This window comes from uncultured Sunxiuqinia sp. (assembly GCF_963974515.1).
GTDB lineage: Bacteria > Bacteroidota > Bacteroidia > Bacteroidales > Prolixibacteraceae > Sunxiuqinia.
This window is the reverse complement of sequence record NZ_CAXBDD010000006.1, coordinates 57,672-102,099: the sequence shown is the minus strand read 5'-3', so window position 1 is coordinate 102,099 and position 44,428 is coordinate 57,672. Positions and strand designations below refer to the sequence as shown.

The window sequence follows — 44,428 nt, the reverse complement described above, 5'->3', positions numbered from 1 at the left end:
CGAAATTAGCGTTTTCCTTGCGCGAGCGTCTATTTTTTTGATAACTTAGCCCGACCGCATTTTAGATTGAATAGGCACCAAGCATGAACACGGACCAAGACAATGAGCTGCTGAACCAACTTCGGCAAAGCGACGAAAAGGCTTTCGAAACAATCTTCAACACGTATTATGGTTCGTTGTGTTTGTTTGCCAGCCAATTCCTTGGAGATGATGCGAAGGCCGAAGAAACTGTTCAGGACCTGTTTGTCAATTTATGGAACAAACGAGCCAGACTAGAGATCCACCGCTCGTTAAAAAGTTACTTGTTTCACGCGGTAAAAAACCACTGCCTGAATTGGATCCAACACACGAAAGTAAGGGACAAGCATGCCGAGCGTGTCAAGGAGCGCTTCATGCGAGAAGTGAATGAATCAGACTATTTTCTCGAAGTCGGCCTTTCCGACAAAATTGCCGAGGCCATTGAATCCTTACCCGAAAAACGCAGGCAAATTTTTAAACTTAGTCGCGAACAAGGATTGAAATACCAGGAAATCGCCGACCAACTTGGCCTATCAGTAAAAACGGTTGAGACACACATGGGGCTGGCACTGAAACAACTGCGCGAGCGACTGCGCGACTACAAAGATTACTTCATCGGATTGGTCATTTTCAAAAATTCCTGATTAAACCATTAGGGGTATTTTCTTCCAGCCTTGTCTTAGGAGTGATGAAAGCAAATCAAAACATCAGACAAGAGGATTGGGAATTACTGGCCAAAGAACTATTCGATGAGCCCACATCCCAAGACAGCCAAGTTCCGGTTGACGAATCCGAACAGCGCCAATTACGGCAGCTGACAAAAAAAATCAACCTGCATTACCGACTGAAGAAATACGACCCCGCAGGGGCCTTCTCGCAGGTGAAGTCGCGTATTCGAGGAGAAGAACCGAAAGCCATATCCAGGTCCATGGTGATGCGAGCGCTGAAAATTGCGGCAGCCGTCATTCTGGCACTGATTATTGGATCAGCTGCCTACTATGTGGGGCAGCGCCAACTCGGCAGTACACACATGGCTGGGGTCACGGTTGATGACGCCGGATTGTCACAAATTGAGCTGTCAGACGGTACCCTGGTAACCCTGAACCGCGACACAAAAATTAATTACCCTGATCAATTTGCCAACGATATTCGTGAAGTTTCAATTGAAGGAGAAGCCTTTTTCGAAGTAACACCTAATCCAAACAAACCATTCATCATTCGTGCCGGAGAAGCAACCGTAAAAGTTCTGGGAACGAGCTTTTCGGTCAATGCTTATCCGGAGAATGATCGGGTTGAAGTCATCGTAGCCTCGGGGAAAGTAGAGATCTCGAAACTGGCAAACCTCCATAAGATCACGCTCGATCCTGGAGACAAAGGAACCTTCATCAATTCGAGCAAGCAACTGACCAAAAGTCTGAATGATGATCCAAATTTTCTGGCCTGGAAAACAAGGACGTTTGTTTTCAATGAAACAGCACTGGCTGACGTCATTAAACAATTAAACAAGGTCTATCGCGTACAAATTAGCCTTCCGGACCATCAACTGGATGAACTGCTCTTAAATGCCCATTTTGAAAAAGAAACGCTCGATTTTATTCTGGAGGTCATCTCAAACACCCACGGACTAAAAGTCGAAAAGCGAGGTGGGCACTATCTGTTATCGAAGAAAGATGCTTAATCTTAAAAAACATGAAAACCATGAAAACAAACTTTATAAAAGCCAGCGCTTCGCTATTTATTGTTGCATTCCTATGGATGTTTTCAAGCTTGTCAACAGCCGCGCAGGAACAGAAGCAAGGTGACAATATCCTGGAGCAAAACATCAGCCTGTACGCTGAAAATGAATCACTCTCAAAGGTCATTGAACAAATATGTACCTACCTTGATTTAGATTACTCCTACAACTCAAAATTGCTTGAGGGAAAAAATATTACCCTCAATATCTCAAACAAGCCCATCCGCTACGTTCTGGAAAAACTGATGGATGACTTTTACCTGATCTTTGAAATCGAAAACAACCTGTTGGTCGTCCGCGACTACGTCCCCCTGCGGGAAAGTGTGGACTACGAAGAAAAATTGCGCTTCGAACCCAGCAAAAACCGCTTCGAATTTCAAGATTCAGGTCAAAAATCAGTCACGTTCAAATTTAAATCAGCCAGCAACCTAATTATCATTCCGGTTCAGATTAACGATTCCGACACGTTGAATTTCATTTTGGACACGGGTGTCCGGTTTCCAATCATCACCGAACTTCCATATGTCAACAAATTAAATTTAAACCTGTTGCATCCGGTCGACATTAAAGGTTTGGGTGAAGGCGAAAGTCTGACCGCTTACCGTTCAGGCAACAACACCATGAAAATTGATGGCTTGGTAGCCTGGAACCAGGAAGTGCACATGGTGATTAACGATAACTTCCAGATTTCCCAGATATTGGGAATACCAGTGCATGGATTGATCGGGTTTGACTTGTTCAAGGATTTTGTAGTTGAAATCGACTACAGCAACGAAAAGCTCACAGTGATTGATCCCGATCGATATCGCGACCGGGTTCGAAACAAAGATATTGTGATGCCACTTCACTTTGAGCACAACAAACCCTATGTGCGCACCACCATTATGACTGATGACAACGAGGAAGTGCCGGTCAAACTGCTGGTAGACACGGGCGCCAGCGACGCCATCTGGCTATCAACCAAGTCAGACGACCGGATTGACATTCCCAAGAAAAACATCGAAACCTTCTTGGGGAAAGGCCTGAGCGGTGATCTGCATGGACGCAAAGGGCGGATTGGCGGAATTTGGGTTGGACCACTCATCCTGACCGAACCAATCGTCGCATTTCCAAACAATGAAATGATTGAAAGTCTGATTGTTGCCAATGACCGAAACGGAACATTGGGCGCCGAAATTCTGAAGCGCTTCTTTGTAACACTCGATTACCCAAATCACCAGATAAAACTACGCCCGACAAGTAAAGTCAACGACGATTTTAATTACAACATGAGCGGAATGGAGGTTTACAACCCCATGCCTGGATTACCAATCTTTACCATCGATAATGTTCGGGATGACTCACCAGCTTTCCATGCTGGCTTGAAAGAAAATGACCAGATTTTATCGGTAAATAATACCAGTCATAAATCCTTGTCTTTAAATGACATAAATCTTATCTTTCAGAGCAAGGAAGACCGGAAAATTAAGATGAAAGTGTTGCGGGATGGACATGAAATAACAACGACCTTTCATTTGGAAAAAATCTTTTAGTGAAACATATCATCCTGACATTCAGCCTGCTCATTATAATCCTGCCCTTCACAGCGAACGGGCAGGAAGAGCAGTCTGCCAGTCTGGACAGCAAAGTTTCAATACAAATTGAAGACGGCCGATTGCTGGATCTGCTGAACCACATTTCGGCTCAAACAGGCATCTACTTCTCCTACGATCCGGTACTGGTCAACACCGATCGGCCCATTTCAATCGTCGTTAACGATCAAACCATTCAACAAGTCCTGGATGAGGTTTTCGGGAAACCATTTCATTTTAACCTGCTTAAAAACCAGCTCATCATCACCCGGCAAAAAATCCAGAAGGCCGGTGCAAGCGCAAACCAGCGGATTAGTTATGAATTATCGGGAAAATTGCTCAACAACCAAAACAAGGAAGAGATTCCTTATGCCAGTATTTCTGTTGTGGGCCATCCTTTCGGAACCATCTCCAACGTGGATGGGGAATTTCAACTAAAAATACCCTCAGAATACGAGTCGGATACATTGGTTGTATCGTGCCTAGGCTACAATCGGCTATACATCCTGCCGGATACGCTTAAGCAAGGTGAACTCGACATTTATCTGGATCCGGTGGAAATTCAATTAAGGGAAGTGCTGGTTTCGGCGGCAAACCCCATACAGGTACTGGATAAAATGCTTGAAAACATCGATAATAATTACTCCACAAACACCCAGTTAATGACATCGTTTTACCGCGAAGTGCTAAAGCAGGATAAAGAATACATCAATGTTTCAGAGGCTGTTATGGACATCTTGAAAGCCTCGTACAGTAATCCGTTCCGGCAGGATCAGATTCGCTATCTGAAGGGGCGAAAAAGCCCGGAGGTACAGTCCTCTTTTCAACTGGTCGATTTCAAGATGCAGGGCGGCCCTTACTACATCACCAAGCTGGATGTGATCAAAACCATGGATTCATTTATCGACAAAGAATTTCGTGAATATTACACCTACAGCTTCAAACGCGTGATTGATTACGTCAACCGTCCAACTTATATCATCCATTTTGAGCCCGATGGCAAGTTTGATTACCTAACTTACGAAGGCGAACTCTACATCGACAAAGAAACATATGCCTTGGTTTACGCCGAATTTAGCCTGAGCCGAAGCGGGAAAAAAAGTGCCCGCCGGTCGCTGATCAAGAAAAAGCCACGAGGATTTAATGTTCGTCCCATCGACCTGGACTACACGGTGACTTATAAAAGACACCATGACAGATGGTACCTGAATTCGGCCCAAACTTCCGTGAAATTTCATGTCAAGAGCCGGCAGGACAATATTAACTCGGTTTTTCACAGCATCTCTGACCTGCTGATTACCAACTTTCGCGAGACCAACCTGAGACGTTTCAAGCGTGACGAGAATTTTGACTCCTCTGATATTTTCAGTGAAATTATTACCAGCTATGATGAAGATTTTTGGGGCGATTATAATGTCATCAAACCAAGCGAAGATCTTCGGAACGCCTTAAAAAAGCAACCAAAACAAGAAAGTCTTCTCAATAACACACCCCCAATGATTCCTTTAACATCACAAAAAAGTCAACCATGAAAACGAAATTATTTTGCATCTGTCTTACCCTAATCTCCTTAACAGCATCGTCACAAAGTGTTGTCCTTTCGGATATTGCCCAAATGCTGAATGAATACTACCAGTATTATCCGATTGAAAAAATTCAGCTGACCACCGATAAGGAAGTTTACAAGCCGGAAGAAGTGATTTGGTTTTCGATGTTGATTACCAATACAACAGGCCAAATCGTGGAACCAATCAGCAGTGACGTACAGGTTGGCTTATACTCGGGGGATGGCGTTCGTATCATTGGTCACAATTTCAAATCGCAAAAGGGCATGATGAAAGGCGACATCGCCATTCCCAAAGGCCTGCACGAAGGCAGATACGTTTTGGTTGCCAGCCCAGCTTCTGCATCCCGGGCCAACGAAGCTTTTTACAAACTGATTTACATTAATCAAAAAAATGAAGAAGCGTTTCGCCTAAAAGAAACAACGGTTCCCACACTTCTGGTTCCCGGAAAGTCAAACAACTATACTTTTGTTATGGAGGAAATGGACGGCAGCCCGGCCAAAAACGAAAAGCTGCAAGCGGAACTTTATCATCAGCAAGAGCTTGTTCTGAAACAAAAAATAAAAACAAATTCTGACGGAAAGACTACCGTTGACTTATCTCTTCCCGACAAAGCCTTCGAAAGCCCTTTAAAATTGACCATTTTGACTAAAAGAGACGAGTTGATTTTTTCAACCGTTCTTCCAGTGAAAAACGAACAACTCAACGTATGCTTTTATCCTGAAGGGGGACAGCTGGTTGCCGGAACTCCCCAAAAACTTGGCTTTAGCGTTCACAACGAACTGGGGCAGCCGGTATCAGTAGCTGGTGAAATTACCGATGAAAACGGCACGAGAATCGGCCAGGGCAGCACTTCGATTCCAGGTTTTGGTGTGTTTCCATGTGTGTTTGAAAAAGAAAAGCAATATCGCTTGCGCCTGACCAGTGAACTGGGAGAAAACCAAACTTTTGCATTGCCAAAGGTTAAAGAAACTTTGGGGCTGGCGCTTGTTCGTACCGATGCTGATTTTATCTATCTCAATCTGGTTCCGGCAACACAGAAACCAGAAACAATTCACCTGCTGGCCAACAAAGGCGAAAACATCCTTTGGGCTTCTGAAGTCGAGCTTGAAAGCCCCATGCGCCTAAAAATTCCTAACACTGATTTCCCCAATGGGGTCAGCCTGATCTCGGCTTTCAATGAAGATAGCGAGATGCTGGCCAGCCGGCTGGTTTATCTCGAAAAAAAAGGCAAGTCAGTGCTTGAGTTAAACGCACCGGAAAAAGTAAAAGCTGGTGAAGTGTTCAAGTTTACCTTCGAAAGCGGCACCCCGGCTGACGAAACACCGGCATTGAACCTGACAATCAGCGCAGACGAGGAAAACTTGAACTGGCCGAACCATTGGGAAGCCTGGCTTCTATTCAACTCCGATCTTTCTAAAGAACTTACAGACCCCGAAAGTCTGCTGGAGACAAAAAATCTGGAGACCACTATGAATTACCTCTTGGTTGCCAACCGGATGAAGAATTTTGACTGGAACAGCATCACTCACTTTGACCGGGAGCGTGAGCAGAATAGACATCAACAATCAGGGCTTTTTGGGCAAGTTGTCAACAAAAACAATGAACCAGTACCCAACGCCAAAGTGAGTTTCATCAACGCTCAAAACATGCAAATACTCAACAGCTCGAGTGATGAAAACGGTGAGTTTTACCAGCAGGCTATCAACGCCGACAAGCTCGAAGATTTTGCCATCAAAGCCATTGGGCCCGATGGCAGCGAAGATCTGAAAGTGACTTTCAAAAAAACATTGGCAGAGCAAATTTCTGATCAGGTTCAATCCTTTTTACAGACCTACGCAACACTGGAACAAGCCCAATTCAGCAGCGATTTCTACCAAAAAAACAGGAACTTATTTACAAAAATAAAAATCGACCCCAAGGATCGAGAAATGGCTGAACCTGCGTACAAAAAATACTTGCAAACGGCAACGTCACTGCTCGAAGTGCTGAAAGTCATTAAGCCTTACCGTCTGGATGGTGATAAAATCATCTTCCCCGGAGGAACCAACTCAATTAATGCTCAGGATGGCGCCCTAATTGTGATTGACGGACAAAAAATGGGAACCAGTGCTAGTGTTCTAAATTCGTTGAGTCCGTACGATGTGGAGACCATCAATGTGTCGACCAGCCCCGTTGAAATCCAGCGCTACACAGGCCTCAATTCGGTTGGGCTGATTGAAATCTGGACCAAGCGAGGTGAAACAATCAAACAAGTGGAACTACAACCTGCGGAAGATATTTTTGAGGGTGACTATCGCATTCCACGCGATTTCTGGCTGAGAAAATCTGAAAACCCTAAACAACAGTCAACCACTCTGTTTTGGAGCCCCGCGGTAACGATGAACCCGAATGGTCGATCGGAATTTGAAGTGGCTGCCGGGCAGGTGCTGGGAAAATTCATTATCCGGGGCGAAATGGTGAAATCCAATGGTGAAGTGACCAAAATCCAGAAAACAATTGAGGTGGTTCCTTAAGGTTAAACCAAAGAATCGAGCAGTTTATCGACCGGAATTGGAGCCAAGCCAACTTCAATTTTTCGTAACTTTTGCTCCAGTTCCCAATAATCATGACGCGTATCCAGCAGAGCATTCGTAAGCAGAATAGCCTGCTCATTTGATATTTTCCCCAAAAAGTCGATGGAATTGATGATGCCTTTAACCACATCCAAAGAAAAGGAAATCGTTTGCCCACGCATCTCCAACTGATTGCTGTATTTGTATTTTGGCGAATAACCGTAGATCCAGTCCCAAGTCGCGTACTTTTCATCCCGCAGCTTTTGAATGGCTGCCACCTCTTCTTCCGAAAACTGAAAAACACGGTTTTCCGGATAGGTTTCTCGGATTCCCTCGAAAATAAAATCTGAAAAAGCTTCAATATCCATCTTCTGATCCAGAAAAGCGGCAATGTTGCCAACCTCACTTCGGTTAGATTGAACAGCCTTGTCTTTAAAACGTGATAAATCTACCTTCAACGCGTCCCGCAGCTGGCTAAGGTCGCTATCGAAAAGCAAGGTGCCATGATGCAAAACCCGCTTTTTATAAACATGTTCCGCATTGCCCGAGATCTTTTTCCCATCCATCACCAGATCATTTCTTCCGGAGGTGTACGCCTCAAGGCCCAACTTTTCCAAAACGGCCACAATAGGCCGGGTAAACACCTTGAAGTTTACTTGATCAATCCGGTCCACGGTCTTGATAAACGTAAAATTCAGGTTGCCCGGATCGTGAAAAACCGTACCCCCGCCTGAAATCCGGCGTGCAATCTTGATTTTGTTCTCAGCTACATAGCGATGATTGATCTCAGCCAGCGCATTCTGGTGCTTTCCAACCACAATCGATCGTTCGCCCCGCCAAAGCATAAAGACATCTTCCGCAAAATTCTTGAGCAGATATTCTTCTACGGCAAGGTTAAAATAAGGATCAAACCCCTTTTGTTGGATACAAATCACGTGCATAATTCAAAGGTAGTTAAAACTGAAGTATGATTCCGATGGTTGGCAATACTGTTCCCGACGTATTTTCAACCCGCTCCAGTACGTACCGGGTTCCATTGTCTGTCGTCACAAACTGTCCGTTGGCATTTTGCTCACGCACCAAAATATCCTGATCCTGATTTTTGAAACTGTACAGGTTTTGAATGTCGATGTAGAATTTCGCCGTAATCTTATTCAGGTAATAAGTCTTGTCAACGCGGACATCCAACTGGTGAAACGGATCAAACCGCCTGGTATTCCAAGCACCTGTATTCAGGTATGGGCCTCCGTTCAGGTTCCACGCTTCTATCAAAGTCGACCGGTCCAAATCGTAGGGCGTGTAAGGCAAACCACCCACATAACGCCAGCGGCTTCCAATCTGCCACTCTCGTTTCAGTTTTTTCGTGCTTGTCAGCACCAAAACATGCCGGCTATCCCAGCTCGAAACAAAATAATCGCCTTTCTTATCCTCAAACTCACTGCGCACCCAAGTGTACGACAAATTCAAGTTGAACCTGTTTGATGAAGCAATCCGAGTTTGAAACTCGACACCATAGGCCCTTCCTTTCGAAACCGACTCCACCTCCTCATTCCCAATCACACCAAAATCGGCCCCCAGGTTGGCCAAGCTAACCGAATCTTTCACCGAAAACGGATAGTCGCTGTATTGCTTCAAAAATCCTTCTACCGAAAATATCACATTTTGACGCGGCCGAAACTCAACACCTCCAATCAGGTGATCGGCTTGGATATATTTCAATTGGTTCGACTTATTGACCAGCTCGCCATCGAGCTTGAAGCCTAATGCGGTGTAAGGCGGCAACTGAAAATAGCGCCCGGTGTTGAAGTTTAGACTCCAGGAAGGTGCTAGTTGGTACGAAGCCGACAAACGCGGCGAAAGCTGATCGAACAAGGAACGCATGCTTGAAGAATAGTTGTTGGCATCCATGCGAATCCCAAGTGACAAGGTCAAACGATCACTCAAAAACTTATCGCTGGCCTGTCCAAAAAGTCCCCATTTCACCAAGTTCAAGTCCGTATCAAAATCGATATCCTGAATTCCTCCCGGATAGTAGCGCTTTTGTTGGGTTGAATTGGTGTAGGTGACAAAATCGAGGCTGGCCCCAAAATTCCACTTCACATTGCCCGAGCGGATGGTATTTTCATATCGAAACTTGTTCTCAATTTCTTCCGAAACATAGTCGATGGTTTTATTGGCTTCTGAGCTGTCGTCATTATCGAGGTACTTGACAGCCGAATTGTGCAGGTGGTTTCGGCTGGCCACCAGCGTTTGGTACCCATTCTCGCGAAAGTGTTTATAAACGGCCCCTACCGTATAGGTCCACTGCTCGTTCTCCGGTATCGATGCCAGAATATACCGCTGCTGGGCATCCGGATCATCGATATCCAGGTTCAGCGCAAACTGATCAATGGCACCTAGGCCGGTAAATGTCAGCTCATTTTTTTGATCAAGTTTGGTTTTTATCTTAAATTGAAAATCATTAAACGTAGGCAGAAACGGCAACTCCAGAATGCCAAACAAAAACTGCAAGTACGATCGTCGGACTGAAAGAATGTAGCTCGTATTCTCGCCGATTGGCCCATCAATGGTTCCCGAAATTTCCGAAGCCCCCACTGCAGCCTGCACCCGAAGCTTTTCCGAATTACCATCCACCTGAAAAAACTCAAACACGCCGCTCAGTGCATTGCCCCGGTTAGCCGGAAACGCCCCGGAATAATAGTTAACCTCGCGCAGCAAATCGGCATTCAGGATCCCAACCGGACCACCCGACGCTCCCTGCGTGGCAAAATGATTAATATTCGGAACTTCCACGCCATCTAAAAAAAAGCGGCTCTCGGCTGGCCCACCCCCCCGGATAATAATATCATTCCGAAAGGAAGGTGTTGACTGAACACCCGCAAACGACTGAATAACTTTGGAGATATCCCGATTCGCGCCGGGGCTGTTTTCAATTTCTGAAATGCCAATATTTTTTAACGACACCGGGCTTTCCTCGGTTTTCCGAAACAGCGAAGCCGAGACCGTGACCTCACTTAACTGCGTATTACTCCGCTCCAACTCAATATCGAGGTAAGCTGGCTTCAGGTTGCTGACTTCAACTTCGGGCGAAATCACCTCATCGTAACCAATAAACGACACCTCCAACCGAATAAAACCCGGCTCCAAACCTGTCAGATGGTAGCTGCCATCTTCGTCGGTCACTGTTCCAGTGGTCGTTCCCGAGACCACCACATTCACAAAAGGTAAGCCTTCGTTGCTGGCAGCATCAAATACGCGCCCGTGAATGGAAGCGCGCTGCGCAAAAGCTCCGCTAACCAAAAACAGCAGCAGGACGAGGATAGCACTATTTCGAATCGTTTGTTGAATCATTATCTTTGCTTGTTCAAAATTCATGTTTCGATCACTTGTTTAGATCTAAATTGAAATAGTTAAACAAAAATAAGGAAAGCTTGTTCGATGATCGTTTGCTTTTCAAAAAAATAGACAAAATGAGAGTTGTCATTCAGCGGGTTTCCAGGGCATCGGTTTCTATAAATCAGCAAATTAGGTCGAGTATTGGCACGGGCGTGTTGATTCTGTTGGGCGTTGAAGATTCCGACAACAGTGAAGATATCAACTGGTTGGTGAAAAAAATAAGCCAGTTGCGAATCTTTGACGATCAGGATGGCGTGATGAACGAATCGTTGCTGGACGTGGCTGGCGATGCGCTGGTGGTTAGCCAATTTACGCTGCATGCCAACACCAAAAAAGGCAACCGGCCTTCGTATATTCGTGCTTCAAAACCCGATGTGGCGATTCCGATGTATGAGCAATTTGTTGATGCTCTATCGGCAACACTTAAAAAAGAAGTAAAGACCGGCGAATTTGGGGCCACCATGCAAGTTGATTTGCTCAACGACGGGCCGGTCACCATCATTATTGATTCAAGAAATAAAACATTTTGACAATCAAAATGCTTCATGATTTGTTTCAAATTTATTATCCATTTCAATAATTTATGAATACACAACCCAAAACAGTTAGTCTGCCCGAAGCACAAAAAATGGTGGACGAATGGATCAAAACCATTGGCGTCCGATACTTCAGTGAGTTAACCAATATGACCATTTTGACGGAAGAAGTGGGGGAGCTGGCACGCATCATGGCCCGCACCTACGGCGACCAGTCGTTTAAAAAAAGCGATGAGTCCTGCGACTTGGCCGATGAAATGGCCGATGTGTTTTGGGTCTTGATCTGTTTAGCCAACCAAACCGGAGTTGACCTGAACCAAGCATTCTTAAACAACGTAGAAAAGAAGACCATGCGGGACAAAGACCGCCATGATAATAATCCGAAACTAAAATAAAAGGTAATGGAAACCATGCAGCACAACTTAGCCGCCATCAAAGCGATCGCCACAGGCAACAACAATTCCGACTGGCAAGAACTGGCTTTCTCCTGTATCGACCTGACCACTCTGAACTCAACAGATACCATCAGTCATGTGAAAGCATTCACAGAGCGGGTCAACGATTTTGAGAACGACTACCCCAACCTGCCCAATGTGGCGGCTATTTGCGTGCACCCCAATATGGTGCGCACGGTGAAGGAAAATCTACTTGATGACCAGGTGAATATTGCTGCCGTAGCCGGAGGATTTCCATGCTCCATGAGTTTTATTGAGGTAAAGGTGAAGGAAGCGCGCATGGCGGTTGATTATGGCGCCGACGAAATTGATATTGTCCTGCCTTTATGGGCTTTTCTGGACCACAATGATATGATTTGTCGCGAAGAAGTGACGACCATCAAGCAAGCAATTGGCGAAGCCCATCTCAAAGTAATACTGGAAACCGGTGCACTGGCTGAGCCTGAAAAAATTCGTCATGCTTCATTTCTGGCGATGGAATCGGGCGCCGATTTTATTAAGACTTCAACCGGTAAAATAAATCCGGCGGCAACACCTGAAGCCGCCCTGGAAATGTGTCTGGCTATTCGCGATTTCCACCGGAAAACAGGTAAGAAGGTCGGCTTTAAGCCGGCCGGTGGCATTTCAACTACCGAAGAGGCGATCCTTTACCTGACAATTGTAAAAGAAGTGTTGGGTGAAGACTGGCTCAATCCATCGCTATTCCGCATAGGGGCCAGCCGTCTGGCCAATAATTTACTAAGCGATTTGCTGGACGAAGAAGTGAAGTATTTCTGATGGCTTTCCAATGTTTTCTTCCTGACTGAAAACTTCCGAAGCTTTTGAAATACGATCATCCTGCTTATATCAGGCTGATGTTCCTACTATTTCCCTTTCTCCGCCTCCAATACCTTATTAACCGAACCATGGGTGAGCAGCAGGCGTCGGGCTGTCGATTCGTCGTAGCCCAGCTCATCCATGATCATCCGCGTACCACGAACAATCAGTTTTTGATTGGTGAGCTGCATGTTTACCATTTTATTGCCTTTCACTTTACCCAGCTTAATCATCAGCGAAGTGGTGATCATATTCAGAATCAGCTTTTGCGAGGTGCCTGATTTCATGCGGGTACTGCCCGATACAAACTCGGGCCCCACGATGGCTTCAATGGGAAGATCGACCTGCCTGGCCAGTTCACTACCGGGATTGTTGGTCACACAAGCAGTGAGCATCCCATGCTCGCGGGCTTTCCTCACGGCGCCAATCACATAGGGAGTTCGCCCCGAGGCGGCTATTCCAACCACCGTATCCAGCTTTTGTATTTGATAGGTCTGCAAATCCTGCCAGCCCAGCTCCTCATTGTCTTCGGCTGCTTCTACGGCCTTTCGGATCGCCTGGTCTCCGCCGGCAATCATGCCAATCACCAGACCGTGCCCCACCCCATAAGTCGGTGGAATTTCCGACGCGTCCAGAATGCCAAGTCGACCGCTGGTGCCGGCACCGACATAAAACAGGCGGCCACCCTGCTGCATCCGCTCCACCACTTGCTCCACAAGCTTTTCGATCTGAGGAATGGTTCGTTGCACAGCCGGCAATACTTTTCGATCTTCTTCATGAATGCTTTCGAGGAGCTGTCTCACCGACATTTTCTCCAGATCATGGTATAGCGATTCCGATTCTGTGATGCTTTCCGAAGTCATTTTTCCCTATTTATTGTTGCGTTGTTGTATGAAACTTGCTCAGTCGTTCAATCGGCCCTTTCAAGATTAAAGGTTCCTTAAATTCGTATGCTTTGGCAAGGCTTCGAATAATCGGTTGGAAATTCCAGGCTACCGAGCCCACAAAGCCAAGCGCAAATTTTTGGGCTTCGGGCAACTGGTTGATGTTACGCTCAAAAAACTCCCTGGCACTGTTGGTTACCATATCTTGGCAATAGGTTTTTTCAATATACTTCGACAAAAAAGGAGTAAATCCCGCCAGGTATTTATTGGGCCGTTCTTCGCGATAAACACGGCGGAGCACCTCAGCTTCAGTCGGAAAATATTCTTCACCAAACAAGGTTTGCACGTCGGCTGGCATCATATTCTTGAAGTAATCGCCCAGCAGCTTTTTGCCCAGCACCGCCCCGCTACATTCATCTCCTAAAATAAACCCAAGCGGCGGAATCCCGGCCAGAACCTGCTGCCCGTCATACAAGCACGCATTGGAGCCTGTTCCCAAAATACAGGCGATGCCGGCCCCGGATCCAAAAAGGGCGCGCGACGCGCCAAGCACATCGCTGCAAGTCTCAACACGGGCATCGGAGAACAAGCGGAGAAGCGCCGCACGCACTACTTCTCCCCGTTCCTGGTTGATAATACCAGCACCATAAAAGAAGATTTCGCCAGGCTGACCACCGAGCCTTGGAGCCAGTTCCGTTTCCAACTCGTTATAAATATCCTCACTGTTCCGAAAAAACGGGTTGATCCCGCTCGTTTTAAACGATCTCGATTCTCCTGAATCGCCCATAAAGAGCCAGTCTGTTTTTGTCGATCCGCTATCCGCGATTAGTATACTCATGCTGTAAAGATACAGATTTTTGGAAGTTCAAACAGCCCGGTAATATCTGAGGTAAATGCACAACCGACACAAGATACTTTCCAAACCCGAAAAATCGGGGGTGATCTGAAACAAGAAAAAATTCCATTCGTTTTGAATTAAAGGCCGCAGATGCAAAAAGGCCTGTAACCCAATATAGCAAAGACACAAAATGAATCGTCAACGACTGGCACTTCGGTTTAAACCCTACCACTTACAGCTGAAAAACACCTTTACCCTAGCCCGAAGTTCCCGGACCACAACCCCGGTGATGCTCACCGAAATGGAATACAATGGGCTGACGGGCTATGGCGAAGCTTCCATGCCTCCGTACCTGGGCGAAAGCCACGAGACAGCGGCACAATTCCTTTCGCTGCTAAAACTGGATCAGTTTAACGATCCTGCTCAACTTGAAAACATACTGGATTATGTTGACGGTGTGGCACCTGGCAATTGCGCAGCCAAAGCATCGGTCGATATTGCGTTGCACGATTTGCTGGGGAAGATGATGGGGCAAGCGTGGTACCAGATCTGGGGATACGATCGGACGCTCATGCCCCCCACTTCCTTCACCATTGGGCTGGACACCGAAGCGGTGGTCCGCCAAAAACTAAGGGATGCGGCACCCTACAAAATTTTGAAAGTGAAGCTGGGTCGCGACAATGACCGCGAAATGATCGAAACCATCCGCTCCATGACGGACCTGCCGATTTGTGTGGATGTCAACCAAGGGTGGAGCGACAGACAGCAGGCGCTCGATTTGATTTTTTGGCTCAAAGAACACGGGGTGGTGCTTGTTGAACAGCCCATGCCCAAAACGGCTATCGACGACATGGCCTGGCTTACGCAACACAGCCCGCTGCCCACCGTAGCCGACGAAGCCCTGCAACGCCTCGAAGATGTAAAAAAAGTGCATGGCGTGTACTCCGGTATCAACATCAAACTGATGAAATGCACCGGTATGCGTGAAGCCCACAAGATAATGACCCTGGCCGAGGCCTTAGACCTGAAAGTGATGATGGGCTGCATGACCGAAACGTCGTGCGGCATAGCTGCTGCAGCGCAACTTTCGCCCAGGGCCGATTGGGCCGACCTGGACGGAAATCTGCTAATCACCAACGACCCCTTTGAGGGCCTTAAGCTTATTGACGGCAAAATTGTACTAAACAACCACCCCGGAATTGGCATAAAACCAAGGGATTTATCCATATAGCATTGGTTCTGAACGGCATGGATTGACTGTTGAATAATGGGGCGTTGCCCCAAACCCCTGAAGACAGAGCGTCCATCCTGAACTTGTTTCAAGATCTGCCAGCGGGTTGCCGGAAGGTTGAAGACCGGATAAAAGGAACACTGCGACTGATCATTTACCAGCCTTGATATCCAGCAATGCGGCGCCGGACTCTTTCAGCAGGCCAACCGACCATTTAATAATCACCAGCGAGCTGACAATGGCGGCCAAGGTATCGATAAACGGAATATCCCAGATCATGGCGGCAGTAAGTCCCAGAATAGCTGAAACGCTGGTCAGCGCGTCGGCAATCACATGCAGGTAAGCTGCCCGGATGTTGTGGTCCGAATGTTCATGGTCGTGATGCAAAAGAAAGGCGCTGGCAATGTTCACCACCAAGCCGATAATAGCCACCAGAATGGCTTCCTTGTAAACGATATCGACCGGCTGGTAGAAACGCTTGACCGCTTCAACCACAATGACAAAGGCAAAAATCAACAACAGCAATCCGCTGCTATAGCCCGAAAGTGAAAGAATCTTTCCCGAATCGCCACTGAACTTTTCGCTTTTCGAAACTTTCCGAACCACGAGATAGGCCACCCAGCTTAAGCCAATCGCCAACACATGTGAGCCCATGTGGATCCCATCGGCCAGCAAAGCCATCGATTTTGTGATCAGTCCGAAAATAATTTCAACCACCATGGTTACTGCCGTTAGCAGCACCACCCATAAGGTTTTCTTTTCGTGTGTATGTTGATGTTCTATCATTTTGCAAGTCGTTTATCCGTTGACAGGAAACAAAAATGATTGCCCACGCAGGCCAGAATGAACCTACTTCTTTCTCGTAGTCACATAGTTGACCAATTCAATCAGTGCATTCCGCGAATCAGACTCCGGAAATGCGTTGATGGATGAAACGGCCCGGTCGCGATAAAAGTTCATTTGCTCGGTGGCATATTCCAATCCGCCCCGTTCCACCACCAAGTTCACCAGCTCTTGAACTTTGGCCGTGTTTTTATTTTTGCGCTTGACTTCGTGCAAAATCCGGCGTTTCTCCTTTTCTTCCGAATTGCTCAGCACATAAAGCAGCGGCAGGGTTATTTTTTTCTCCTTGATATCGTTTCCGGTGGGTTTTCCCAGTAACCCTTTGGCCTGGTAATCAAAAATGTCGTCCTTAATCTGAAAAGCGATGCCCACATCAATCCCAATTTGGAACATCTGCTCCACCACCGCTTCATCTTCAGTCACCGAAGCCGCCCCAATGGCCATGCTGGTCGCAATCAGCGAAGCCGTTTTCTTTTCAATAATTTCAAAATAGGTTTCGTAGTCAATGTCGAGCTTTCGGCTTTTACGCATTTGCAGAATCTCGCCTTCGCTCATATCTTTCACCGACCGGCTGATGAGATGCAGGAAGTTGTACTTTTTGTTGTCGATGTTGAGCAGCAGGCCTTTGGCCAGAATGTAGTCGCCCACCAACACGGCCAGCTTGTTTTTCCACAGCGCGTTGATCGAAAAACTTCCGCGCCGTTCATACGACTCATCCACCACATCGTCGTGCACCAGCGTAGCCGTGTGCAGCAGTTCAATCGACGAAGCCGCCATGTAGGTTGACTCGTTGAACCCGCCATTCATCTTCGCTGCCAGAAAGACAAACATCGGACGCATTTGCTTCCCTTTCTTCCGTAAAATATAATTGATAATCAGCGACAACAAAGGGATGTCACTTTGGATGGTTGCCTTGAAGTAATCTTCAAATGCTTCTAATTCATCTTTTATGGGTGCTTTAATGATATCCAAAGAGGTCATCTGTCCGTTTTTTGAACGCTTCAAAAATAGCAAATAAATTAAGTTTTTGTATGATCAATCAAAGTCTTACACAAATAATCCCCGAGATTGTTCGGGAGCCATCACCCTGAGGTATTTATAATCGTTCTAAAAATAGAAACAAGCGTCACTTTTGTTTAAGATGATATCAAATATTTATATATTTGCATTTGTAATTGTAAAAAATCATGATGCAGATACAGGAACTTGACCCGGACAGACTCGATATGGCAGCCAATATGCTTAAAGCGATTGCACACCCCATGCGTATTGCCATCCTCAAGCATCTTGAAGGTGGCAAAAAACTGACTGTCACCCAAATTCATGAGCTTCTGGGAATTGAACAATCCACGACGTCACACCACTTGGGAATTCTAAAGGATAAAGGGGTGTTGTGCTCACGTCGAGAAGGCAAAAATACCTTCTACTATTTAAAACACGATGTATTAAGTCAGGTGGTTGACTGCCTGGAGCGTTGCACTTGCGGAGAATAAAACCACGTTTAACGACAATATAAAAGCTGGCTGTTCGCCGGCTTTTTTTATTTATTAACCGGAAGTTCTTAGCTTTGCATCATTAAAATCAGACGATGACAAAGATCAGAGTAACCAAGCAATTTGGTTTCGAAATGTCGCATGCCCTGACCAATTACGACGGGCTGTGCAGAAATATTCACGGACATTCCTACAAGTTACTTATTACCATCCTGGGCGAACCGCTTTTTAAGGAAGGCGATCCCAAAGACGGGATGGTCATCGATTTCAGTATCTTAAAAAAGCTGGTTAAAAAGGAGATTGTGGAACCATTTGACCATTCACTGGTCATCAACAACCTCTCGGCTCACAACACGCTGCTTGAGTTAGGCGAATTGTACGAACGGCAACACCTGGTAAATTTTCAGCCAACTACGGAAAATATGGTTATTTTTATCGCTGATAAACTAAAGAAGCTTCTGCCTGAACATCTTGAATTATTTAGTGTTCGGCTTTATGAAACCAGCAACTCTTACGCTGAGTGGTTTGCTTCGGATAATAACTAAAACTTGAAAAGCATGCCTGAACAAAACACCAATAACCGTCTTTTTTTGCTCGATGCCTACGCATTGATTTACCGCTCTTACTTTGCCTTCATAAAAAACCCGCGCTACAACTCCAACGGGCTCAACACTTCGGCCATGCTGGGTTTTGTCAACTCGCTGGAGCAATTGTTGAATGCAGAAAACCCTACCCACATCGCGGTTGTCTTCGATGTGCATGCCCCCACCTTTCGTCACGAGTTGTTTGAAGCCTACAAAGGCACCCGCGACGAAATGCCGGAAGATATCCGAAAAGCCATTCCCTGGGTGCGTAAAATCATTGAAGCCTACAACATTCCAATTCTGGAGAAGGAAGGTTTTGAAGCGGATGACGTGATTGGAACGCTGGCAAAAAAAGGAGAGCAAGAGGGCTACCAGGTTTTTATGATGACGCCTGACAAGGATTACGCCCAACTGGTTTCGGAAAACATCTTCATGTATAAACCCGGGCGGGCCGGAAACGACGTGGAAATTTGGGGCGTGGACCAGGTAAAAGAGAAATTCGAAAGCGAAACACCGGAGCAGGTGATTGATATCTTGGGCTTGATGGGCGACTCGTCGGACAATATTCCCGGGTGCCCCGGTATTGGACCCAAAACAGCGATGAAACTGATTTCGACCTACCACTCGATTGATGGTATCTATGAAAACATTGACGACCTAAAAGGCAAGCAGAAGGAAAACCTGGTGAACCACGAAGAGCAGGTTCGCTTGTCGCGCAAGCTGGCCACCATTATTTTGGATGTTCCGGTTGAATTTGATGAAAAGTCGCTGACCAAAGACGCTCCCAACATTGAAGCCCTGCGAAAAATATACAACGAACTGGAGTTCCGAACCTTGGCCCAAAAACTGGACCCTCCAAAACAACAGGCCGAAGCGCGCTTTGAACAGGGCAGCTTGTTTGGTGGCAGCGAAGGAACAGAACCGGTTCTTCGGAAAGACCTAGCTAACATTGAAAATACCCCGCACACCTATTACCTGGTTGAAAATGCCATGCAACGGGCCAGCCTCCGGGCTGAGTTGTCGGTTCAGGACGAGTTTTGCTTCGACACTGAAACCACCGGGCTTGACACCCACTCGGCAGAATTAGTGTGCCTGTCGTTTGCATTTAAAAAAGGCGAGGCCTACTGTGTGCCCCTCCCCAAAAAGCGGGAAGAAGCATTAAAGATCGTGCAGGAGTTTCGGCTGATTTTTGAAGATGAAAACATCCGAAAAATCGGCCAAAACATCAAATACGACATCCTGATGTTAAAGCACTATGATGTGGAAGTGAAAGGCCCGGTGTATGATACCATGATTGCACATTACCTTATTCAACCCGAATTGCGTCACAACCTGGACTACCTGTGCGAAACCTACCTCGGCTATCAAAAGGTGGAAACCGAAAGCCTGATTGGCAAGAAAGGCAAAAACCAACAAAGCATGCGCCAGGCACCGGTGGACAAGCTAAAAGATTACGCCTGCGAAGATGCCGACCTCACGCTACAGTTGAAACTCGCTCTGGATCCGGAATTGGATAAAACCGGCGTTCGCTCCGTTTTCGAAGAAATTGAAATGCCACTGATCCCGGTTTTGGCCGATATGGAAATGGCTGGCGTAAGCCTGAACACGAAAGAGCTGGATGTTTTTGCTGAAAAACTCCGTCTACAGATTATCGATCTGGAAAAGGAAATTATTGAGCTGGCTGGCGAAGAATTCAATGTATCGTCACCCAAACAGCTGGGACCCATCTTGTTCGAAAAGCTAAACATCGTTAATAAGGCAAAAAAAACAAAAACCAAGCAGTATTCCACTTCCGAAGAAGTGTTGAGCAAGTTGATGGACAAACATCCGATCGTTCCCAAAATTCTGGAATTCCGGGGACTGAAGAAGCTGCTTTCCACCTACGTGGAAGCCCTGCCACTTTTGGTGAATGCCAAAACCGGCAAGCTGCATACCTCTTACAACCAGGCTATTGCAGCAACAGGACGGTTGAGTTCGACCAATCCTAACCTGCAAAACATTCCGATCCGCGACGAGAACGGCCGCGAAATCCGGCGGGCTTTCACCGCAACGGACGATAATCACCTATTCCTTTCGGCTGACTACTCGCAAATTGAATTGCGCATCATGGCCGCTTTGAGCAAAGACGAAAACTTGCTGGAGGCTTTCCGAAACAAGCAGGATGTTCACGCCACGACGGCTTCAAAAATCTTTAAAGTTCCGCTGGACGAAGTGACTTCCGACATGCGCCGCAAGGCCAAAACAGCCAACTTTGGGATCATTTATGGCATCTCGGCTTTTGGCCTTTCCGACCGCTTGAATATTTCGCGCACCGAAGCCAAAGAACTCATTGATGGTTACTTTGAAAACTTTGCCCGCGTCAAGGAATTTATGGATGAAAGCATCCAAGTGGCCCGCGACAAAGGCTATGTGGAAACCATTCGCGGACGACGCCGCTACCTGAAAGATATCAATTCGGCCAATGCCGTGGTGCGTGGGGTGGCCGAACGAAACGCCATCAACGCACCCATTCAGGGTTCCGCTGCCGACATCATCAAGCTCGCCATGATCAACATCTGGAATGAGCTGAAAAAGCGAAACCTGAAGGCTAAAATGACTTTGCAGGTGCATGATGAATTGAACTTTGATGTGCCCAAAGCCGAGCTGGATCAGGTGAAAGCCATTGTGAAGGAACAAATGGAACAAGCCGTTAATATTGGCCTACCGCTGACCGTAGAAATGAATGCTGCTTCGAACTGGATGGAAGCGCACTAAAAGCAAAACGAGACGGCTTTTTGAGGCTGTCTCGTTTTGGTATTGACATGGCTGAACAGTATCCTTACACTGCTTCTTGTTTCAGAAATGGATAATCGGTATAACCTTTTTCAGCGCCACCATAAAAAGTGTTCCGGTCGTAAGGATTCAGAACGGCACCAATGGCAACGCGCTTGGGCAAATCCGGATTGGAAATAAAATTGCGTCCAAATGCGACGGCATCAGCCCAGCCGTTTTCAACATACTCAATCGCGGTTTCTGTGTCAAAACCATCAGCTGCAATCAGCGTCCCGTCATAGCTTTTCCAGAGCTGCTTTTCTTTTTCAAAAACCGATTGGTCGTTAATTTCAGTCGCACGAGCCCGCACATAGTGAATGTAAGCCAGCTTCAAAGATTCCGTTTGCTGAAGCAGGTATTCGTACACCGGGTAAGCTTCCGGATCATAAACATCACCGGCAAAGGTAAACGGAGACAAGCGAATGCCAACTTTTCCCGCACCCCAAACTTCGATGAGCTGATCCAAAACCTCCAGAACCAGTCGCGCGCGGTTTTCAACCGAGCCCCCATATTCGTCGGTCCGATGGTTGGTTGATCCGTGCAAAAATTGGTTCAGCAAGTAGCCATTGGCCGAGTGAAGTTCTACGCCATCGAAACCGGCTTTCTTTGCATTTTCAGCCGCTTTCCGGTAATCGCCGATAATCGACCTGATCTCTTCGGTCTCCAAGGCGCGGGGCGTTTCATATGGAACTTGCTCCCAAGTGGCCGTCAAGGTTTTTCCACTCAACGGAACGGCCGAGGGTGCAACCGGCAAACCTTCGTTGGGATGAAAGGAAGAATGGGAAATTCGGCCCACGTGCCACAACTGCATAAAAATACGCCCACCTTCCTCGTGAACAGCCTCCGTGACCTTTTTCCATCCGGCCACCTGCGGCTCGGAATAAATGCCCGGCGTGGACGGATAGCCTTGTGCCTGCGGCGAAATTTGAGATGCCTCGGTCACAATTAGACCCGCAGACGCTCGCTGGCGGTAATACTCAACATTCAACACTGTCGGCGCCAGATCAGCATCAGCTCGCATGCGGGTGAGCGGCGCCATCACCAAACGGTTTTTCAACCTGTGATCTCCAAGGTTGAATTCTTCCAATAATTTGTTTTTCATTGCTTCCATTTTTTTAGACCGATCGGTCTGTTTTTATGTAAAAAATTTTATTCACTAATTTCCTCTATTTCATTTTGAATGAGTTTCGTAATTTGCTCTAACTGGGAGTTGCTATTTTCGATGCGGCTTATTAACACTGCACCTTCCAGCATGGTGTAAACTTTCAGTGCCAAAAGTCCGGCATCCACCGTAGGCTTAAATTCACCCAGCCCAATTGCATCGGTAATCATCTGTTTCAGCATTTCCTGTACTCCTCGTATGGTTTGTCTAACCCGCTCCCGAATAACGGGATTGGTATCGTCAGCTTCGGAACCAAAATTAATTACCGGACAGCCACCGTTTTCGTCCCGAAACTTGCCTGTCAGGGAAAAATCAAGGTAGGCCAGCAAACGAGCCTTTCCAGCCGGATAGCTGCTTAGATGAACTTTTAACTCCGAAGCGTAGCGCTGAGCCAGAAAATTGAAAGACTCCAGGCATATTTCCTCTTTGTTGTCGAAATTACCATACAGGCACCCTTTGGCCAGCTTAGTGGCTTCCATAATATCGCTGAGAGAAGTTCCCGCCATCCCTTTCCGATTGATAATCGGTGCCGCTTTCTCAATAATAAATTGCCTGGTTATTTCTCCTTTTCTCATAACAAAGTCTTAAAACAGACCGATCGGTCTATTTGTTCACAAAAAAAAATTAATCCCGAAGAAAAAAAGAGGCTGAACTCAAACGATCCAGCCTCTTGTTGGTTGATTATCCGATCAATCCATAATATCTCATCAAGACTTTTAGCAGAACCAATGCAGCTATAAAGCCAACCATTCCTATGCCCAGCCAAATAAAATCTTTGTTGTTCTTTTGAGGTGTCTTATCGATCGTTTCCATAATTTTTCCATTTAATTTTTCAACTTCATTTTTGATCCAGCTCGAAGCCGGAAATTCTTAAAGCCCGAGGTTTGTTAACCGATGCAGGCCGAGAGGGTGTTCGTATTTAAATGAAGGCTAACAAAGCAAGGCGTGTCCGCGGATAAACACCGGAACAGGCGCCTCATGATCGATTAAACAGAAGGTTAAACGAATGGGTTTTCTAAAACTAAAATCACACGGGACAAGTTGCGTAACATGTAAAAGCTGAAAATGCAAACGCTCTTCTTTCGTCACACTCTCAAAGCTGACGCTTTCCTTTCCCAAGAGGTAAATGGGTGGCAGCCCGGGTTTCTGAATGTCTCCCGGATCATCAGCAAAAGCGAGCTCCTCAACGACTGTTGCTGCACAGTCGGCCTGCTGCTTTTTCACAGCAACAAACACCAACAGGTAAGCTGCCGAAACAATCAAAATAAGCCGTAAAAGCTGAATCATCTTTGCCAATTTACTTTCAGCAAAGATAACGATGCTTTGCATCCGCTGTTCCGCAAGACCTGTTTTTTTTAATGGATAAAGACTCACGTTTGGATGGCGCTGCAGTAATAAAAAGAGACGTTGTCCAAAAAAGTAGCCACCAAGTAAGCCGTGTAATGAAAATCAGTTTCACCTCACCCCTAAAGAGAAGCTGATTCTCTACAACTTCTCTTTGACTATTTAAGGAGTTGCGGAAAATCTTTCGGCAACTTTTTGGACAACCTCATTGGTCTATTCTTTCACGCCTGCCTTCTTCAAGATCATTTCCAAAGGACAAAATTTGGTGAATGATGACTGAAACAGGTTAAAGCCCACAAAGGCAGCCAGGATCAGCCAGTTCAGATTAACCAGCACGGCCAAAAGTACGCTGAGGGAGACCAAAAATCCTGCAACAGCGCGTACAACTCGTTCTCTCATACTTTTCAATTTTGATTACACAAACTTTTCAACTCCAACGATATAGGCATTAATCGGACTCATTCCTTCAACGGTATGGTTGAATTCATCAATTCGTTCCAGCAGCTTATCAGCCTTATCGTCGGCCAAAAACATGAAGGACACCATATAGTTATAAGGATTCTTGCTGGCAGCAAACCAATTCGAAAAATCAGTGGTTCCGTCCGCTTGCTCCATAAAACCTTCCACGTCCATCTCGCTGTAAGCATTGATTTTAATCGCCTTAAAAATCTTCTCCAACTCAGGATGGTAAGCCTTTACGCATTGGATTATTACAAATTTCATCATGGTTTTTTAATTTAAAGGTTCTTTCTGTTCATCCTCACTACCCAGAGTCTCAGGTGTGCTTGCCACTGGCTCTTCCGTTGGGTATTTCTTTTTCTCAGTCATGTAATAGATCAGCGGAACAATGACCAGGGTCAAAAAGGTTGATGCGATTGATCCACCCATCAGTGAGATCGCCAGCCCCTGGAAAATCGGGTCAAACAAAATAACCACCGCACCAATTACTACCGTTCCCGCCGTCAACAGAATTGGCGTAGTCCGCACAGCACCGGCTTCAATGACTGCTTCTTTCAAAGGGACACCATCTGCTAACCGAAGGTTGATAAAGTCAATCAGCAGAATGGCGTTTCGGACCATAATCCCGGCCAGGGCAATCATTCCAATCATGGAAGTGGCGGTAAAAAAGGCCCCCATCAGCCAGTGGCCGATCAGGATTCCGACCAATGACAGCGGAATGGAAATCATCATGACAAACGGAACTTTGAAGTTCTGGAACCAACCAATAATCAATAGGTAAATGACAAGCAGAACTACGGCAAAAGCGGTTCCCAAATCGCGGAACACTTCGTAGGTTATTTGCCACTCGCCATCCCACTTCAAACTGTAGTCATCCTGCGTGAACGGTTGCTGAGTAAACTCTTCCGTTAATGTGTATCCTTCGGGCAACTGAATTTGATCCAGGTTTTCCGACATATTCAATATCCCATAAACCGGGCTTTCCAATTTTCCGGCAATATCGGCAGTGACATAAACCACCCGTTTTTGATTTTTCCGGTAGATGCTTTTGTCCTGGAGACCTTCTTCAACTTCCACCACATCGCCCAATGCGACCACCTGTCCGGTTTGGCTCAGGATATTCACTTTCTTCAGGTCATTGACCCCGGAGCGCTCCATTTCCTTAAACCGAAGGACAATCCCAACTTGCTCATGCTCTTTTTCCTGGTAAAGCTGGGTTACCTCGTGTCCACCCAAGGCCATTTGTAAACTATGCACCACTTGCTGGGTTGACAACCCAAGCAAGGCTGCTTTTTCTTTCATGACATTGAATTTATATTCATGCTGATCATCCTCCATGTGCCAGTCAATGTCGACAACATCGGCTGTTTGGGCAAACAATTCCTTAACTTGACCAGCCACTTCCATCTGCCCTTCGTAGTCAGGCCCATAAACTTCAGCAACCAGGGTCGACATGACCGGCGGGCCTGGCGGAACTTCAACTACTTTTACATTGGCGTGGTATTTCGCACCCAATCGTTGCAGCTCGGGACGCATCAGTTTGGCAATGTCATGGCTTTGCAGCTCGCGGTCGCCTTTGTCGGTCAGGTTCACCTGGATATCAGCCACATTCGATCCGCTGCGCAGGTCATAATGGCGAACCAATCCGTTAAAATTCATGGGCGAAGCCGTGCCAACATACGTTTGGTAGTCTACCACATTTTCCTGCTGCGCGATGTAAGCCGCCAGCTCTTTGGCAACGACAGCCGTCCGCTCAAGGGTTGTTCCTTCCGGCATATCAACAATCACCTGAAATTCATTTTTGTTGTCAAACGGGAGCATCTTTACAGCCACCGCCTTAAAATAAACCAAGGTTGTTGAAGCCAGCAAAAGCACCGTAACCCCAATAATGAAAGTCCAACGTTTCCACGGCGACTCCAACATGGGTTTCATCGTTTTGGCATACAGTTTATATATGATCGAATCTTCCAAACGGAACGCCTTCTCATTCTTGTCTTCTTTCACGTTAAACCGAAGCAAACGATAAGCCAGATATGGTGTAATCGTCAGGGCAACGAGCAAGGAGAAAATCATAGCAATGGAAGCACCAATAGGCATTGGGCTCATGTAAGGCCCCATCAAACCAGATACAAAAACCATGGGCAGTACCGCCGCAATTACGGTGAAAGTAGCCAGAATAGTCGGGTTGCCCACCTCGTCAATGGAGCGGATGGCTGCCTGGATGAACGGCAACTTCTTCATTTTAAAGTGCCGGTGCATGTTTTCAGCAATAATGATGGAGTCGTCCACCACAATCCCGGTCACAAAGACCAATGCAAAAAGGGTAATTCTGTTCAGCGTGTAATCTAAAAAGTAATAGCTGAACATGGTCAAAGCAAAGGTGATCGGTACCGAAAGGAAAACGACTAACCCTCCACGCCAGCCCATGGCCAACATCACGACAAAGGTAACGGCGACGATGGCGCCCAGCAGGTGCATCAACAGTTCGGCTACTTTGTGCGAGGCGGTCTCCCCGTAGTTCCTCGTCACGTCCACATGCACATCAGCCGGAATCAAACTGCTTTCCAAAATCTCAATCTTTTCCAAAATGGCGTCCGCAACTTTCATGGCATCAGCGCCGCGACGCTTGGCAATTGAAATGGTAACGGCCGGATATTCACCCCGGTATTCATTTTTTTGCTCATGAATATCGCCAAAACCAAAGTTCACATACTGAATCGGTTCCTGCGGACCATCGAGCACTTCGGCCACCTGCTTTAAGTAAACCGGGCTGCCGTTGTGAATCCCAACCACCAAGTTGGCGACATCGTCGGAGTTCTTCAAAAATGCTCCGGCTTCAACCAGGTATTCCGTGTCGTTATTATTGAATGAGCCAACATTGAACTGCTCGTTAGCCAATTGAATTTTTTGCGCAATACTAAGGGCATCAACATGGAAGCCAGCCATCTGCTCATTGTTCAACACTACCCGAACCTGACGCGAACGCCCCCCAATGACTTTCGTTTCGGAGACATCGGTCACCTGTTCAATTTCGTTATTGACTTCCTGTGCAATCCGCTTCAGCTCGTAATCGTCGTAATTTTCACTCCAAAAGGTGAGCCCGAGCACCGGAACATCATCAATCGACCGGGTTTTCACCAGCGGCAAGCTAGTTCCCTTCGGCATTTGATCCATGTGTTTCATGATCTCGTTGTACATTTTCACCAACGAACGCTCAATATCTTCGCCCACATAAAACTGGACAATCAACATGGCCTGTCCCGGCATGGAAGTAGAATAGACATATTCCACTCCGGGAATGTTGGACACAACTTTTTCAAGGGGTTGTATCACGCGCGACTCAATCTCTTTGGGGCTGGCTCCCGGATAACGAAAGAAAATATCGGCAATAGGAACGTCGATTTGTGGTTCTTCCTCGCGGGGAGTCAAGTAGGAGCTGTAGATTCCGATCGCCAAAAAGGCAATCATCAGCAGCGGGGTCAGTTTCGAATTTATAAATTGTTTGGCGATACCGCCTGCAAATCCTGTCTTCATGTTTCTTTCTTATTTGTTTACCACTAAAGTGCCATCAAACAATTTTCCGTTTGAAGATTGAATATACGTTTCGCCATCGGCGAGACCGGAAATAATTTCGATCGAATCGCCAACTGTTTCCCCGGTCTTTACCCAGCGAAGCAATGCTTGTCCGCTTTGTCCAAGAGCATACAAACCCACCAGCTGTCCTTTGGCGATCAAGGCTGTTTTCGGAACCAAAATGAGCGGGCGTGTGCCTTTCTCATAAAATACGGTCGCGTACATGCCGCTGTACAAATTAGCTGTTTGATCAGTCGTCTTGTCAATGATCACCTTCGCCTCGAACTGGTTTCCGGTGTTGGCCGACGATGGGTTAATTTCAGCAATCACACCATCCATTTGCAAGTCGCCCAGCGCACTGAATTGCACCTTGACCGGATCGTTGAGTTGCAAGCGGGCAATATCGGCTTCCGGAATGCGGGCGATAACTTTCCACTGCGAAGGGCTTTCGATGCTTAGCAAGGGCATGCCCGGATTGGCCATGTCGCCTTCCTGCACATATTTCCCTGTAATAACACCACTGTAGGGTGCGTGAATGGAGGCATAACGAAGCGACTCCGCCACTTCCTTCTCCATTTGACTGACTGCCTCCAGACGGGCCTTCGTCATTTGGTAATGCGCCCGGATGTCATCCATTTCTTTATCCGAGGCACTGTTGGCGGCGTGTAATGCTTCGAATCGTTTCAAATCTTTTTCAGCACTTTCAAAAGCCGTCGTCGCTTCCACTTTGTTGGCTTCAACCTGTGCCTTTTTAGCCAAAATATCCTGGTTGCGGATTTCAAGCAACAAATCTCCCCGATTCACTTTTTGCCCGGGTTTCACGTAGATTCGGTTCACTTGTCCCATCATACGGGTGCTCAAATTGGCTATTCTTTCAGCTTCCAGTTTGCCTGAGAAGCTGTGAACAGCGGGGTAGTTTTTTAACTCGGCCACGGCAAGCTGAGCCGGAACTTTTGCTTCAGAAACCGCTTCTTTCTGGTCCTTATTACCGCAAGCGGAAATTAAAATTCCCAGTGCAAGGGCTACTAACAACGGCGCTTTTTTCATTTTATTTGTTTTCATTCTGGTCATGGCTTTTATTCGTTCATATCTTTTTCCAGCAGTAATTCCATTTCGAAAACTGCTTGTTTATACTTGTAAATTGATTGGATGTACTCCAGGTTTTTCTTCGATGCCAGTGCTTCGGCCATCAACAGGTCTGTTGTTTTCTCCAACCCTTGCTCAAAGCGGTTGGTCCGAATTCGCAACGACTCTTCGGCCTGTTCTTTGGCCAGCTTGCCCGACTGAATTTGCTGAAAGCTTAATTCCAGCTTTCGCTTGGCATTGTTGAGCTGCATTTGGCTCTGAGACAGATAGTCCTGATACTGGTATTCGGCTTCTTCGAGCTGGGCACCGGCCTGCTGAATACTTCCCATATTTTTGTATCCACTGAACAAATCCCAGGTGAGGCTGGCACCAACCAGGTAGTTGCTGGCCGACATGCCCAGAATCTCCCGGTCGTTCCATTCGTAAGCTCCAAAAGCATTCAGTCGGGGAATAAATTTCATTTTCTCGGAATGAAGCATATGCTCTCCGGCTGCTATTTGTTTTTGCATGGCTTTGAGGTCAGAGCGTTGTTCCAGCTCCGCTGAGCCAACATTCCAGGTAAACAAGCTAGGATCGCGAGTCATCGAATCGGTAAGCAGAATATTAGTCCCCAGATCGATGCCAAGCAAGTGAGCCAGGTATTCGGTCGCCGATTGTTTCTGGTTTTCGGCCTCCTTCAGCTGATCGCGGCGCTCTTCAAAACGAACCGAGGCTTCCAGCACATCCGCGTGTTTTACGAATCCTTGTGCTTCATTGTCCTTGGTTAGTTTCAACGCCTCTCCGGCGACTTCAACCGATTGTTGTATGACTTTAACTGCCGATTGAGCCAGTTCCACCTGAAAGTAAGCCCGCTTCACTTCGTAACGGACCTGTTGGTGCGCCCGGTCGCTTTGAAGTGCCATGGCTTCGTACTGGTTCCGGGCAGCTTTGCGGGCGTAAAGTCCATCGATATTCAGAATGGGCTGCTGCAATTCAATCTTTGTATTGTAATTCTCAATTGCATCCGGATCATTCAGCGTGGCCGGATTAAAATCAGCCTCGGTAACGGTTTCCTGTTTTAGTTTAAAGCCGAAAGTCGACAGCGGATCATTCGTTTTCACACCGGTGTGACTTACAGCCAAGCCAGGCAAAAACACGGAGTTAGTCATTCGGTAAGCTCCTTGCGCTGCTTTTTCGCGGGCTTCGGCGCTCCTGGCTGACAAGTTGTTATTTTTTGCCAGCTCCAGCGCTTCATCCAAACTAAGCGACTTTGTTTGCCCCGTGGTGATCAATGGCAACCCAAGGCTCAGAAATAAAACATAAAGGTGTAATCTTCGTTTCATACTTTTCAGTCTTTTTTTGTTTTCTGTAGGGGACAAAAATAATGGTTTATATATAAATATCTATACATTTAGATGTATAAATTATCAAAGCCCGCCAACACTTCGCTTCTACGACGGAAAGAAACTTAGAGTTTCCTTCAAAAAAAGACTCAAGCATCTTATTTTCAATAAGAAACGCAGAACAAAAATGGGAAGAAACAGCAAGAAGGGAAATGTTAACTAATTATTATCTCTCTCGCTTTGAAAAAGTGATTCAATCACAAATGTTGAAAAGCAGCCGGATAAATCTCAAGAAATTTGCCAAGTTTCGATGCCTTTTTGATAGGCTTGTACACTTTTAAGGCATTTGGAAAGCGATTGGCAAAATAGCTCCAAAATTGTTTCATCTTCATCAGCACCTGCCCTTCATCCCGAAATGCACTTCGGTAGGCATCCAAAATGATTTGATGAAACTCCCGCATCAAATCCAGCTCCACCTGTTCGTCAAAGATCTGACCTCTTAATCGGTGAATCAGCAAGGGATCACTCAATAAACCCCGACCAATCATCCACTCACTCTGCGTGGGGACCAGACTTCTGATTTCCTCCAAATCGCGGGCCGACTGAATGTCGCCGTTGTAAACCATTGATTTTCCTGTGGCAGAACAAAGTTGGCCAAACAACCGCCTGTTGGCTGATCCTTTATACAACTGCTTCGCGGTGCGCGGATGAAAGATCAGTTGTTCGAACGGATAATCTTGCAGTAATGGCAGTCTTTCCCAAATGGGTTCCTCGTCAATCAGCCCTGATCGAAACTTAACCGAAATCTGAAAATCAAACTCAGAAAACAAAACATCCAACACACTTTTCAGTTGCTCCGGATTTTCCAGCAAACCTGTTCCACGGCCGCGTTTAGTTGCCATTGGATAAGGGCAGCCCAGGTTCAGGTTGATGTTTGAATAGCCCATTCGCCTAACCTCTCCGGCAAGGTGTCTGAGCTCATCAGCATTGGAACACAAAACCTGCGGAACCACCGGCACGCCCGCGTTGTTTTCAGGCAGCAAATCACGAAGTTGACTATTCCTGATTTTTTGCCCGGGACCGATCGCGATGTACGGAATGTAAAACGCATCAATAATCCCAAAAAACTGATGATGACACCTTCGGTAAACAAAGTCGGTGAATCCCTGTAACGGAGCCAAATAAAATCGGTTGTCTGATAACATGGAATGGTTGATAACTATTTTTTGGAACAAAGGTAACAAGCCAGTATAATTAACCTTGGAAATCCTTATTTTTGTATGGAATTTACAAGAGATTGGCATGTTACAGCAAGCGACACGAAATGATACCCTTTTAAAACAGCTCAATCACATTGTTGAAACGGACTCGTCCGGTATCATCAACTTGTCGCCTGCACTGGTTCAAGCCCAATCTATCCGTCAGCTCGATAGCATCAGTCAGAATGACAGCACAACCGCCGTGAAACCAGCAGAACAAAAAGCACCCCGGGCGGCCACCCAAACTGCACGCGCAAGACCAGAGTCGATTACAATACTTGATTATATTAAGCCAATTGATGCTCGCAAAGTGGAATCATTCTGGGAGAGAGATTCCCAACCAGGAATAGGCTTACCCGAAAAGTCAATCTCCCGCGATAAACCCGACTGGTTCATTGGTATTTTCATTCTGGTTCTCATTTTGCTGGCTACGGTTCGCTTGTTCTTTAGTAAATACCTGAACCAGCTTTTTCATGCGATCGTGAACTACGCTACATCAAGTCGTCTGTTTCGCGATCGCTCGGTAAGCATTACCCACGCCTCCTTCCGGCTGGATTTGATTTTCTATTTTATCTTCAGCATATTCATCTTTCAGTTTTTTGCCGAATTTAGTGGTTCATTCCAAAAAGCCGATTTTTTGACCTATCTCATCATCTTGGGACTCGTGGTCAGCTACTACACTTTAAAACGATTGGCCTATTCGTTCTCGGGAATCGTCGCCGAAGCGACATCAGAAACAACTGAATTCCTGTATAATATGAATCTTCACAATCGGATTTTAGGATTATTTTTAATTCCGGTGACCTTAGTCATTGCATTTACAACATTGCAGAATCCACGGCTGGTCTTCTATACAGGGCTTTTAATTTGCGTGGCCTTCTATCTATTATTGTTAGTTCGAGGCGCAAAAATATTAATGACAAAACATTTTTCTATATTTTATTTGATTTTGTACCTTTGTACCCTTGAAATTTTACCGTTGATTTTTATCTACAATTTGGTATTGGTTAAAAACGGGATTAAATAATTTAAAAGTTTTACAACTTGAAAATCAAGAAAATATTAGTTTCGCAGCCAAAACCTGAATCTACAAAATCACCTTATTTTGACTTGGCTGAAAAGACGAACGTACAGGTCGATTTCAGGCCATTTATTCAGGTAGAAGGTGTTTCCGGGAAAGAATTCAGACAAACAAGAATTCAGATTCTTGATCATTCTGCTGTGATTTTTACGAGTCGCACCGCCATTGATCATTTTTTCAGGATTTGTCAGGAAACACGTGTTACCGTTCCCGACACGATGAAATACTTCTGCATTTCGGAAGCTACCGCTTACTACCTGCAAAAGTACATTGTCTACAGAAAGAGGAAAATCTTTTTTGGAGCTGGTCGTTTCGAAGACCTGATGGAAGTGATGAAAAAACAGAAAAGCGAAAAGTTTTTGGTTCCCTTATCACACATTCACAAACAAGAAATTCCTCAACTGCTTGATAAAGGAGGATTCAACTACACCAAAGCTATTCTTTACAAAACCATCAGCAGCGATTTGTCTGATTTAAAAGAAGTCAACTATGACATCCTGGTTTTCTTCAGTCCTTCGGGCATTAAGTCTCTGATTCAGAATTTTCCGGATTTTGAGCAGAACAGCACCAAAATTGCTTCTTTTGGACCAACCACAGCCAAAGCAGTTATTGATGCCGGACTTCGGCTGGATATTCAGGCACCAACGGCTCAGGCACCATCAATGACTATGGCCTTAGAGCAGTACATTAAGAACCACAACAAGTCGAGCTAAAAGATTATTTCAACTCATATTCGATTGAAAAGGGGAAGATTATTCCCCTTTTTTTATTGTATTTTCGCCATTATCATGCACACCTTCAAGCTTACCAAAAAAGAACGGCTCTGCAGCACCAAGCTGATCGAAAGATTATTCGAACAGGGCGCTTCATTCTACATCTTTCCATTGAAAGTTGTCTACCTGAAGACTTCGTTATTCAGCCCACATCCGGCCGAGGTAAGCTTTTCGGTTTCCAAACGAAATTTCAAGTTGGCCGTAACGCGCAATCTGCTAAAAAGACGCATGCGCGAGGCTTACCGACTGAGCAAACCGGCCTTCTACGATTCCATTCCCAAGGGGCAGCAAGTGGCAATCATGTTTATTTACACCTGCAAAGAAGTGAAAGATTACCAGTCGATTGAGAAAGGCATGCAAAAAGCTCTAAAAAAACTCGGGGAGCTATTGACCTAAAAAAGGGACTACCATCGGCATTCCCTTCTCAATTTGCAAAAATTATCTTCGCCTATTCTTCGTCCATAATTTCGGTCTGCATCCGGACCGAATCTTCGTGAATCAATTGAAACAAAATTTGCACAAAGGTCCTGTTCAGATTAAGCTTTTCGCCCACAGCGATGCGGTTATTCATCAATTCAGTCCACCGACTAATTTGTAAGGCAGTGACGTTATTTTCCTTTTTGTATCGTCCAATTTCACGGGCAATCTCCATACGGGACGAAAGTACTTCCATCAGTTCTGTATCCAACGCATCAATTCGATTGCGCAAAAGCTCCAATTGATTTTCAAACTGCTTATTTGTTGATGTGGCTTGACGGATAATCAATTTATCCAAAATCTTCGCCAGCTCAGCCGGTGTCACTTGCTGTTCTTTATCACTCAGGGCACAAGACGGATCGCGGTGCGATTCAATCATCAGCCCATCCATGCCCAAGTCGAAGGCTTTTTGCGACACTTCAAACAATAATTCTCGTTTGCCGGCAATGTGGCTCGGATCACAGATCACAGGCAGATTGGGCAACAAGCGCCGCAATTCAATAAATGTTTTCCAGTTGGGATAGTTCCGGTATTTCGAATCGCCAAAGGAAGTAAAACCACGATGAATTCCTACCAGGTTCTTAATGCCTGCCTGGTTCAATCGCTCCAGCGCTCCCATCCACAGCTGAACGTCGGGGTTAACCGGGTTTTTCACCATAATAACCGCATCGGTTCCTTTCACCACATCGGCTATTTCCTGCACCACAAACGGACTTGCCGTAGAGCGCGCACCAATCCAAAGCACATCCAGCCCGGCGTTCAGCGCTTCTTCGGTGTGTTGCGCATTGGCAACTTCAGTGCCCACCGGCAAGCCGGTTTCTTTTTTCACTTTCTGCAGCCATTTCAATCCAATCGACCCCACTCCTTCAAAACTTCCGGGTCGGGTCCGGGGTTTCCAAACGCCACCACGAAAAACAAAAACCCGCTTGTCTTTGGCCAATTGGTGAGCGGTATCCAATGTTTGTTCTTCAGACTCCAGGCTGCATGGACCCGAAATCAACAGCGGGTTATCCAGCTGTGGCAACCAATCTTTCATTGGTCTGATGTCTAATTCTATTCCCATCTTATTTTGTGTAAAATTTAACAATCTTCTCTTCGTTCTTTATGAGCGATGAATTTTCTCCACCAAGTATAGACCGAATATTATTCGCTTTGTTCATCAATTCATACATTCTTTTTTCGTCGCGCTGAATGCTGTCCTTAAAATCAATCAGGTGCTTGATGTAAACTTCCAGCGATTCCACCACGTAACTTTTGTTTTGCTGAAAAATCGGTCCCCACATCGAAGGCGCGCTTTTAGCCAACCGAACCGTCGACCGAAATCCACCACTGGCCAGGTCGAAAATAATGGACCGATCCTCCTTGTCTTGCACCGCGTTGGCCAAAGCATAGGCCGCGGCATGGGGCAAGTGCGAAATAAAAGCGGTGCTGTGGTCCTGCTCATCAGCCGACATGTAGGCAATGTCCATTCCCATGGATTGAAACATTTTCTCGATCAACGCCAAATGCTGAGGCCCGCTTTTCTCGTGATCGCAAATAATTGCGATCTTATTACTGAAAAGGCCTTCCAACGCAGCATCGGGCCCCGAATTCTCCGTTCCCGACATGGGGTGTGCGGGAACGTAATTTCTTCGCTTCGGATGATTTTCAACAACATCACAAAGTTCCTTTTTGGTGGAACCCATATCGGCAACTGTTGTGCGGTCCGACACCAAATCAAGCACCTGCGGCAAAAGCAATTTAATCTTATCTACCGGTATGGCAATAACCACCAAATCAGCTTTTCCTACCGCAGCTTCCAATGGTAAAACCTGATCGACCAATCCGATTTTTTTTGCTTTTTCACCATGAGTGCTGTTCGAATCCACTCCGATAATCGCGGTGGCAAAGCCGCTTTTCCGGAGGTCTTTGGCAATCGATCCTCCAATTAGACCCAATCCTATAACTGTTACATTCATCGTTTTTAAGTATAAAAAAAAGGTCCCGATTTTTCGGGACCTTTCATGTAATCTATTTCTTCAAATTTTAACAATACATTACTGCTCAATCCCGTTTTGTGAACCGAAATAATAATACCAGTAATAAAATGTATTGCTAAAAATAAGCTTCATTTTCTTCGAATTTGAAAGCAAAGATAGGTATTTCTTTTAAAATCAAAACCTAGCATCCTGAAATTATTAAAAAAAGGTCGGACAAACGACAAACAAAACAATGTTTATCAGTCAGTTGCATTGATTTATTCAGACTAATTTTATTAATGCACTTATTGTTTCACAAATTTATGCGTGATCAATTGTCCGTTTTCAAAACCAAAAGAAATTAAATACAAACCTGGCCTGAGCGATTCAACATCCAACGTGTGTCGCAGTTGATTTGATCCGGGAGTAATATCCTCCTTACTAAGTAACTGACCATGCCCATTATAAACAGATAAAATAAGCTGACCCACATTCGATTTGAAACTCCCTTGCACGAACAGCTGATCACGAACAGGATTCGGAAAAACAAGGATTTCGCCGGGCGAATATGCCACATCATCGAAAGCAGTTGGCGGATCCTGAATTCTCAGATCATCAATCGCCCAACCCCAGCCGTGAGCATAAGGATCAGAAAACAAGCGAAAGCGGATAAATATCGTGTCGCCTGCCTGAAAGTTTTCATTCGCAACCAAGCTCAATTCCCGATTGATGTAGTAACTTGCCCGGCCAACCTCAGTTGAATTATTTCCCTGAATACCCCGCTCGTAAACGGTTTTCCAACTTGTCTTGGCTCCGGAATCATAGCCATCTATCAAAGGCAACCAATCGGTTGTTCCGGTTTTCGAACCTTCAACGATAACGTAGTCCCAAAAATCATCATCGCCAAACTGGCTGCCAGGCTCTCCAGGCTCTACCAGCACCACTTCGCGAAACGACATCATCGCTCGGTCGTCAATAACGATAGGGTATTTTAACAGGGTGGCAAAATTATAGGTCACATCATCTTCATCGGGGCTGGGATACGGGTGTGGACTGTGCAAAGCCCCATTGCTGAATAAATCTTCTACACCGATGGAAAAATCGGCTAGAATAAAATCGCGGGTTTCCGAATTAAAATCATTGGTATAGGTTTTCACCGCTTCATACAAACCATCGATAGCAATGGTGTAATAACCATCGTCAGGCAAAATGGTTTGGTTGGCATTCGAAGAGCTGTCAACAGCAATGATCCTGTACCGAACTGAATCGCCATCCACCAAATCCTGCAGTTCCAAAATTGCCCGATAAACATCGCCTCCTTGATCTTCAAGGATCAACGCCAGTTCAGGTCCATCATTCAGAATGAATTCCATCCCAACTCCTAAAACACCAATATTGTCGGATGCTTCAACCACAATCTCTGCCGACAAATCGCTTTCGAGCATGCTTTTCACCGGCTGATGAGAAACTACCGGTGCAACGAGATCCGCTCCAATCTTGAACTCAAAATACTCGTCGGGAACTGCTCCAGGCAGGAAGAATGTCCGGTCGGTCACGTCAACCACGCGCAAATAATATTCATAAGTGCCTTCGGTCAGACCGTCCAGCTGAGCCACAAACAAGCCCTGGGTGGCCGAATAAACCAGCGGCAGGGTATCTGCATTCGCAAAACCATCATCGGAATAAATCAGCATAACCGAAGTGCTGTCAATTTCAGAATCTGTTTGTATTTCAGCTTCAATCACAATCGCCTCGGCAAGCTCTCTATCGCCAACCGGATCATGAAGAATGCTGGTGAACACCCAGCCCATATCGGCAAACATGGCCAGCGTCATCGGGCCGGGATCATGCACCGCTTCGGCCCGATCGAAGAAAGGCGTCATCAGGGAATTAGTATCGCCTACATCGTAAGTGGACTCGTGCAAGTGATAAATACTGGAGCCTTCGTCAAAAGTTGCAGGAGCATATAATCTTGGATAACCATCATTATTGCTGACGGACTTGGCCGACTCACTTCGAAAATACAAGTTGTTGGACCGGAACTGCTGGAGAAGTGAAGCTGATGGGTTTGAAAATATCGCCGTATCAACCAACTGTGATCCCGATCCTGTAATCACAAACTCGTCAAATATTCCCGGATACGGCAATATATCGCCATAGGTCCCCAGCCCATCCTGTTCATAAAAGAATCCTGTAAAGCCCAGGCCATGAGCTATCTCATGCAAAACAACCGAAACAAAATCGTATTTGCCAATGGGAGTGTTACCATCTACGCCGAAGTACCAATCTTCATTGTCGCTGTTAAACTGGGCGATCATGTCCGGATAGGAGGCATCTGTAATTTCTTCTCCCTGGAGCTTTTCAACCAACGCAACCGGATAGTAGCGGTCCTTCAAAGGCGCCGCCTCGAAATTCTCAAAAAAAGAAGTTGGTCCGCAACTTCCCAGAACACCTTCATCCAAACTAGTCCAACGGGCAGTCATGTAAATTGGAATAGGCGATGCAATCAGATGTTCCCAAATTTCTACAGCGTACTGAAATGCCGCTTGAGGTTCCTCTTCAAAACCAATATAAGAGACAACAATAGAGGACTTTTTTTGCTCCGTAGATTTCAGCCGCTTCAGGAATTCATCGGGAGCATCAATAAAACTTTCGTGGTTTTTATCTGATCCATAACAAATCGGCGCAGGAAACGTCACCCCCTCTTTCCGCCACCTCTGCTGTGAAAAAGCTGAAAAAGCCAGCACAGTGACCATCGCTGCCAGTAATATCCGCTTCATGATTTAATCTTCAATTTTCGAATTCAAAATTAACAGAAATCTTGTCTTATTTTTGTTAATTTGTACGTCTTGTTTATTGTCTTAACAAACCAAGCATGAAAAGTTCGCATAACCTTCTCATTTTATTTTGTTTATTCGTGTTAGTCAGTTCGGTAAACGCTCAAAAGCATTCGTATGATGAGTCTTACCGCCCGCAATTTCATTTTACTCCGGCCGAAAATTGGATGAATGATCCCAATGGGTTGATCTTTTTCGAGGGCGAATATCACCTGTTTTATCAGCATAATCCGTTTGACACTGAGTGGGGATTTATGCACTGGGGACATGCTGTCAGTACCGACCTGGTTCACTGGGAACATTTGCCAATCGCTATCTTCCCGGATAATGATTCAAAAGAAAAGGATTTTGCGACAGCCTACTCGGGTTCGGCCATCATCGATGAAAACAACTTGCTGAGGCTTCAGCAAGGAGATACCAAAACCATGCTGGTTTTTTACACCAGCAAGGACAATGGCCAGCGAATTGCCTACAGCACCGACAAAGGAAGAACCTGGACAAAATACGCCAATAACCCCGTCATTCCGTTTAATGAACAAGACGATGCACGTGATCCGAAAGCCTTTTGGCACCAGGAAAGCCAAAAATACGTTCTGGTATTGTGGCGAATGCCCGATGGTGAAAAAAGCAGACAAGGCTTCTCTTTTTATTCTTCTGAAAACTTAACCGACTGGAATTTTGAAAGTCACCTGGCTGGCTTCTACGAATGTCCCGACTTGGTCAAACTATCGGTAAACCGTCGATCGGACGATAGCCGCTGGGTTATTTTTGATGGAGACGGGTCGTATATCATCGGAGCCTTTGATGGCAAACAATTTACCCCGGAAACACCGAAAATGCAGGGTGACTTTGGCAAGAATTTCTATGCCACTCAAACCTTCAACAATATTCCGGGAGAAGACGGTCGGATTATTCAACTGGCTTGGATGCGTGGCGGCGAATACCCGGACATGCCGTTCAATGGACAAATGACCTTCCCAACAGAGCTTTCCCTGCAAACCTACCTCGAAGGCATCCGGCTGATCCGAACACCCGTCAAAGAAATTGAGCTGATCCACGAAAAAGGGCACAGCTGGGAAGATGAAAACCTGATTCCGGGATTGGATAAAAACCTGACCAAAAAAGTGAAAGGTGACTGCCTGCACATTAAAGGAACCTTTCATCTAAAAACGGTCAACAGCTTTGGCTTTGTGGTTCGAAACTCCAAAAAAGCCAGCGGAGTTGAAATCCGCTACGATGCCACCAAACAAGTTCTATCCTGCCTTGGTCAAGGTGTAGTACTCGCTCCTGAAGATGGAAAAGTTCAACTGGAAATCCTGCTTGACCGCACATCCATTGAAATTTTCGGCAATGGCGGCAAAGCCGTATTAAGCTCCTGTTTTACGGCTGAACCAGATGCCAAAGAACTTGTTCTATACAATACGGGCGGAGAACTTTGGGTTGAAAAACTGGACATCTACCCGATCAAAACAATGTACAGCAATGACTAATTACTGAAAAAATAAAAATGCGCTAAGGGGAATGCAAATTCATGCTTTCCCCTTTTTTATTCGTATTGAATCCGCTAACTTCAGGAAAAATTTAAAACAATGGCTAAGAATAAACACTGGAAGAAAAAATCGAAAAATCTTTCCAACTTCAATAAACCCCAACTCAAAAAAGCAATTCTGGACGTCTTTTACGGTGACCCGCAAAAAACCTACAATTACAAACAATTGGGCAACCTATTGGGCGTCAAAGATCCGGAAACCCGGAAACTCATCAATGTAGTGCTGGATGAGCTGGCCGAAAACGAAAACCTCGAACAGGTTCAACGTGGCAAGTTCAAGCTTAAATCGCGCGGAGGCGATGTTTGCGGACGTGTTGACATGCAGCCGCAAGGCTTTGCGTACGTCAATTCGGAAGAAGTTGATCAGCCGGTGCTGGTTTCGCAACGCAACCTGAACCACGCCATGGAAGGCGACAAAGTGCGGGTTTCGCTGTATGCCCGGCGTAAGAAGCACCAACTCGAAGGCGAAGTTACCGAAATCATAGAGCGGGCAAAATCGACCTTTGTGGGAACGGTTGAACGATCAAAAAACTTTGCCTTTTTAATCCCGGTTGGCAAAGTCGGCTTCGACCTGTTTATTCCTAATGAAAAGCTGAACGGCGCCAAAGACGGGCAAAAAGCCATTGGTAAAATTACCGAGTGGCCGCAAAAAGCCAAAAATCCGTTTGGCGAGATTATTGAAGTACTGGGCGACTCGGGCAAACACGAAACGGAGATGCATGCCATTCTCGCAGAATTTGACCTGCCCCTTCGTTTTCCAGAAAGCGTGCTGAAGACCGCAGAAAAAATTCCCCTGGAAATCTCAGAGGAAGAGATAAAAGATCGGCGCGACCTGCGTGATACTACAACTTTCACCATCGACCCGCACGATGCAAAGGATTTTGACGATGCCCTTTCGCTGCGCAAACTCGACAATGGCCTGTGGGAAGTTGGCATTCACATTGCCGATGTCAGCCACTACATCCGCCCCAACACCATTCTCGATGATGAAGCGTACTCGCGGGCCACTTCGGTTTACCTGGTCGACCGCGTGGTGCCGATGCTGCCCGAACACCTGTCAAACGGTGTTTGCTCACTCCGGCCCAATGAAGACAAACTTTGCTATTCGGCCATTTTCCACCTTGATGACAATGCCGACATCAGCAACCAGTGGTTTGGCCGTACCATCATCAACTCGAACCGGCGATTTACCTACGAAGAAGCCCAGGAAATTATTGAAACCGGTGAAGGCGACTTGAAAAATGAAGTATTGACTTTGCATCAACTGGCCCTTAAACTTCGAAGCCGGCGCTTCAAAGAAGGCTCGCTGGCGTTTGACCGGGTAGAAGTGAAGTTTGAAATTGAAGAGGAAACAGGCAAACCCTTGTCGGTATATTTTAAGGTAGCTAAGGAAAGTAACCAGTTGGTTGAAGAATTCATGCTGTTAGCCAACAAAAAAGTGGCTGAATTTATCGGAAAAACCAAAGGCAAGCGGCAAGCCAAAACCTTTGTGTACCGGATTCACGACAAACCAGACCCGGAAAAATTGGAGAATTTCAACCACTTCATCCAGAAGTTTGGCTATGGCATTCAAACCACCAGCGCCAGCGCCATCTCCAAATCGATGAATAAGCTGATGGACAACGTAAAAGGAAAAAATGAGCAAAACGTGATTGAAACCCTTGCGATTCGATCGATGGCCAAAGCAGTGTATTCCACCCGCAACATCGGCCACTACGGACTCGGCTTCCAGTTTTACTCGCACTTTACCTCCCCCATCCGCCGTTACCCCGACATCATGGTTCACCGCTTGCTCGATCGCTATCTCAACGAGGGACGATCGGCCAATGCACAAAAATACGAAGACATGTGCCACCATTCATCCGAAATGGAATCACGGGCATCCAGCGCCGAGCGATCGTCAATCAAATACAAGCAGGTGGAATTTATGAAAGACAAAATCGGCGAGATATTCCCTGGAGTCATCTCTGGAATCACCGATTGGGGAATTTATGTTGAGCTGGAGAACAAATGCGAAGGCATGGTCCCTATTCGCGAATTGGGTGATGATTTTTACATCTTCGACGAGAAGAACTACTGCCTGGTTGGAAAACACAGCAACAAAAAATATCAGCTTGGCGAAGATGTCAAAGTCGAAATTATGCGGGCCAACCTCGAACGAAAACAACTTGATTTTAAACTCGTTGAGGAATAGCTTTTTTTTCAGGCGAAAAATAGGCCCCAACTATTCGAAAAATTGAATATCTTTAGCCCTGTTAAAAAAATAGAAGCAAAATGGTCATGAATAGTCAGAACGGCGCGAACAAACGAGATGCCAACCGCGAAAATATTTTGAAGATTGCTCAGGACATCTTCAGCAAATACGGTTATAAAAAAACAACGCTCGACGATATCGCCAATGCTGTTCGTAAAGGAAAAAGTTCATTGTACTACTATTTCGACAGCAAAGAAGATCTTTTTCAGGCTGTTATCATGAAAGAAGTGGATGTGCTACGTCGCGAACTGGAAAAAGTAGTTCTTAGGAATACCGACCCGGTTGAAAAACTGCGCGAATACATTCTTACTAAACTCACGACCTACCGCGGGCTGGCCAATTTTTACCATGCGCTTGAGAACGACGTAACCGCCATTGAATTCATCGACAACATCAAAGACAAATACGACCAGGAAGAAATCCGGATGATCAAACGGATTTTGATTGAAGGTGTCCGGAAAAATGAGTTCGAAATTTACGATTTCACCTTGGCGGCCATTGGAATTACCACAGCCATCAAAGGACTGGAAATGCCGATGTCTGCCGGAAATTACGGAGCCGTGAACCTGGAAAAAGGTGTCGATAATATTCTGAAAATTCTCTGCTACGGGATTATGAAACGCTAAGTCAAATCCGAAGAAATACTACGAACCGGGTACCAAGCTGCGAAAAAGCCAATGCAAAGCACAATTAAAAAGGTTGCGGACACATCAATCAGTTGCAAATCGACCGGATAGGCTGACAATGCAAATGACCCGTCTCCTGGAAGTTTCAGAAGCTCAAATCGGGACTGGGCCCATACCAGCACAACACCAAGAATTAATCCGCCAACGGCTCCGGAAAACGAAACCAGCCAGCCTTCGAAAAGAAAAATTTGCCGAACCAGTTTCTTGTTCGCTCCCATGCTTCCGAGTATTTTAATGTCGTCTTTTTTGTCGATAATAATCATGGTGAGCGAGCCCAGCAGGTTGAAAGAGGCAATCACCAGGATAAAGCTCAAAATTAGAAAGCTCGACCACTTTTCCGAACGCATCACCCGGTACAGAAATTCGTGCTGCTCATAGCGATCCTGAACAAGGAATTGCGCTCCCAAAAGCTTCTGAACACTGGCTTTTATCCGTGACACATCATCCTGATCATCCACTTTCAGCTCCAGCGAAGTCAGCCGCCCTTCCAGCTCAAAAAGCGAGCGGGCGAAATCCAAAGGCACCAGAATATACTTGCTGTCGATTTCCTGCTCAACTGAAAAAGATCCCGATGGGAAAACGTGCCCACGATTCAACGACTGGTCGATATTAATCGTGCTTCTAAAATCCCGTCGGGGAACATTGACATAGATTGGGCTCACAAACGACAAGCCAACAGACAATTCATACCGCACCCCTTCGCCGATGACCGCATAGTTTTGCGATCCCTTTTTCAGAAAGAACTCCCCGTCAATCATCACTGAATCCAATCCCGAAAACTCAGCATAATCGGTGGCCACACCTTTTACGACGGCATATTTCAAGCGGCCCTCGTAACTTAACAGGGCGTTCTCCTCCACCACTTCAGCATAACTAACGACTCCCGTCAATTGCTTGACGGAATCAAAATCGGCATCGTCCAGCGAAAAACTCTTGCCTTGGACAGCCGTTATTTTTAAGTCAGGATCGAAGTTGGAAAGCATGCCCTCAATAAAGGAGTCAATCCCGTTAAAAGCTGAAAGAACGACAATCAGCGCCATGGTACCGATCGCCACACCCACCACCGAAATGGCCGAAATCAGGTTGACAATGTTGGCTGATTTCCGTGATACCAAGTAACGGCGTGCTATGTAAAAGGCGAGTTTCAACTATTTATAGGCTTTAACAATCAATCCGGTTCCGGTGGTGTGCGTATTGCTGACATCCAGATAATTCAACACGGCGCAAAGTGGAAAGACCAGCAAATAATAGAAAGGCAGCAGAATAAAAAACAGCTT

39 protein-coding genes (1 of these 39 running past the window's edge) are annotated in these 44,428 nt (G+C 46.0%); 18 read left to right on the top strand and 21 right to left on the bottom strand.

Features of this window, described 5'->3' with window-relative positions; all coding sequences use genetic code 11:
- Positions 1 to 83: 83 nt before the first annotated feature.
- Genes AAC033_RS03365 through AAC033_RS03345 form a run of 5 tightly spaced genes read left to right on the top strand, consistent with a single transcriptional unit; the run spans position 84 to position 7,405 of the window.
- Positions 84 to 662 (top strand): RNA polymerase sigma-70 factor, encoded by a 579-nt coding sequence (locus AAC033_RS03365; RefSeq protein ID WP_339735384.1) that lies wholly within the window; start codon positions 84 to 86, stop codon positions 660 to 662.
- Positions 663 to 706: 44 nt separating this feature from the next.
- Positions 707 to 1,696, top strand: coding sequence for a FecR domain-containing protein (locus AAC033_RS03360; protein WP_339735382.1), 990 nt, complete (start codon positions 707 to 709; stop codon positions 1,694 to 1,696).
- A gap of 20 nt (positions 1,697 to 1,716) precedes the next feature.
- Positions 1,717 to 3,285 (top strand): aspartyl protease family protein, encoded by a 1,569-nt coding sequence (locus tag AAC033_RS03355; protein WP_339735380.1) that lies wholly within the window; start codon positions 1,717 to 1,719, stop codon positions 3,283 to 3,285.
- A complete protein-coding gene (locus AAC033_RS03350; RefSeq protein ID WP_339735378.1) occupies positions 3,285 to 4,856 on the top strand; it encodes an STN and carboxypeptidase regulatory-like domain-containing protein in 1,572 nt (523 codons plus the stop codon). The genes AAC033_RS03355 and AAC033_RS03350 overlap by 1 nt, the downstream gene beginning before the upstream one ends.
- The gene (locus AAC033_RS03345) at positions 4,853 to 7,405 is read left to right on the top strand and encodes a carboxypeptidase-like regulatory domain-containing protein (RefSeq protein WP_339735376.1); all 2,553 of its coding nucleotides are present in this window, start codon (positions 4,853 to 4,855) and stop codon (positions 7,403 to 7,405) included. The genes AAC033_RS03350 and AAC033_RS03345 overlap by 4 nt, the downstream gene beginning before the upstream one ends.
- 2 nt (positions 7,406 to 7,407) lie before the next feature.
- Here AAC033_RS03345 and AAC033_RS03340 read toward each other — a convergent pair whose 3' ends face one another.
- The gene (locus AAC033_RS03340; RefSeq protein ID WP_339735374.1) at positions 7,408 to 8,385 is read right to left on the bottom strand and encodes a lipoate--protein ligase; all 978 of its coding nucleotides are present in this window, start codon (positions 8,383 to 8,385) and stop codon (positions 7,408 to 7,410) included.
- A gap of 13 nt (positions 8,386 to 8,398) precedes the next feature.
- On the bottom strand, positions 8,399 to 10,795 hold the full coding sequence (locus tag AAC033_RS03335; protein ID WP_339735372.1) for a TonB-dependent receptor: 2,397 nt from the start codon (positions 10,793 to 10,795) through the stop codon (positions 8,399 to 8,401).
- A gap of 119 nt (positions 10,796 to 10,914) precedes the next feature.
- Here AAC033_RS03335 and dtd point away from each other — a divergent pair, with 119 nt between their 5' ends.
- Genes dtd through deoC form a run of 3 tightly spaced genes read left to right on the top strand, consistent with a single transcriptional unit; the run spans position 10,915 to position 12,608 of the window.
- The gene (dtd, locus tag AAC033_RS03330; protein WP_339735370.1) at positions 10,915 to 11,370 is read left to right on the top strand and encodes a D-aminoacyl-tRNA deacylase; all 456 of its coding nucleotides are present in this window, start codon (positions 10,915 to 10,917) and stop codon (positions 11,368 to 11,370) included.
- Positions 11,371 to 11,423: 53 nt separating this feature from the next.
- Positions 11,424 to 11,771 (top strand): nucleotide pyrophosphohydrolase, encoded by a 348-nt coding sequence (locus tag AAC033_RS03325; protein ID WP_339735368.1) that lies wholly within the window; start codon positions 11,424 to 11,426, stop codon positions 11,769 to 11,771.
- A gap of 6 nt (positions 11,772 to 11,777) precedes the next feature.
- Positions 11,778 to 12,608 (top strand): deoxyribose-phosphate aldolase, encoded by an 831-nt coding sequence (deoC, locus tag AAC033_RS03320; RefSeq protein WP_339735366.1) that lies wholly within the window; start codon positions 11,778 to 11,780, stop codon positions 12,606 to 12,608.
- A gap of 86 nt (positions 12,609 to 12,694) precedes the next feature.
- On the opposite strand, the gene murQ is transcribed toward deoC, so the two are convergent.
- On the bottom strand, positions 12,695 to 13,510 hold the full coding sequence (gene murQ, locus AAC033_RS03315) for an N-acetylmuramic acid 6-phosphate etherase (protein ID WP_339735364.1): 816 nt from the start codon (positions 13,508 to 13,510) through the stop codon (positions 12,695 to 12,697).
- A 10-nt stretch (positions 13,511 to 13,520) separates the two neighbouring features.
- Positions 13,521 to 14,369, bottom strand: coding sequence for an ATPase (locus tag AAC033_RS03310; protein ID WP_339735363.1), 849 nt, complete (start codon positions 14,367 to 14,369; stop codon positions 13,521 to 13,523).
- 190 nt (positions 14,370 to 14,559) lie between these two features.
- Between AAC033_RS03310 and AAC033_RS03305 the strand changes: the two genes are divergently transcribed.
- The gene (locus tag AAC033_RS03305) at positions 14,560 to 15,600 is read left to right on the top strand and encodes a dipeptide epimerase (RefSeq protein ID WP_339735361.1); all 1,041 of its coding nucleotides are present in this window, start codon (positions 14,560 to 14,562) and stop codon (positions 15,598 to 15,600) included.
- 150 nt (positions 15,601 to 15,750) lie between these two features.
- On the opposite strand, the gene AAC033_RS03300 is transcribed toward AAC033_RS03305, so the two are convergent.
- Together AAC033_RS03300 and AAC033_RS03295 are read right to left on the bottom strand one after the other, a co-directional pair.
- Positions 15,751 to 16,386, bottom strand: coding sequence for a cation diffusion facilitator family transporter (locus AAC033_RS03300; protein ID WP_339735359.1), 636 nt, complete (start codon positions 16,384 to 16,386; stop codon positions 15,751 to 15,753).
- 63 nt (positions 16,387 to 16,449) lie between these two features.
- Positions 16,450 to 17,424, bottom strand: coding sequence for a polyprenyl synthetase family protein (locus AAC033_RS03295; protein ID WP_339735356.1), 975 nt, complete (start codon positions 17,422 to 17,424; stop codon positions 16,450 to 16,452).
- A gap of 206 nt (positions 17,425 to 17,630) precedes the next feature.
- On the opposite strand from AAC033_RS03295, the gene AAC033_RS03290 reads away from it, so the two are divergent.
- From AAC033_RS03290 to polA, 3 genes are all read left to right on the top strand, one after another.
- Positions 17,631 to 17,936, top strand: a complete 306-nt coding sequence (locus AAC033_RS03290) for a metalloregulator ArsR/SmtB family transcription factor (protein WP_339735354.1) — start codon at positions 17,631 to 17,633, stop codon at positions 17,934 to 17,936.
- Between the two features lie 95 nt (positions 17,937 to 18,031).
- Complete coding sequence (locus tag AAC033_RS03285) at positions 18,032 to 18,481, top strand: 6-carboxytetrahydropterin synthase (protein ID WP_339735351.1); 450 nt, start codon at positions 18,032 to 18,034, stop codon at positions 18,479 to 18,481.
- A 12-nt stretch (positions 18,482 to 18,493) separates the two neighbouring features.
- Entirely contained in the window at positions 18,494 to 21,274 is a 2,781-nt protein-coding gene (gene polA, locus AAC033_RS03280; RefSeq protein WP_339735349.1) for a DNA polymerase I, read from the top strand.
- Between the two features lie 64 nt (positions 21,275 to 21,338).
- Here polA and AAC033_RS03275 read toward each other — a convergent pair whose 3' ends face one another.
- The 10 genes from AAC033_RS03275 to AAC033_RS03230 form a co-directional block, all read right to left on the bottom strand.
- Entirely contained in the window at positions 21,339 to 22,433 is a 1,095-nt protein-coding gene (locus AAC033_RS03275; protein WP_339735348.1) for an alkene reductase, read from the bottom strand.
- 47 nt (positions 22,434 to 22,480) lie between these two features.
- Positions 22,481 to 23,068 carry a TetR family transcriptional regulator C-terminal domain-containing protein gene (locus tag AAC033_RS03270; RefSeq protein WP_339735346.1) on the bottom strand — a complete coding sequence of 196 codons (588 nt, stop codon included), beginning with the start codon at positions 23,066 to 23,068 and terminating at the stop codon, positions 22,481 to 22,483.
- A gap of 106 nt (positions 23,069 to 23,174) precedes the next feature.
- Positions 23,175 to 23,306 (bottom strand): hypothetical protein, encoded by a 132-nt coding sequence (locus AAC033_RS03265; RefSeq protein WP_339735344.1) that lies wholly within the window; start codon positions 23,304 to 23,306, stop codon positions 23,175 to 23,177.
- Between the two features lie 117 nt (positions 23,307 to 23,423).
- On the bottom strand, positions 23,424 to 23,780 hold the full coding sequence (locus tag AAC033_RS03260; RefSeq protein WP_339735342.1) for a hypothetical protein: 357 nt from the start codon (positions 23,778 to 23,780) through the stop codon (positions 23,424 to 23,426).
- 270 nt (positions 23,781 to 24,050) lie between these two features.
- On the bottom strand, positions 24,051 to 24,236 hold the full coding sequence (locus AAC033_RS03255; protein WP_339735340.1) for a DUF2892 domain-containing protein: 186 nt from the start codon (positions 24,234 to 24,236) through the stop codon (positions 24,051 to 24,053).
- Positions 24,237 to 24,251: 15 nt separating this feature from the next.
- Entirely contained in the window at positions 24,252 to 24,563 is a 312-nt protein-coding gene (locus AAC033_RS03250) for a hypothetical protein (protein WP_339735338.1), read from the bottom strand.
- 6 nt (positions 24,564 to 24,569) lie between these two features.
- Positions 24,570 to 27,830: an efflux RND transporter permease subunit gene (locus AAC033_RS03245; RefSeq protein ID WP_339735336.1), complete on the bottom strand. Its 3,261-nt coding sequence runs from the start codon at positions 27,828 to 27,830 to the stop codon at positions 24,570 to 24,572.
- Positions 27,831 to 27,839: 9 nt separating this feature from the next.
- Positions 27,840 to 28,931 carry an efflux RND transporter periplasmic adaptor subunit gene (locus tag AAC033_RS03240; RefSeq protein ID WP_339735334.1) on the bottom strand — a complete coding sequence of 364 codons (1,092 nt, stop codon included), beginning with the start codon at positions 28,929 to 28,931 and terminating at the stop codon, positions 27,840 to 27,842.
- 14 nt (positions 28,932 to 28,945) lie between these two features.
- The gene (locus tag AAC033_RS03235; RefSeq protein WP_339735332.1) at positions 28,946 to 30,277 is read right to left on the bottom strand and encodes a TolC family protein; all 1,332 of its coding nucleotides are present in this window, start codon (positions 30,275 to 30,277) and stop codon (positions 28,946 to 28,948) included.
- A gap of 257 nt (positions 30,278 to 30,534) precedes the next feature.
- Positions 30,535 to 31,482 carry a tRNA-dihydrouridine synthase family protein gene (locus tag AAC033_RS03230; protein WP_339735330.1) on the bottom strand — a complete coding sequence of 316 codons (948 nt, stop codon included), beginning with the start codon at positions 31,480 to 31,482 and terminating at the stop codon, positions 30,535 to 30,537.
- A 97-nt stretch (positions 31,483 to 31,579) separates the two neighbouring features.
- On the opposite strand from AAC033_RS03230, the gene AAC033_RS03225 reads away from it, so the two are divergent.
- The 3 genes from AAC033_RS03225 (at position 31,580) to AAC033_RS03215 (ending at position 33,786) form a co-directional block, all read left to right on the top strand.
- Positions 31,580 to 32,563, top strand: a complete 984-nt coding sequence (locus AAC033_RS03225) for a DUF4271 domain-containing protein (protein ID WP_339735328.1) — start codon at positions 31,580 to 31,582, stop codon at positions 32,561 to 32,563.
- Between the two features lie 17 nt (positions 32,564 to 32,580).
- Positions 32,581 to 33,330, top strand: a complete 750-nt coding sequence (locus AAC033_RS03220; protein ID WP_339735326.1) for a uroporphyrinogen-III synthase — start codon at positions 32,581 to 32,583, stop codon at positions 33,328 to 33,330.
- 75 nt (positions 33,331 to 33,405) lie between these two features.
- Positions 33,406 to 33,786, top strand: coding sequence for a ribonuclease P protein component (locus AAC033_RS03215; protein ID WP_339735324.1), 381 nt, complete (start codon positions 33,406 to 33,408; stop codon positions 33,784 to 33,786).
- Between the two features lie 52 nt (positions 33,787 to 33,838).
- Here the strand turns inward: AAC033_RS03215 and AAC033_RS03210 are convergent, their stop codons facing one another.
- The 3 genes from AAC033_RS03210 to AAC033_RS03200 form a co-directional block, all read right to left on the bottom strand.
- On the bottom strand, positions 33,839 to 34,930 hold the full coding sequence (locus AAC033_RS03210; protein ID WP_339735322.1) for a chorismate mutase: 1,092 nt from the start codon (positions 34,928 to 34,930) through the stop codon (positions 33,839 to 33,841).
- Position 34,931: 1 nt separating this feature from the next.
- A complete protein-coding gene (locus AAC033_RS03205; RefSeq protein WP_339735320.1) occupies positions 34,932 to 35,825 on the bottom strand; it encodes a prephenate dehydrogenase in 894 nt (297 codons plus the stop codon).
- A 305-nt stretch (positions 35,826 to 36,130) separates the two neighbouring features.
- The gene (locus AAC033_RS03200; protein WP_339735318.1) at positions 36,131 to 38,605 is read right to left on the bottom strand and encodes a T9SS type A sorting domain-containing protein; all 2,475 of its coding nucleotides are present in this window, start codon (positions 38,603 to 38,605) and stop codon (positions 36,131 to 36,133) included.
- A 95-nt stretch (positions 38,606 to 38,700) separates the two neighbouring features.
- Here AAC033_RS03200 and AAC033_RS03195 point away from each other — a divergent pair, with 95 nt between their 5' ends.
- The 3 genes from AAC033_RS03195 to AAC033_RS03185 all read left to right on the top strand — a co-directional run bounded on the left by AAC033_RS03195 (position 38,701) and on the right by AAC033_RS03185 (position 43,091).
- Entirely contained in the window at positions 38,701 to 40,152 is a 1,452-nt protein-coding gene (locus AAC033_RS03195) for a glycoside hydrolase family 32 protein (RefSeq protein WP_339735316.1), read from the top strand.
- A 99-nt stretch (positions 40,153 to 40,251) separates the two neighbouring features.
- The gene (gene rnr, locus AAC033_RS03190; RefSeq protein ID WP_339735314.1) at positions 40,252 to 42,405 is read left to right on the top strand and encodes a ribonuclease R; all 2,154 of its coding nucleotides are present in this window, start codon (positions 40,252 to 40,254) and stop codon (positions 42,403 to 42,405) included.
- Positions 42,406 to 42,491: 86 nt separating this feature from the next.
- Positions 42,492 to 43,091 (top strand): TetR/AcrR family transcriptional regulator, encoded by a 600-nt coding sequence (locus AAC033_RS03185; protein ID WP_339735312.1) that lies wholly within the window; start codon positions 42,492 to 42,494, stop codon positions 43,089 to 43,091.
- On the opposite strand, the gene AAC033_RS03180 is transcribed toward AAC033_RS03185, so the two are convergent.
- Complete coding sequence (locus tag AAC033_RS03180) at positions 43,088 to 44,299, bottom strand: FtsX-like permease family protein (protein WP_339735310.1); 1,212 nt, start codon at positions 44,297 to 44,299, stop codon at positions 43,088 to 43,090. The genes AAC033_RS03185 and AAC033_RS03180 overlap by 4 nt on opposite strands.
- Positions 44,300 to 44,428 carry the 3' portion of a class I SAM-dependent methyltransferase gene (locus AAC033_RS03175; protein ID WP_339735308.1) on the bottom strand. The gene runs 696 nt beyond the window's last position, so only the last 129 of its 825 coding nucleotides appear in the window; its start codon lies beyond the right edge, outside the window; its stop codon occupies positions 44,300 to 44,302.

Coding starts and splice junctions, on each gene's coding strand:
- AAC033_RS03310 (WP_339735363.1), bottom strand. CDS start 14,369: ATGAGTATACTAATCGCGGATAGCGGATCGACAAAAACAGACTGGCTC.
- AAC033_RS03185 (WP_339735312.1), top strand. CDS start 42,492: ATGAATAGTCAGAACGGCGCGAACAAACGAGATGCCAACCGCGAAAAT.
- AAC033_RS03205 (WP_339735320.1), bottom strand. CDS start 35,825: ATGAATGTAACAGTTATAGGATTGGGTCTAATTGGAGGATCGATTGCC.
- AAC033_RS03215 (WP_339735324.1), top strand. CDS start 33,406: ATGCACACCTTCAAGCTTACCAAAAAAGAACGGCTCTGCAGCACCAAG.
- AAC033_RS03305 (WP_339735361.1), top strand. CDS start 14,560: ATGAATCGTCAACGACTGGCACTTCGGTTTAAACCCTACCACTTACAG.
- AAC033_RS03245 (WP_339735336.1), bottom strand. CDS start 27,830: ATGAAGACAGGATTTGCAGGCGGTATCGCCAAACAATTTATAAATTCG.
- AAC033_RS03250 (WP_339735338.1), bottom strand. CDS start 24,563: ATGATGAAATTTGTAATAATCCAATGCGTAAAGGCTTACCATCCTGAG.
- AAC033_RS03295 (WP_339735356.1), bottom strand. CDS start 17,424: ATGACCTCTTTGGATATCATTAAAGCACCCATAAAAGATGAATTAGAA.
- AAC033_RS03235 (WP_339735332.1), bottom strand. CDS start 30,277: ATGAAACGAAGATTACACCTTTATGTTTTATTTCTGAGCCTTGGGTTG.
- polA (WP_339735349.1), top strand. CDS start 18,494: ATGCCTGAACAAAACACCAATAACCGTCTTTTTTTGCTCGATGCCTAC.
- AAC033_RS03195 (WP_339735316.1), top strand. CDS start 38,701: ATGAAAAGTTCGCATAACCTTCTCATTTTATTTTGTTTATTCGTGTTA.
- AAC033_RS03365 (WP_339735384.1), top strand. CDS start 84: ATGAACACGGACCAAGACAATGAGCTGCTGAACCAACTTCGGCAAAGC.
- AAC033_RS03255 (WP_339735340.1), bottom strand. CDS start 24,236: ATGAGAGAACGAGTTGTACGCGCTGTTGCAGGATTTTTGGTCTCCCTC.
- AAC033_RS03230 (WP_339735330.1), bottom strand. CDS start 31,482: ATGTTATCAGACAACCGATTTTATTTGGCTCCGTTACAGGGATTCACC.
- rnr (WP_339735314.1), top strand. CDS start 40,252: ATGGCTAAGAATAAACACTGGAAGAAAAAATCGAAAAATCTTTCCAAC.
- deoC (WP_339735366.1), top strand. CDS start 11,778: ATGGAAACCATGCAGCACAACTTAGCCGCCATCAAAGCGATCGCCACA.
- AAC033_RS03260 (WP_339735342.1), bottom strand. CDS start 23,780: ATGATTCAGCTTTTACGGCTTATTTTGATTGTTTCGGCAGCTTACCTG.
- AAC033_RS03360 (WP_339735382.1), top strand. CDS start 707: ATGAAAGCAAATCAAAACATCAGACAAGAGGATTGGGAATTACTGGCC.
- AAC033_RS03240 (WP_339735334.1), bottom strand. CDS start 28,931: ATGAAAACAAATAAAATGAAAAAAGCGCCGTTGTTAGTAGCCCTTGCA.
- AAC033_RS03340 (WP_339735374.1), bottom strand. CDS start 8,385: ATGCACGTGATTTGTATCCAACAAAAGGGGTTTGATCCTTATTTTAAC.
- AAC033_RS03200 (WP_339735318.1), bottom strand. CDS start 38,605: ATGAAGCGGATATTACTGGCAGCGATGGTCACTGTGCTGGCTTTTTCA.
- AAC033_RS03325 (WP_339735368.1), top strand. CDS start 11,424: ATGAATACACAACCCAAAACAGTTAGTCTGCCCGAAGCACAAAAAATG.
- murQ (WP_339735364.1), bottom strand. CDS start 13,510: ATGACTTCGGAAAGCATCACAGAATCGGAATCGCTATACCATGATCTG.
- AAC033_RS03345 (WP_339735376.1), top strand. CDS start 4,853: ATGAAAACGAAATTATTTTGCATCTGTCTTACCCTAATCTCCTTAACA.
- AAC033_RS03300 (WP_339735359.1), bottom strand. CDS start 16,386: ATGATAGAACATCAACATACACACGAAAAGAAAACCTTATGGGTGGTG.
- AAC033_RS03225 (WP_339735328.1), top strand. CDS start 31,580: ATGTTACAGCAAGCGACACGAAATGATACCCTTTTAAAACAGCTCAAT.
- AAC033_RS03355 (WP_339735380.1), top strand. CDS start 1,717: ATGAAAACAAACTTTATAAAAGCCAGCGCTTCGCTATTTATTGTTGCA.
- dtd (WP_339735370.1), top strand. CDS start 10,915: ATGAGAGTTGTCATTCAGCGGGTTTCCAGGGCATCGGTTTCTATAAAT.
- AAC033_RS03265 (WP_339735344.1), bottom strand. CDS start 23,306: ATGGAAACGATCGATAAGACACCTCAAAAGAACAACAAAGATTTTATT.
- AAC033_RS03210 (WP_339735322.1), bottom strand. CDS start 34,930: ATGGGAATAGAATTAGACATCAGACCAATGAAAGATTGGTTGCCACAG.
- AAC033_RS03275 (WP_339735348.1), bottom strand. CDS start 22,433: ATGAAAAACAAATTATTGGAAGAATTCAACCTTGGAGATCACAGGTTG.
- AAC033_RS03270 (WP_339735346.1), bottom strand. CDS start 23,068: ATGAGAAAAGGAGAAATAACCAGGCAATTTATTATTGAGAAAGCGGCA.
- AAC033_RS03285 (WP_339735351.1), top strand. CDS start 18,032: ATGACAAAGATCAGAGTAACCAAGCAATTTGGTTTCGAAATGTCGCAT.
- AAC033_RS03290 (WP_339735354.1), top strand. CDS start 17,631: ATGATGCAGATACAGGAACTTGACCCGGACAGACTCGATATGGCAGCC.
- AAC033_RS03335 (WP_339735372.1), bottom strand. CDS start 10,795: ATGATTCAACAAACGATTCGAAATAGTGCTATCCTCGTCCTGCTGCTG.